At 64.3% G+C, this 56,489-nt stretch carries 57 protein-coding genes and 1 tRNA gene (1 of these 58 running past the window's edge); 35 read left to right on the plus strand and 23 right to left on the minus strand.

Annotated elements, in window-relative coordinates; genetic code table 11:
• The 3 genes from ACKAE7_RS03440 to ACKAE7_RS03450 form a co-directional block, all read left to right on the plus strand.
• On the plus strand, positions 1-625 hold a 625-nt coding region (locus ACKAE7_RS03440), incomplete at its 5' end, for a glycosyltransferase family 9 protein (protein WP_408978516.1).
• Positions 622-1,593, plus strand: coding sequence for a glycosyltransferase family 9 protein (locus tag ACKAE7_RS03445; RefSeq protein WP_188808917.1), 972 nt, complete (start codon positions 622-624; stop codon positions 1,591-1,593). The genes ACKAE7_RS03440 and ACKAE7_RS03445, both read left to right, overlap by 4 nt.
• 455 nt (positions 1,594-2,048) lie before the next feature.
• Positions 2,049-3,035, plus strand: coding sequence for a metallophosphoesterase (locus ACKAE7_RS03450; RefSeq protein ID WP_408978517.1), 987 nt, complete (start codon positions 2,049-2,051; stop codon positions 3,033-3,035).
• 282 nt (positions 3,036-3,317) lie between these two features.
• Here ACKAE7_RS03450 and ACKAE7_RS03455 read toward each other — a convergent pair.
• Positions 3,318-3,400, minus strand: a tRNA-Leu gene (locus ACKAE7_RS03455).
• A 171-nt stretch (positions 3,401-3,571) separates the two neighbouring features.
• On the opposite strand from ACKAE7_RS03455, the gene ACKAE7_RS03460 reads away from it, so the two are divergent.
• Both ACKAE7_RS03460 and ACKAE7_RS03465 read left to right on the plus strand, forming a co-directional pair.
• A complete protein-coding gene (locus ACKAE7_RS03460; protein ID WP_188729708.1) occupies positions 3,572-4,876 on the plus strand; it encodes a M20/M25/M40 family metallo-hydrolase in 1,305 nt (434 codons plus the stop codon).
• 10 nt (positions 4,877-4,886) lie between these two features.
• Complete coding sequence (locus ACKAE7_RS03465; protein WP_188808915.1) at positions 4,887-6,047, plus strand: acyl-CoA dehydrogenase family protein; 1,161 nt, start codon at positions 4,887-4,889, stop codon at positions 6,045-6,047.
• On the opposite strand, the gene ACKAE7_RS03470 is transcribed toward ACKAE7_RS03465, so the two are convergent.
• Positions 6,044-6,277, minus strand: a complete 234-nt coding sequence (locus ACKAE7_RS03470; protein ID WP_009358575.1) for a DUF5703 family protein — start codon at positions 6,275-6,277, stop codon at positions 6,044-6,046. The genes ACKAE7_RS03465 and ACKAE7_RS03470 overlap by 4 nt on opposite strands.
• Before the next feature lie 39 nt (positions 6,278-6,316).
• Between ACKAE7_RS03470 and ACKAE7_RS03475 the strand changes: the two genes are divergently transcribed.
• Positions 6,317-6,583 (plus strand): hypothetical protein, encoded by a 267-nt coding sequence (locus tag ACKAE7_RS03475; RefSeq protein WP_104187157.1) that lies wholly within the window; start codon positions 6,317-6,319, stop codon positions 6,581-6,583.
• A gap of 10 nt (positions 6,584-6,593) precedes the next feature.
• Here the strand turns inward: ACKAE7_RS03475 and ACKAE7_RS03480 are convergent, their stop codons facing one another.
• Positions 6,594-7,529: an aldo/keto reductase gene (locus tag ACKAE7_RS03480; RefSeq protein WP_190611666.1), complete on the minus strand. Its 936-nt coding sequence runs from the start codon at positions 7,527-7,529 to the stop codon at positions 6,594-6,596.
• A gap of 52 nt (positions 7,530-7,581) precedes the next feature.
• On the opposite strand from ACKAE7_RS03480, the gene ACKAE7_RS03485 reads away from it, so the two are divergent.
• Complete coding sequence (locus tag ACKAE7_RS03485) at positions 7,582-8,415, plus strand: undecaprenyl-diphosphate phosphatase (protein WP_188808913.1); 834 nt, start codon at positions 7,582-7,584, stop codon at positions 8,413-8,415.
• A gap of 15 nt (positions 8,416-8,430) precedes the next feature.
• The gene (gene mshC, locus ACKAE7_RS03490) at positions 8,431-9,708 is read left to right on the plus strand and encodes a cysteine--1-D-myo-inosityl 2-amino-2-deoxy-alpha-D-glucopyranoside ligase (protein ID WP_408978518.1); all 1,278 of its coding nucleotides are present in this window, start codon (positions 8,431-8,433) and stop codon (positions 9,706-9,708) included.
• Between the two features lie 48 nt (positions 9,709-9,756).
• On the opposite strand, the gene ACKAE7_RS03495 is transcribed toward mshC, so the two are convergent.
• Complete coding sequence (locus ACKAE7_RS03495; protein WP_188808911.1) at positions 9,757-10,662, minus strand: PAC2 family protein; 906 nt, start codon at positions 10,660-10,662, stop codon at positions 9,757-9,759.
• A gap of 151 nt (positions 10,663-10,813) precedes the next feature.
• Between ACKAE7_RS03495 and ACKAE7_RS03500 the strand changes: the two genes are divergently transcribed.
• From ACKAE7_RS03500 to ACKAE7_RS03585, 18 genes are all read left to right on the plus strand, one after another.
• Positions 10,814-11,551: an HAD family phosphatase gene (locus ACKAE7_RS03500; protein ID WP_190611656.1), complete on the plus strand. Its 738-nt coding sequence runs from the start codon at positions 10,814-10,816 to the stop codon at positions 11,549-11,551.
• Complete coding sequence (locus ACKAE7_RS03505) at positions 11,548-12,714, plus strand: site-2 protease family protein (RefSeq protein WP_408978519.1); 1,167 nt, start codon at positions 11,548-11,550, stop codon at positions 12,712-12,714. Before ACKAE7_RS03500 ends, ACKAE7_RS03505 begins: the two co-directional genes overlap by 4 nt.
• Before the next feature lie 93 nt (positions 12,715-12,807).
• Complete coding sequence (locus ACKAE7_RS03510; protein WP_408978520.1) at positions 12,808-13,875, plus strand: tRNA (adenine-N1)-methyltransferase; 1,068 nt, start codon at positions 12,808-12,810, stop codon at positions 13,873-13,875.
• Between the two features lie 82 nt (positions 13,876-13,957).
• Positions 13,958-15,709: a proteasome ATPase gene (arc, locus tag ACKAE7_RS03515; protein WP_104187141.1), complete on the plus strand. Its 1,752-nt coding sequence runs from the start codon at positions 13,958-13,960 to the stop codon at positions 15,707-15,709.
• Complete coding sequence (gene dop / locus ACKAE7_RS03520) at positions 15,706-17,376, plus strand: depupylase/deamidase Dop (protein WP_408978521.1); 1,671 nt, start codon at positions 15,706-15,708, stop codon at positions 17,374-17,376. The genes arc and dop overlap by 4 nt, the downstream gene beginning before the upstream one ends.
• 85 nt (positions 17,377-17,461) lie before the next feature.
• Positions 17,462-17,665, plus strand: a complete 204-nt coding sequence (locus ACKAE7_RS03525; RefSeq protein WP_104187137.1) for a ubiquitin-like protein Pup — start codon at positions 17,462-17,464, stop codon at positions 17,663-17,665.
• Between the two features lie 81 nt (positions 17,666-17,746).
• Positions 17,747-18,568, plus strand: a complete 822-nt coding sequence (gene prcB, locus ACKAE7_RS03530; protein ID WP_190611651.1) for a proteasome subunit beta — start codon at positions 17,747-17,749, stop codon at positions 18,566-18,568.
• Position 18,569: 1 nt separating this feature from the next.
• Positions 18,570-19,280: a proteasome subunit alpha gene (gene prcA / locus ACKAE7_RS03535; protein ID WP_104187133.1), complete on the plus strand. Its 711-nt coding sequence runs from the start codon at positions 18,570-18,572 to the stop codon at positions 19,278-19,280.
• A gap of 13 nt (positions 19,281-19,293) precedes the next feature.
• Entirely contained in the window at positions 19,294-20,658 is a 1,365-nt protein-coding gene (pafA, locus tag ACKAE7_RS03540; RefSeq protein ID WP_188808905.1) for a Pup--protein ligase, read from the plus strand.
• A gap of 111 nt (positions 20,659-20,769) precedes the next feature.
• Positions 20,770-21,726: an FKBP-type peptidyl-prolyl cis-trans isomerase gene (locus ACKAE7_RS03545; RefSeq protein ID WP_408978522.1), complete on the plus strand. Its 957-nt coding sequence runs from the start codon at positions 20,770-20,772 to the stop codon at positions 21,724-21,726.
• Between the two features lie 108 nt (positions 21,727-21,834).
• Positions 21,835-22,230: an FKBP-type peptidyl-prolyl cis-trans isomerase gene (locus tag ACKAE7_RS03550; protein ID WP_066275847.1), complete on the plus strand. Its 396-nt coding sequence runs from the start codon at positions 21,835-21,837 to the stop codon at positions 22,228-22,230.
• 104 nt (positions 22,231-22,334) lie between these two features.
• Positions 22,335-24,314, plus strand: coding sequence for a helix-turn-helix transcriptional regulator (locus ACKAE7_RS03555; protein ID WP_408978523.1), 1,980 nt, complete (start codon positions 22,335-22,337; stop codon positions 24,312-24,314).
• 10 nt (positions 24,315-24,324) lie between these two features.
• Entirely contained in the window at positions 24,325-24,669 is a 345-nt protein-coding gene (locus ACKAE7_RS03560) for a hypothetical protein (RefSeq protein ID WP_408978524.1), read from the plus strand.
• Positions 24,670-24,701: 32 nt separating this feature from the next.
• Complete coding sequence (gene tatA, locus ACKAE7_RS03565; RefSeq protein WP_104187125.1) at positions 24,702-24,974, plus strand: Sec-independent protein translocase subunit TatA; 273 nt, start codon at positions 24,702-24,704, stop codon at positions 24,972-24,974.
• A gap of 48 nt (positions 24,975-25,022) precedes the next feature.
• On the plus strand, positions 25,023-25,817 hold the full coding sequence (tatC, locus tag ACKAE7_RS03570) for a twin-arginine translocase subunit TatC (RefSeq protein ID WP_104187123.1): 795 nt from the start codon (positions 25,023-25,025) through the stop codon (positions 25,815-25,817).
• Between the two features lie 20 nt (positions 25,818-25,837).
• Complete coding sequence (locus ACKAE7_RS03575; protein ID WP_408978525.1) at positions 25,838-28,771, plus strand: DEAD/DEAH box helicase; 2,934 nt, start codon at positions 25,838-25,840, stop codon at positions 28,769-28,771.
• Positions 28,772-28,825: 54 nt separating this feature from the next.
• Complete coding sequence (locus ACKAE7_RS03580) at positions 28,826-30,481, plus strand: amidohydrolase (protein ID WP_408978526.1); 1,656 nt, start codon at positions 28,826-28,828, stop codon at positions 30,479-30,481.
• A 94-nt stretch (positions 30,482-30,575) separates the two neighbouring features.
• Entirely contained in the window at positions 30,576-31,319 is a 744-nt protein-coding gene (locus ACKAE7_RS03585; RefSeq protein ID WP_188808899.1) for a polyprenol monophosphomannose synthase, read from the plus strand.
• 109 nt (positions 31,320-31,428) lie between these two features.
• On the opposite strand, the gene ACKAE7_RS03590 is transcribed toward ACKAE7_RS03585, so the two are convergent.
• From ACKAE7_RS03590 to ACKAE7_RS03610, 5 genes are all read right to left on the minus strand, one after another.
• Complete coding sequence (locus ACKAE7_RS03590) at positions 31,429-31,776, minus strand: RNA polymerase-binding protein RbpA (RefSeq protein WP_013600997.1); 348 nt, start codon at positions 31,774-31,776, stop codon at positions 31,429-31,431.
• 260 nt (positions 31,777-32,036) lie between these two features.
• Entirely contained in the window at positions 32,037-32,978 is a 942-nt protein-coding gene (locus ACKAE7_RS03595) for an SPFH domain-containing protein (protein ID WP_188729678.1), read from the minus strand.
• Between the two features lie 33 nt (positions 32,979-33,011).
• Positions 33,012-33,476, minus strand: a complete 465-nt coding sequence (locus ACKAE7_RS03600; RefSeq protein WP_191034547.1) for an NfeD family protein — start codon at positions 33,474-33,476, stop codon at positions 33,012-33,014.
• A 124-nt stretch (positions 33,477-33,600) separates the two neighbouring features.
• Positions 33,601-34,485, minus strand: coding sequence for a putative RNA methyltransferase (locus ACKAE7_RS03605; RefSeq protein ID WP_408978527.1), 885 nt, complete (start codon positions 34,483-34,485; stop codon positions 33,601-33,603).
• A gap of 98 nt (positions 34,486-34,583) precedes the next feature.
• Positions 34,584-35,258 carry a peptide deformylase gene (locus ACKAE7_RS03610; protein WP_188808896.1) on the minus strand — a complete coding sequence of 225 codons (675 nt, stop codon included), beginning with the start codon at positions 35,256-35,258 and terminating at the stop codon, positions 34,584-34,586.
• Positions 35,259-35,318: 60 nt separating this feature from the next.
• On the opposite strand from ACKAE7_RS03610, the gene ACKAE7_RS03615 reads away from it, so the two are divergent.
• Positions 35,319-35,741, plus strand: coding sequence for a nuclear transport factor 2 family protein (locus ACKAE7_RS03615; protein ID WP_408978528.1), 423 nt, complete (start codon positions 35,319-35,321; stop codon positions 35,739-35,741).
• Here the strand turns inward: ACKAE7_RS03615 and ACKAE7_RS03620 are convergent.
• From ACKAE7_RS03620 to ACKAE7_RS03635, 4 genes are all read right to left on the minus strand, one after another.
• Entirely contained in the window at positions 35,720-36,913 is a 1,194-nt protein-coding gene (locus ACKAE7_RS03620) for an FAD-dependent oxidoreductase (RefSeq protein WP_408978529.1), read from the minus strand. The two genes, ACKAE7_RS03615 and ACKAE7_RS03620, sit on opposite strands and share 22 nt — an antisense overlap.
• Position 36,914: 1 nt before the next feature.
• Positions 36,915-37,565, minus strand: coding sequence for a methyltransferase domain-containing protein (locus ACKAE7_RS03625; RefSeq protein WP_408978550.1), 651 nt, complete (start codon positions 37,563-37,565; stop codon positions 36,915-36,917).
• A 50-nt stretch (positions 37,566-37,615) separates the two neighbouring features.
• Positions 37,616-38,812: a type III polyketide synthase gene (locus tag ACKAE7_RS03630; protein WP_408978530.1), complete on the minus strand. Its 1,197-nt coding sequence runs from the start codon at positions 38,810-38,812 to the stop codon at positions 37,616-37,618.
• A gap of 504 nt (positions 38,813-39,316) precedes the next feature.
• Entirely contained in the window at positions 39,317-40,900 is a 1,584-nt protein-coding gene (locus ACKAE7_RS03635; protein ID WP_408978531.1) for an esterase/lipase family protein, read from the minus strand.
• Between the two features lie 209 nt (positions 40,901-41,109).
• Here ACKAE7_RS03635 and ACKAE7_RS03640 point away from each other — a divergent pair, with 209 nt between their 5' ends.
• Complete coding sequence (locus tag ACKAE7_RS03640) at positions 41,110-42,156, plus strand: M12 family metallopeptidase (RefSeq protein ID WP_190612561.1); 1,047 nt, start codon at positions 41,110-41,112, stop codon at positions 42,154-42,156.
• Positions 42,157-42,539: 383 nt separating this feature from the next.
• Here ACKAE7_RS03640 and ACKAE7_RS03645 read toward each other — a convergent pair whose 3' ends face one another.
• From ACKAE7_RS03645 to ACKAE7_RS03655, 3 genes are all read right to left on the minus strand, one after another.
• On the minus strand, positions 42,540-43,352 hold the full coding sequence (locus ACKAE7_RS03645; protein ID WP_238340488.1) for a BTAD domain-containing putative transcriptional regulator: 813 nt from the start codon (positions 43,350-43,352) through the stop codon (positions 42,540-42,542).
• A 400-nt stretch (positions 43,353-43,752) separates the two neighbouring features.
• Entirely contained in the window at positions 43,753-43,902 is a 150-nt protein-coding gene (locus ACKAE7_RS03650; RefSeq protein WP_188808889.1) for a hypothetical protein, read from the minus strand.
• Positions 43,903-43,932: 30 nt separating this feature from the next.
• Entirely contained in the window at positions 43,933-44,406 is a 474-nt protein-coding gene (locus ACKAE7_RS03655; RefSeq protein WP_408978532.1) for a VOC family protein, read from the minus strand.
• 73 nt (positions 44,407-44,479) lie between these two features.
• Here ACKAE7_RS03655 and ACKAE7_RS03660 point away from each other — a divergent pair, with 73 nt between their 5' ends.
• Positions 44,480-44,881 (plus strand): DUF3054 domain-containing protein, encoded by a 402-nt coding sequence (locus ACKAE7_RS03660; RefSeq protein ID WP_188808887.1) that lies wholly within the window; start codon positions 44,480-44,482, stop codon positions 44,879-44,881.
• Between the two features lie 108 nt (positions 44,882-44,989).
• A complete protein-coding gene (locus tag ACKAE7_RS03665) occupies positions 44,990-45,271 on the plus strand; it encodes an Lrp/AsnC family transcriptional regulator (RefSeq protein ID WP_013601017.1) in 282 nt (93 codons plus the stop codon).
• A gap of 11 nt (positions 45,272-45,282) precedes the next feature.
• Here ACKAE7_RS03665 and trpD read toward each other — a convergent pair whose 3' ends face one another.
• Positions 45,283-46,338 carry an anthranilate phosphoribosyltransferase gene (trpD, locus tag ACKAE7_RS03670; RefSeq protein WP_408978533.1) on the minus strand — a complete coding sequence of 352 codons (1,056 nt, stop codon included), beginning with the start codon at positions 46,336-46,338 and terminating at the stop codon, positions 45,283-45,285.
• 112 nt (positions 46,339-46,450) lie between these two features.
• Here trpD and ACKAE7_RS03675 point away from each other — a divergent pair, with 112 nt between their 5' ends.
• From ACKAE7_RS03675 to ACKAE7_RS03690, 4 genes are all read left to right on the plus strand, one after another.
• A complete protein-coding gene (locus tag ACKAE7_RS03675) occupies positions 46,451-47,125 on the plus strand; it encodes a heme-copper oxidase subunit III (protein ID WP_192043745.1) in 675 nt (224 codons plus the stop codon).
• A gap of 86 nt (positions 47,126-47,211) precedes the next feature.
• The gene (locus tag ACKAE7_RS03680) at positions 47,212-48,000 is read left to right on the plus strand and encodes a c-type cytochrome (protein ID WP_188808885.1); all 789 of its coding nucleotides are present in this window, start codon (positions 47,212-47,214) and stop codon (positions 47,998-48,000) included.
• Positions 48,001-48,096: 96 nt separating this feature from the next.
• Positions 48,097-49,170, plus strand: a complete 1,074-nt coding sequence (locus ACKAE7_RS03685) for a ubiquinol-cytochrome c reductase iron-sulfur subunit (protein WP_188729652.1) — start codon at positions 48,097-48,099, stop codon at positions 49,168-49,170.
• Positions 49,148-50,824 carry a cytochrome bc complex cytochrome b subunit gene (locus ACKAE7_RS03690; protein ID WP_191034473.1) on the plus strand — a complete coding sequence of 559 codons (1,677 nt, stop codon included), beginning with the start codon at positions 49,148-49,150 and terminating at the stop codon, positions 50,822-50,824. Before ACKAE7_RS03685 ends, ACKAE7_RS03690 begins: the two co-directional genes overlap by 23 nt.
• 112 nt (positions 50,825-50,936) lie before the next feature.
• On the opposite strand, the gene ACKAE7_RS03695 is transcribed toward ACKAE7_RS03690, so the two are convergent.
• Positions 50,937-51,707, minus strand: a complete 771-nt coding sequence (locus ACKAE7_RS03695; RefSeq protein ID WP_104190057.1) for a GntR family transcriptional regulator — start codon at positions 51,705-51,707, stop codon at positions 50,937-50,939.
• A gap of 161 nt (positions 51,708-51,868) precedes the next feature.
• On the opposite strand from ACKAE7_RS03695, the gene ACKAE7_RS03700 reads away from it, so the two are divergent.
• A complete protein-coding gene (locus ACKAE7_RS03700) occupies positions 51,869-52,162 on the plus strand; it encodes an HPr family phosphocarrier protein (protein ID WP_190612545.1) in 294 nt (97 codons plus the stop codon).
• An 84-nt stretch (positions 52,163-52,246) separates the two neighbouring features.
• Here ACKAE7_RS03700 and ACKAE7_RS03705 read toward each other — a convergent pair whose 3' ends face one another.
• The 5 genes from ACKAE7_RS03705 to ACKAE7_RS03725 all read right to left on the minus strand — a co-directional run.
• On the minus strand, positions 52,247-52,648 hold the full coding sequence (locus ACKAE7_RS03705; RefSeq protein WP_066275919.1) for a cytochrome c oxidase subunit 4: 402 nt from the start codon (positions 52,646-52,648) through the stop codon (positions 52,247-52,249).
• A 2-nt stretch (positions 52,649-52,650) separates the two neighbouring features.
• A complete protein-coding gene (gene ctaD / locus ACKAE7_RS03710; RefSeq protein ID WP_188808882.1) occupies positions 52,651-54,372 on the minus strand; it encodes a cytochrome c oxidase subunit I in 1,722 nt (573 codons plus the stop codon).
• 10 nt (positions 54,373-54,382) lie between these two features.
• Positions 54,383-55,255, minus strand: a complete 873-nt coding sequence (gene coxB, locus ACKAE7_RS03715; RefSeq protein ID WP_188808881.1) for a cytochrome c oxidase subunit II — start codon at positions 55,253-55,255, stop codon at positions 54,383-54,385.
• Between the two features lie 186 nt (positions 55,256-55,441).
• Positions 55,442-55,831, minus strand: coding sequence for an iron-sulfur cluster assembly accessory protein (locus ACKAE7_RS03720; protein ID WP_188808880.1), 390 nt, complete (start codon positions 55,829-55,831; stop codon positions 55,442-55,444).
• Positions 55,832-56,036: 205 nt separating this feature from the next.
• Positions 56,037-56,489, minus strand: partial view of a dipeptidase gene (locus ACKAE7_RS03725; protein WP_191034471.1) — the 3' end only. The gene runs 990 nt beyond the window's last position; 453 of the gene's 1,443 nt are visible here — the last part of the coding sequence; its start codon lies beyond the right edge, outside the window; its stop codon occupies positions 56,037-56,039.

A 56,489-nucleotide genomic window follows, 5' to 3' on the forward strand; every position in this document is an offset into this window, starting at 1 on the left:
CGCCGGCCTGGAGCTGCTGCTGCAGGGTCTGGGTGAAGGCGAGGGTGGTGGGATCGTCACCGAAGTTATGGACGACGGCGGCGCCGCGCCTTTGGTGGTGGTGCATCCGGGCGCCACAGATCCCCGCCGCCGCTGGCCGGCTGGGCGGTTTGCTGAACTTGCGGCGGCGTGCGCCGCGGACGGGCTCCGGGTTGTTGTCGTCGGGGACGGGAGCGAACAGGGACTGGCCGCAGAGATCGCGGAGCAGGCAGCCTCCGCCCACGTCCGTTCCCTGGCGGGGGACCTGGATATGGGCGGACTTGTGGCGCTCCTGGCCAGCGCTGATGTGGTTGTTGGCAACGACAGCGGCCCCCGGCACCTCGCCCAGGCACTGGGAGTCCCCACTGTTGGAATTTTCTGGGCGGGCAACGTCATCAACGCCGCGGCGCTGGGCAGGAGCCTGCACCGCATCCACGCATCCTGGGTCACCGCCTGCCCTTCCTGCGGGATAGACGTCACCCAGGTTGGCTGGACGGCGCCCAGGTGCCCGCACAACGATTCACTGGTGGCCGATGTTGCAGTGCGGGATGTCTACGAGGACGTGCGGAGCCTGGCCGCCACCGAACTGCCGGAAGGAGACGCATGAGCGGCGGGGAACTCCTCGCCCACGCCGCGCCCGGGAATCAGGGCGGCGGAAGACCGGAACTCCTGGTGCTTCGGGCACTGAAGCTGGGGGACCTGCTGGTGGCCGTGCCTGCCCTTAAGGCCCTTCGCCGCGCCTACCCTGGGCATCGGCTGCGGTATGCGGCGCAGGGATGGCTGTCCGAGGCACTGGGACTGGTGGGCGGCTACGAGCTGCTGCCCACCCATGGCCTGGACGAGCCGCTGGCCGTGGAACCCGGCGTGGTGGATGTCGCAGTGAACCTGCACGGCAGTGGTCCCGAGAGCCAGGGTCGGATTGAGGCATTGCAGGCGCGGCGAACCATCGGGCACCGGAGCGAACACCGGGACGGGCCGCCGTGGCGTGCCAGGCTGCATGAAAGGGAGCGCTGGGCCGCGCTCCTGGAGTGGCACGGCATCGAAGCTGATCCGCTCGACATCCAGCTGAATACGCCCCATCAGCCCAGCCCCGTTCCCGCAGCCAGCGTTCTGCATGTCGGGGCGGCCTATGGCAGCCGCCTCTGGCCTGCTGAGCGGTTCGCCGCCGTTGCGTCTGCGCTCGCCGTGGCCGGGCACAATGTCGTCTTTACGGGCGGCAGCCAGGAACGGGAGCGTGCAGTGGAGGTATGCCGGCAGTCCGGCCTGTCCGGCGACGCGGTGCTGGCCGGAAGGCTGGGATTGGGGGAGTTCGCTGCCACCATCGCAGCGGCCCGGCTGGTGATCTCCGCGGATACCGGGGCCGCGCACCTGGCCTCCGCGTACGGGACGCCGTCGGTGGTGCTGTTTGGGCCTGCTCCGCCCGAAATCTGGGGCCCGCCCCCGGGTCCGCATATAGTCCTGACCCGGGCTGAGCTGCGGCGGGGTGACACGTTTGCCCACCACCCGGACCCTGCCCTGCTGGCGGTCACCGTGCAGGATGTCCTGGCCGCAGTGGGGGAACTGGGCGTCCTGTAGAGCTCCCTGGACCCGGCGAAATCGAACTGGGACTCGTCTCTCTGTGCACGCCTGCACGGCCTAAAATATTAGCTATGGGCACTGAGCTGGAAATTGCCTTGGTGTTGTCCACGGCGTTCCTTTGGGTCACGGGCACATTCGCAATTTTGTCCGCGATTGACCGCCCGGAGAGGAAAGCCCGCCGCCGGGAGCGCAGGGCCAGCCGGGCCAGTGAGCGCCGCGTCCTGTACAGGCCGGCAGTCAGGGGTTCGCGGCTCGCAGAAGGCGCCAGCCCCCCACGGAGACTTCATCCGCATTGACACTGCCAGACGGTGCCGGGCCTGCGGGCACAGGCAGACTGTCGGCCGCGCCCTTGCCCATTGTCCTCCCAGTCCACACCGGTAGGATCGCTTCAAGCTACAAACCCAATACACGTCCCGGGGGTTGGTCCATCCATGTTTCGTAGCACGCGATCTGTGAGGCATCTGCTGGCCGCCGGAATGGCAACCCTGAGCCTGTTAGTCCTTGCCGCCTGCGGATCTCCCGAGGAAAAGTCCGTACATTTCACCGCCGCCGGAGATATCGGCCTGGGCGAGGGTGCCCTGGCGGTGCTGGACACGGTGGCCGAACTGAAGCCGGACTTCAACATCGCGCTGGGTGATTTCCCCTATGAGCCCGGTGCCGACCAGGAATTCTGCGACATGGTTACCGGGAAGCTGGGAGCGGACTTCCCTTACCAGCTGCTGCCTGGAAACCATGAGAGTGACGGCTCTGACGGCGACATCAAGAAGTTGGCGGCATGCCTGCCTAACAGGCTTCCCGGACTGCAAGGCGACTACGCGGAGCAGTGGTTCGTCGACGTTCCGCAGGAAGAACCCCTGGCGCGGATCATCGTGGTTTCACCTGGCATCGAATTTCCGGATGGCAAACTCGACTACTCAAAGGGCAGCGATCGGTGGAACTGGACGGAAAAGGCAATCGACGGAGCGCGGGCGGAGAACATCCCCTGGACAGTGGTGGCCATGCATACGCCCTGTTTCACGATGGGCCGGTATGCCTGCGCAGCGGGGGAGTCACTCACCAACTTGCTGATCAGCAAGAAGGTGGACGTGGTTCTCAACGGCCATGAGCACCTGTACCAGCGGACACACCAACTCGGCTTCAGTGACCGGTGTGAGTACATGACAGTCAAAACCGTCGAGAAGAGATGCGTGGTGGACACCGGAGACGCCATGACCCAAGGCAGGGGAACGGTCTTCATCACTGTGGGCATTGGGGGGCGGACACCCCGCGAAATCAATCGCGACGACCCCGAGTCGCACTATTTCGCATCCTGGTCAGCCGGTAACCACAATTCGACCCTCGGGACGCTGGATGTGACCGCAACCACCAGCCGCATGGACGTGAAACTTGTCCCGGCGGACGGCTACACCTTCTCTGATTCCTTCAGCATCCGGAAGTAACCACGGACGCAGGGTTCGCCACAAACAGCAAAGCCGGGAACTAAGTCCGGGCGGTGAGTGGAGCCGGCGACGGCTGGGGGGCGAGCGCACGTGGTCTCAGGCGTACGCTCTCGTCGCCGGCTCCGTGAACCACATTAGGATCTGCGTGCCGCGGGCACACGAGTAGTTGGTACCTGCTTTGAAAGGGCCCCGTACGCGCCCCCCCTTTGCCAGCAACCGGCCCAGGGGGCAGTGACACAAAGAAGCCCCGGAAAATCAATGATTTTCCGGGGCTTCCCTTTGTGCGCGGAGGGGGACTTGAACCCCCACCCCCTTTCGAGGACTAGCACCTCAAGCTAGCGCGTCTGCCATTCCGCCACCCGCGCAGGTGGTAATTCGGAAACCGTTTCCGCCTTTCAGCGTTTCGCGTTTCTCCGAAGCAGCGAGAAAAACTCTAACACGACTTTTCCTGAAACATCGAATCGGGCCAAGTGGGTAGGCTGAGGGCAGTGCATCAGTACTGCACCAGCCAGTCATTTCCCAGTGAGGAGCCCTCCATGCCTGACGTCCTGCCCGAGGATGAAGTTGTCCGGATCTGCCAGGAACTCATCCGGATAGACACCTCGAACTTCGGTGACGGGTCGGGCCCGGGGGAGCGTGCCGCGGCAGAGTATGCCGCCGGGCTTATCGAGGAAGTCGGCATGGAGGCCGAAATCTTTGAGTCTGCTCCGGGGCGGGCCAACGTGGTCACCCGCATGGCCGGTGAGGACCCGTCCGCCAGCGCCCTCGTGGTGCACGGCCACCTCGACGTGGTCCCGGCGCTTCGGGACCAGTGGTCTGTGGACCCGTTCGGCGCGGAACTGAAGGACGGGCTGATCTGGGGACGCGGCGCCGTCGACATGAAAGACATGGACGCCATGATCCTTGCCGTGCTGCGGGGATTCGCCCGGACAGGCAGGAAGCCCAAGCGGGACATCATCTTCGCCTTCTTCGCGGACGAGGAGGCGGGCGGCGCCTACGGTGCCCGCTACGCCGTGGACAAGCGCCCGGAACTGTTCGAGGGTGCCACCGAGGCGATCTCCGAGGTGGGCGGGTTCTCTGCCACTATCGGCGGCCAGCGGACGTACCTCCTCCAGACGGCCGAGAAGGGCATCTCGTGGTTGCGGCTCGTTGCCCACGGCAGGGCGGGACACGGCTCGCAGATCAGCACGGACAACGCCGTGACGCGGCTGGCCGGAGCCGTGACGCGCATCGGGGAGTACAAGTGGCCCATTGAGCTGACCCCCACAACCCGCCAGTTCCTGGACGGCGTGACGGAACTCACGGGCGTGGAGTTCGATGCAGACAACCCGGACATTCTGCTGAGCCAGCTGGGGACCGTAGCCCGGTTCGTGGGGGCAACACTCCAGAACACCACCAACCCCACGCTGCTCAAGGGCGGCTATAAGCACAACGTCATTCCGGAGTCCGCGGAGGCGCTGATCGACTGCCGCACCCTGCCCGGCCAGCAGGAGCACGTCCTGGAAATCGTCCGCGACCTGGCCGGCACGGGCGTCGACGTCAGCTACGTCCACCAGGACGTCTCCCTGGAGGTGCCCTTCGCAGGCAACCTGGTGGATTCCATGATCGACGCCCTGCACTCCGAGGACCCTGGCGCCAAGGTCCTGCCCTACACCCTCTCCGGCGGCACAGACAACAAATCGCTGAGCAGGCTCGGCATCACCGGCTACGGCTTTGCGCCCCTGATGCTGCCGGATGAGCTGGACTTCACCGGCATGTTCCACGGCGTGGATGAGCGGGTTCCCGCGGATTCCCTGAAGTTCGGTGCACGGGTCCTCAACACCCTGCTTACCAACTACTGAGCGGGCCGCCATGACCCCCGAGGAAGTCCTGCCCCACGCCCTCTTGGAGCAGATCCGCGGCCGTGCCGCCGGTTACGACCGGGAGAACGCGTTCTTCCATGAGGACCTTGCGGAGCTTGTAGAGGCCGGTTACCTGAAGATGTTCGTGCCAGCGGACGACGGCGGCCTGGGCTTTGGCCTCGAAGCGGCGGCACAGTGCCAGCGCAGGCTGGCTACGGCTGCGCCAGCCACGGCACTGGCCGTGAATATGCACCTGGTGTGGACCGGCGTCGCGCATGTCCTCAAAGCCCGCGGTGACAGCTCCCTCGACTTCGTCCTCAAGGAAGCGGCGAAGGGCGAGATTTTCGCGTTCGGCAACTCCGAGGCCGGTAACGATTCGGTCCTGTTCGATTCGCGGACCACAGCTATGCCCTTGCCCGGCGGCGGCTACTCCTTCACGGGGACCAAAATCTTCACCAGCCTCTCGCCGGCGTGGACCCGGCTGGGGATTTTCGGCAAGGACCCGGACGGCCGGGATGGGGAAGGCGAGCTGGTCCACGGCTTCATCACCCGGGAAACGCCCGGATACCGCATCGTGGACGACTGGGACACCCTGGGCATGCGGGCCAGCCAGTCCAACACCACCATCCTTGATGGGGCCACTGTTCCGCCGGAACGGATCTTCCGCAGGATCCCCGTCGGCCCCAGCAGGGACCCGCTGATCTTCGCTATCTTCGCCTGTTTCGAGACGCTGCTCGCAGCCGTCTACACGGGCCTGGGGGAGCGCGCCCTCGCCGTGGGCGTGGACACGGTAAAGCGGCGCACCTCATTCAAGAACAACGGACGCAGCTACGCGCAGGATCCGGACATCCGCTGGAAGGTTGCAGCGGCGGCCATGGCCATGGACAGCCTGTATCCGCAGTTGGCCTCTGTGGCCGCTGAGGTGGACGGACTCGTGGACCACGGACCGCAGTGGTTCCCAAAGCTGGTGGGGCTGAAGGTGAACGCCACGGAGACTGCGCGGCGTGTTGTGGACCTGGCCATCCGCGTCAGCGGGGGATCGAGCTATTTCCGCGGCTCAGAACTGGAGCGTCTCTACCGCGACGTACTGGCAGGCATGTTCCATCCGTCCGATGACGAGTCCGCCCACAACACCGTTGCCAACGCCTGGCTGGGACCGCTGGAAGGCTAGACCGTCCGCTGGACCTGCAGCACCCGCCGGCGCAGCCAAAAGCGGCGGCCCCCGCCCACGTAGAGCTTGCTGCGTTCGAGCTCCCACTTGCCGTACTCGGAATGTTCCACCAGGCGGCGCCGTGCCTCATGCAGTGAATCATCAGGACTGACCGTCAGTACGAGGTACTCGTACTGCCTCAAATAGTCCCGTTCCCGCTGGACCGAGCTGGTGAGAAATTGTTCCTTCATTGCTCTCCATTTTCGTCCTTTTCCGGCTAACGTGAAGTCATGAGCATCGATCCGCGTGTCGCGCTTCAGTCCTTGACCACCGCTATGGAAGAACACCTTATAGCAGCATCCAACCGCCGCGGAGATGGTGACCCCTCCGTGGAGGCGGCGTTCTTTGCGGTCGCAGACGCCTTCGAAGTTTATGAAGATGCGCTCTATGAGGCCTACAACGAGGTAACGCCGCTCCAGGTCTTTGATGACGAGGACGACGAGGACGAGGAAAGCGACGTGGATGACGACGAGGACCTGGAGATTGTCCAGGAGTAGGGCCGCAGACTTACAGCGGCGCTGAAACATCCTCAAGGGCCCGGGCAATTTCGGGCGGCAGCGGTGTGAGCTGCGCGTCCAACAGCTCTTTCAGCTGCGCGGGCGTTCGAGGACCCACAATGGCGGTGGCCACGCCGTGCTGGGACAGGAGCCAACTGAGGGAGACGTCCTGCGGAGTCCGCCCCAGGCCCTTGGCCGCCATGCATACGGCCTCCACGGTCCGGGACGGCTTCTCCTCCAGGTAGGGCTCCACGTACCCGGCTTCGGCCGCTGATGCGGCCCGGGATCCGGAGGGGATGCTGCCGCGGTACTTGCCGGTCAGCACGCCGCGGCCCAGCGGCGCCCAGGCCATAAGGCCCAGGCCTGCGTCTTCCGCCGCGGGGATGAGTTCAGCTTCGGGGCGGCGCTGCAGGAACGAGTACTCGGACTGGACCGCTACCAGTGGGAACCCGGCAACCGCAGCCGCCTTGGCCGTCTGCCACCCGTTGAAGTTGGAAACGCCCGCATACCGTGCCCTGCCGGTACGGACCGCGAATTCCAGCGCGGACAGGGTTTCGTCCAGCGGAACGTTGGCGTCCCAGGCCTGGGCAAACCAGATATCCACGTAATCGGTGCCCAACCGGGCCAAACTCGCGTCAAGTCCGGTGAGCATGGCATTCCGCGAGGTGTCCACGCCGCGCCGGCCATCCGGCGTCGTCATCCCCGCTTTGGTCGAGATGGAAATCTCCGTCCGCGCCACGACGTCGCCCAGCAGTGAGCCGATCATTGCCTCCGACCTGCCGCCGGCGTAGGACGCGGCAGTATCAACGTGCCGGCCGCCCGCGTTAAGGAAGGTGCGCAGAAGTTCCGAGGCGTCCTGTTCGTCGGTTTCGCCGGCCCAGCCCATGGTGCCGAGGGAAAGGGCGGACACACGCAATCCACTGTTGCCGACGTAACGCTGCTGCATAGCAGCAAGCTTACGGGCAGAACCGTCACTGCCTATGACGTAGGGTCTTAGCGTGAACTGGTTTGAGGCGGCCCTGCTGGGCCTAGTGCAGGGACTGACCGAATTTCTACCGATTTCATCAAGTGCGCATCTTCGGATTGTGGGGCAATTCCTGCCCAATGCGGCTGACCCGGGGGCAGCGTTCACAGCCATCACCCAGTTGGGCACCGAGACCGCGGTCCTGGTCTATTTCTGGCGGGACATTGTCCGGATCGTTAAGGGTTGGACGGGTTCGCTGACCGGGAAGGTATCGCGGCAGGACCCGGACGCCCGGATGGGCTGGCTGGTCATCCTGGGCAGCCTTCCAATCATCATTCTGGGCCTTCTGTTCCAGGACCAGATCGAGTCCGTGCTCCGCAGCATGTGGATCGTTGCCACCATGTTGATAGTCTTTGGGCTTTTCCTTGCCGTTGCGGACGCTATCGGCAGGCAGGAACGGGACCTCAGCAGGCTGACCTACAAGCACGGCATCCTCTATGGCTTCGCACAGGCCCTGGCCCTGATTCCCGGCGTTTCCAGGTCCGGAGGCACCATCACGGCCGGCCTCCTGATGGGCTACACCCGCGAGGCCGCCGCGCGTTATTCCTTTCTTCTTGCCATCCCTGCGGTGTTCGGCAGCGGGTTCTACCAGCTCTACAAGACGGTCACCAATGAGGGCATCGCCGGCCCGTACGGGCTGCCGGAAACCGCCCTGGCCACGATGATCGCCTTCGTTGTGGGATACGTCATCATCGGCTGGTTCCTGAAGTTCGTGTCCACCCGCAGCTACCGCTTGTTCGTCTGGTACCGGATCTTCCTTGGGCTGGCCCTGTACCTCCTGCTCGGTTTCAATGTCATCAGCGCCTAGCACTAGGCTTGGTGTGTGAAATCCTGGATATCCCGCCCCGTTCCTGACGTGCCCGGAAGCATGCCCGCCATCCGGCTGTTCGACACAGCGGTGCGCCGCGAGGTGGTACTGGAGAACGAGGACAGGCCTTCCATGTATGTCTGCGGCATCACGCCGTACGACGCCACCCACATGGGGCACGCATCCAGCTACGTGGCTTTTGACCTCCTGAACCGCGCCTGGCGGGACTCCGGCCGTGAGGTTTCCTATGTGCAGAACGTCACGGATGTTGACGATCCGCTCCTGGAACGTGCCGAGGCGACGGGTGTTGACTGGCGGGACCTGGCTGCCGGCCAGATCGAGCTTTTCCAAGCGGACATGGAGGCACTCAACGTCCTGCCGCCGGACCACTATGTGGGCGCCGTGGAGTCCATTGGGCTGATCGTCCCGGAAGTGGAACGGCTTGTGAGCCTGGGGCTGGCCTACACAGTGCAGGGCAGCAATGGCGAGCCTGACGGGGACGTCTATTACGACGTCGAGGCGGCGGGCAAGCAGTCCGTCGCACCTGATGCGTGGACGCTGGGATGCATCTCCGGGCTCGCAGAGAGCGAGATGCTCGAGCTCTTCGCGGAACGCGGCGGCGATCCCGGACGGGCCGGCAAGCGGCAGGCACTGGACCCGCTGCTGTGGCGCGTGGCCCGCGAAGGCGAACCGAGCTGGCCCGGCGGCAGCCTGGGAGCAGGGAGGCCCGGCTGGCATATTGAATGCACGGTCATCGCGCAGAAGTACCTGCCTTCACCCTTCACCGTCCAGGGCGGCGGTTCGGACCTCATCTTCCCGCACCACGAAATGGGCGCCGGGCACGCCTACTCGCTTGCGGGTGTTCCGCTGGCAAAGCACTACGCCCACGCCGGCATGGTGGGCCTCGACGGCGAGAAGATGAGCAAGTCCAAGGGAAACCTGGTGCTCGTGTCGAAACTCCGGGCGGCGGGGGAGGACCCCGCCGCGATCCGCCTTGGCATCCTCGCCCACCACTACCGCTCCGACTGGGCCTGGACCAACGAAGGGTTCGAGGAGGCAAAGGCCACACTGGCTGCCTGGCGCCGGGCCCTGGGCCAGGCCCCCACAGGCTCTGCCGCCCCCCTGGTGGCCGAGATGCGCGCAGCGCTTGCCGCCGACCTCAACGCTCCTGCCGCCGTCGTGGCGGTTTCCCGCTGGGCGGAGCTTGCAAAGGCCGACGGCGGACCTGCAAGTCCTGCCGACCAGGCCCAAGTCAAGGATGCGGTGGACGCCCTGCTGGGAGTGCTTCTCTAAATCACCGTCCAGGGCATGAGGCAGCGCCCTCTTGCAGGGAACTGCCGGTCAGGGCCGGTCCTGGCCCCGACGCTTGAGGTAACGCTCGAATTCGCGGGCAATCGATTCGCCAGTGGCTTCCGGGAGATCGGCCGTGTCCTTTGCTTCCTCGAGCTGCCGGACGTAGGCCGCGATTTCGGGATCCTCCGTGGCCAGTTCGTCCACGCCCCGCTCCCACGCGTCCGCTTCCTCAGCCAGCTCGTGCGTGTCCAGGGGAACCTGGAGCAGTTCCTCAATCCGGTGCAGGAGTGCCAGCTGGGCTTTCGGCGACGGCGCCTGGGCAACATAGTGCGGGACGGCGGCCCACAGCGAAACCGTGGGGATGCCTGCCAGCAGTGCCACCTCGGACAGCACGCCGACGATGCCCACCGGGCCTTCATACTGGGAGGCTTCCAGGTTCATCCGTTCGCGCAGCGGGGCATCGTCCGACGAGGTGCTCACCGGAATCGGCCTGCTGTGCGGAACATCCGCCAGCAGGGCTCCCACCAGGACAACATAGTCAACGTTCAGCGCTTCGGCATGGACCAGCAGTTCCGCGGTATAGGCGCGCCATTTATAGGACGGCTCCGTGCCCTGGACAAAGATGACGTCCACGTTGGAGTCCGGAGCGCTTGCTTTATAGATACGGGTGGAAGGCCATTTGATCTTGCGTTCACCGGCTGCGTTCCGGCGCACTGTGGGGCGCGTGAACTGGAAGTCGTAATACTCGTCGGCGTCGATGGAGGCCACTTTCTTGCCGCCCCACAATTTGTTCAGGTAGCGCAGGGAGTCGCTGGCCGCTTCCCCCGCGTCATTCCAGCCTTCAAAGGCGGCAAGCATCACTGTCACGCGCTGTCCGTCAGCTGCCGGCTGCAGGAACCGCTCCTGTTCGGGCCCGGCACCCGGTTCTGTGGTGTCTCCCTCGAAGCTATTCATTTCTTCACCCTACGTCCAAGGACCGCGGCTTTGCATTGAATGAAGCGCCGAAACATCATGCAGAAGCAGCGCCGGCGGTGCCGGAGAGCGCGATATTCGCCGAGGGCGTAGCCATCAGCCGGCGCCCAGGCAGTCCCCGTAGACTGAGGGCATGCGATTGCCAGCCGACAGTTCCCCGCTCAAAGCCGTCCTGTGGGACATGGACGGGACGATCGTTGATACGGAGCCCTACTGGATCGCCGCCGAACACGCGCTGGTGGAAGCCCACGGCGGGACGTGGTCCCATGACCAGGCCATGCAGCTGGTTGGGCAGTCGCTGACTTTTTCCGCCGGGCTCCTCCAGAATGCCGGCGTGGAGCTGGAAATCCGGGACATCATCGATAGCCTCACCGGCTCGGTGGTCAGCAGCGTCCAGCGCAAGGTGCCGTGGCGGCCGGGTGCACGCGAACTCCTTGAGGAACTCCACCTCGCCGGTGTCCGGTGCGCACTGGTCACCATGTCCGAGGGCCCGCTGGCCAGGCAGGTGGTGGCCAGCCTTCCACGGCAGTACTTCGAGGTCCTGGTAACAGGGGACACCGTAGCCCAAGGCAAACCACACCCCGAGGCGTACCTGACCGCCGTCGAATGGCTGCAGGACGCAGACCCGGACCTGGGCCTGCACCACTGCGTCGCTTTGGAGGACTCGGTGCCCGGCGTCACCGCGGCCGTGGCATCCGGCGTGGCAACCGTGGCAATTCCCCATATTGTTCCGCTGCCCGAGGATGAGCGCTACACCCTGTGGGATTCCCTGGCAGGCCGCACCGTGACCGACCTCGAATCGCTCCTCCTCGGCGGCCCGGAGCTTCACCGGTCCGCTGAACCGGCCAGGCCGCTTGGGGACCGCCGGTGACCGAGACCACTGTCCCGGCCAGGCGCGAAGGCATTCCGCTGGGCCGGATTGCCGGCGTCCCGGTGGTGCTGGCCTATTCCTGGTTCATCATTGCCGCCTTCACGGTCATCGTGTACGGACCCGTCCTGGCCCGGCAGAACCCTGCCCTCGGCGTCAGTGCCTACATCGTGGCGTTCGCCTACGCCGTGCTGCTTCTCGTCTCGGTCCTGGTCCACGAGCTCGCCCACGCCCTGACGGCAAAAATCTACGGCTGGCCCACGCAGAAGATCGTGCTCAACCTGTGGGGCGGGCACACCCAGTTTGAGAGCTTCACCGCGTCGCCGGGACGGTCCGTCCTCGTGGCCCTCGCCGGGCCGGCTGCGAACTTCATCCTGGCCGGAGGAGCCTGGCTGCTGCTCAGCACGGCAAGCATGGGCAGCGTTGCCGAGATTCTCACCAACATCTTTATGTGGGCCAACTTCCTCATTGCCATCTTCAACGTGCTCCCGGGCCTTCCGCTGGACGGCGGACGGCTGGTCGAATCTGCAGTGTGGAAGGCCACGGGCAGCCAGGCCAAGGGCACGGTGGCGGCCGGGTGGGGAGGGCGCATCATCGTCGTCGCCATCGGTTACTGGTTCGTTGCCAGACCGCTCCTTGCCGGTGATGCTCCTGATTTCAGCCTGCTGATGATCACCGTACTGGTAGGTGGCTTCCTCTGGATGGGCGCCTCAGCATCCATCCAGCAGGGAACCCTCCGGGGCCGGCTCCACCTGGTCAGCGCGGCAGGGCTTTCGACCCCCGCCGCCGGCCTGCCTTCAACGGCCACAGTGAAGGATGCCCTCCAGTACAGTGGCGGGGGAGCGACGACACTGGTGGTCTGCGGACCGGGCGGCCGGCCGGAGGCAGTTGTGGATTCGGCCGCATTGTCCTCGGTTCCTGTCCACGCCGCGGCGTCGACCCCCATCACCGCCGTCTCCTATGCCCTGGCTCCCGGCGCATACGTCCCCGAATGGTCCAAGGGGCAGGAGCTGCTCCAGTTCCTGTCCCAGCTGGAAGGACGGCACTACGCCGTCGTAGACCATAACGGCAAGGTGACCGGGCTGCTTTCCCAGGACGCTGTCCTGGCCGCCATCACCGGAAAACCGCGTCGGCCCGATACGCGCCGGCAGGACCAAAACCGGTAGAGTTACCTGCCGGCCGGTGCATTGCCGCCGCGCACGCCGGAATGTTTCCACACCACATGCAGGCGCAACAGTTTTACAGGAGCGAGGAAAGTCATGAGCAGCGAAACCGCCGTCAACGAAGCCACAGGAGCAGCGGTCCCGGCCGGGGCTGCAACCGGCGGCTCGCAGCCGGTGGGCGCCGCCCGGCGCCGGGGTCCCTTCCGCGAAGGCGAGCGTGTCCAACTGACGGACGAACGCGGCCGCATGAACACCATCACCCTCGAAAGCGGCGGGGCATTCCACACCCACCGCGGCTTCCTTAACCACGACGACATCATCGGCAAGGTGGACGGCTCAGTCGTCGTGAACAACGTTGGGCAGCAGTACCAGACCCTGCGCCCCCTGCTGTCCGATTTTGTGCTTTCCATGCCGCGCGGCGCCGCCGTCGTCTACCCCAAGGACGCCGGGCAGATCGTTACCATGGCGGACATCTTCCCCGGCGCCCGCGTGGTGGAAGCTGGTGTTGGGTCCGGGGCCCTGTCCATCTCGCTGCTCCGAGCCGTTGGCGACAACGGCTACCTGCACTCCTTCGAACGGCGTGAAGAGTTCGCTGACATCGCCCGCGGCAACGTCGAGACGATATTTGGCGGCCCGCACCCGGCCTGGCAGGTATCGCTGGGCGACTTCCAGGAAGAGGTTGTCCGGAGCGAGGCGCCGGGTTCCGTGGACCGCGTTGTGCTGGACATGCTGGCGCCCTGGGAATGCCTGGATGCCGTGGCGACGGTGCTCGCCCCGGGCGGCGTCTGGATCAATTACGTTGCCACCGTCACCCAGCTTTCGCGCACTGCCGAAGCCATCCGGGCGGACGGCCGTTTCACGGAGCCCGACGCCTGGGAGTCAATGGTGCGCGGCTGGCACCTGGAGGGGCTCGCCGTCAGGCCGGACCACAGGATGGTGGCCCATACGGGCTTCCTGCTGGTCACGCGGCGGCTGGCCGACGGCGTTACCGGTATCTCCGTCAAGCGGCGCCCCTCCAAGACCGACTTCAACGAAGAGGACGTCAACGCGTGGACGCCCGGTGCTGTGGGGGAGCGGCAGGTCTCCGACAAGAAGCTCCGGCGCGCAGCCCGGGACGCCATCGCGGGCACCAACGTCAAGGACGATCCCGAGGTCACGAACTAGTCCACATTTCGGGAGTCTCCATCCCTACCTGCCGTCTTGGGGCTAATGTCTTAATAGAAGCGCAGGAAGGGGCTGATACATCATGGAGACACCAAACCAGGACTCCGGACGTACACCGGCAGAGCAGTCTGCCGCCAACGACCTCTCGGTTGCAGACCGCCAGGTCAACATCCTCCGGGACAAGCTCAGGCACATAGACCGCCAGCTGGCTGCGGCAACGCAGAACAACACCAAGCTGGTCAGCATGCTTGAAACCGCGAAGGCCGAAATCCTCCGGCTGAAGAACGCCCTGGACCAGGAAGGACAACCGCCCTACAGCTTCGGAACCATACTCCAGCTGAATCCAAAACGGCAGCCGTCACCTGGCAGCAGCGGGCAGGCGGCCACCGAGGAATCTGTGGACATCTTCAACGCCGGCCGGAAGATGCGCGTTGGCATCAGCCCCCTGGTGAACATGAACCAGCTGGCCGTGGGCCAGGAGGTCCTCCTGAACGAGGCGCTCCTCGTCGTCGCCGGGCTCGGCTATGAGCGCGCGGGAGAACTTGCCACGCTCAAGGAGATGCTGGGAGCGGACCGTGCCCTCGTGGTGGGGCGCGCCGATGAAGAGCGGGTCGTCCGGCTTTCCGGTGCGCTCCTGGCCGAAAAGCTCCGGGTGGGTGATGCCCTTTCCATTGACTCCAGGACCGGATACGCCCTTGAAAAAGTGCCGCGATCAGAGGTGGAGAACCTGGTCCTGGAGGAAGTCCCGGACATCACGTATGAGGACATTGGCGGCCTGGGGCCCCAGATCGAGCAGATCCGCGACGCCGTCGAACTGCCCTTCCTCCACCCCGACCTGTACCGCGAGCACGGCCTCAAGGCGCCCAAGGGCATCCTGCTCTACGGCCCTCCCGGCTGCGGCAAGACGCTCATTGCCAAGGCCGTCGCCAACTCACTGGCTGCCCGGGCCGCGGAGCGTTCCGGCAAGGTGGACCTCAAGAGCTACTTCCTGAACATCAAGGGCCCGGAACTCCTCGACAAGTACGTCGGTGAAACCGAGCGGCACATCCGGCTGATCTTTTCCAGGGCACGCGAAAAAGCCTCGGACGGCAGCCCCGTTGTGGTGTTTTTCGATGAGATGGATTCCCTCTTCCGCACCCGCGGCACCGGAATCTCGTCCGACGTCGAAACGACCATCGTGCCGCAGCTGCTCAGTGAGATCGACGGCGTGGAGCGGCTGGACAACGTGATTGTCATCGGTGCGTCAAACCGTGAGGACATGATCGATCCGGCTATCCTCAGGCCGGGCAGGCTGGACGTCAAGGTCAAGATTCACCGTCCCGACGCCGAGGCCGCCGCCGATATCTTCAACAAGTACATCACCCCCGACCTGCCGTTCCATGAATCGGACCTGGCAGAGCATGACGGCGATGTGCAGGCCACGGTGGACGCCATGGTCCAGCGGACGGTGGAAGCCATGTACTCCACCGACAAGTCCAACGAGTTCCTGGAGGTCACCTACGCCAACGGGGACACCGAGATGCTCTATTTCAAGGACTTCAACTCCGGCGCCGTAGTGCAGAACGTGGTGGACCGGGCCAAGAAGTACGCCATCAAGGATCTCCTGACCACCCACCAGAAGGGACTGCGGATCGAGCACCTGCTGCGCGCCGTCGTGGACGAGTTCCGCGAGCACGAGGACATGCCCAACACCACCAACCCTGATGACTGGGCACGGATCTCCGGCAAGAAGGGCGAACGGATCACCTACATCCGCACGATTGTCCAGGGCAAGGCGGGCCAGGAACCCGGCAAGTCCATCGAGACCATGCCGACAACAGGCCAGTATCTATGACCGCTGCACCGGAGCCCGCCGCCGGGGGAACCTTACCGGCCGGCGGGGCCATGCGGGTCATGGGCGCGGAAACCGAATATGGCATCCACGCCCCGTCCGCCCCCTCTGCCAATGCCACCATGATGAGCGCCCGGGTGGTCCAGGCCTATGCGCAGGTCACCCGCCAGCGCGCCGCCGGCGGCGCGGAGACCCGCTGGGACTACACGGACGAGGAGCCGCTGCACGACGCCCGCGGCTGGACGGTGGACCGCAGCTCCGCCCACCCAAGCCAGCTGACGGACCAGCCGCCGGTACTGGATGCGGAAGCGGTGGCGCTGGCCTACGGCCGCGAGGAACTTGAGCTGGACGGTCAGGACGAGTCCGGGACACTCCTGATGAACATGGTCCTGGGCAACGGTGCACGGCTGTATGTGGACCACGCGCATCCCGAGTACTCCAGCCCGGAGGTGACCAACCCCCGGGATGCCGTGAAATGGGACGCGGCCGGTGACCTCGTGGCACTGGCCGCCGTCCGCCGCCTGGCGGCAGATCCGGACCTTCCGCCGGTCAACCTCTACAAGAACAATACGGACAACAAATCCGTTTCCTACGGCTCCCATGAGAACTACCTCATGCCGCGCTCCGTGCCCTTCGGCGATATTGTGCGCGGGCTGACGCCTTTCTTCGTCAGCCGGCAAATCATGTGCGGGTCGGGCCGGGTGGGCATCGGCCAGGACAGCTCAACGCCGGGATACCAGATCAGCCAGCGCGCGGATTTCTTCGAGGCCGAAGTCGGACTGGAAACCACCATCCGCCGGCCCATCATCAACACCCGGGATGAGCCGCATGCCACCGCGGACAAGTATCGCCGCCTCCACGTCATTATCGGGGACGCCAACCTGAGCCAGGTCTCCAACTACCTGAAGTTCGGAACCACGGCGATGGTGCTCAGCCTCATCGAGGCAGGACTGGCACCGAAGGTCGAAGTGTTCGAGCCGGTCGCCGCCCTCCAGGCGGTGAGCCATGACACCACGCTTACGGCCAGGCTGCGGCTGCTCGACGGCAGGCGGGTCACCGCCCTTGACCTGCAATGGATGTACCACGAGGCCGCTGCCAAGCTGGCCCAGGATACCGGCGTTGGAGACAAGGTGGACGGCGACGGGCACACGCACGATGTCCTGGAACGCTGGGCCACCGTCCTGACCCAACTCGACAATGACCGGGCCGCTGCCGCTTCCTCGGTGGAATGGCTGGCCAAGCTGTCCCTCCTCGACGGGTACCGTGAACGTGACGGGCTGGAATGGAACGATGCCCGGCTGGGGCTCGTCGACCTCCAGTGGGCAGACATCAGGCCCGAAAAGGGACTCTATTACCGGTTCCTTGCCAGGAACCGGATACAGCGAATGCTTGAGGACGCGGCCATCGCGGCAGCAGTTTCCGAACCGCCGGCGGACACCCGGGCATTCTTCCGAGGCAGGTGCATCAGCAGCTTCGGCAAGGATGTGGTGGGCGCCAGCTGGGACTCCGTCATCTTCGACGTTCCGGGTTACGGGCGGCTCCAGCGCGTACCCACCAGGGAGCCACTCCGGGGAACCAAAGCCCTGACCGGAGCGTTATTCGAAAGCTACCGGGAGGCGGGACCGTTCCTGGCAGAGCTTTTGGGACATAACGCTCCGCCTGCGGCATAAACCGCCACCGGAAGCCCACACCGTGGCAGGATGGGCATATCGGAGGATCCGCCGGATCCGATGACGGATATAAGGAGGGGTAACAATGGCAGGCCAGGAGCAGCAGCAGCCGCAATCGCGCGACAGCCAGGTCGAAGAGGACATTCCCGAGGCACCGCCCGCGCCGCCGGAGGCACAGGCATCAGCATCGACTGAAGGCGTCGACGACCTCCTCGACGAGATCGACGGCGTCCTCGAATCCAATGCTGAAGAGTTCGTCCGGGCGTTCGTCCAAAAGGGCGGTCAGTAACCCGAATTCGGAGGCTGGCGGAAGCCGCGGAAGGCCCGAATCTGTACCGACGTTGAAGGACCACGTTCAAGGAGTGCATGAGTGCAGGAATCAACCGCCAACCAGGTAGCCGCCAACGCCACCTCGTCATTTACCGAACACCTGCAACGGGACCGGCCGGAGCTTCTTCCGTATAGCCGATCCCTCCAGGCAGGCGTGCCGGCGGCTGCCCCCTTGCAGGTTCCGCATGCCACCACCATCGTTGCGATGAGTTACGACGGCGGTGTGCTGATGGCGGGGGACAGGCGCGCCACCATGGGCAACGTCATAGCCAGCAGGCACATCGAAAAGGTCTTCCCCGCCGACCACTACTCCGTCCTGGGGATCGCCGGGACGGCGGGAATCGCCATCGACCTGACCAGGTTGTTCCAGGTGGAGCTTGAGCACTACGAGAAAATCGAGGGCACGCTCCTCAGCCTTGAAGGCAAGGCCAACAGGCTGGGCGCCATGATCCGGGGCAACCTTCCCCTTGCGATGCAGGGACTCGCTGTTGTGCCCCTCTTTGCCGGGTTCGACACCAGCGCCGGTGTTGGCAGGCTCTTCTCCTATGACGTCACCGGCGGCCGGTACGAGGAACGTGAACACCACACTGTTGGATCCGGTTCGGTTTTTGCCCGCGGTGCCCTGAAGAAGCTCTGGCGGCCCAACCTCACGGCCGCCGACGCCGTCGCCGTCGCGGTTGAGTCCCTCTACGACGCGGCCGACGACGACTCCGCCACCGGCGGTCCCGACACGGTGCGGCAGTTGTGGCCTGTCATCTACACCGTGGACGGTTCGGGCGCGCGGCGGGTGCCTGAAAGCGAGCTGGCTGCAGCATCGCGGAACGTGATCGAGGCGCGGACCATCGCTGGACGGGAGGCCTGAGATGACACAGCAGTTCTATGTTTCACCCGAACAGCTGATGAAGGACCGCGCGGATTTTGCCCGCAAAGGCATTGCCCGCGGCAGGTCCGTCGTGGTCATCAGCTGCGAGGACGGAATCGCCCTCGTCGCCGAGAACCCTTCACCGTCCCTGCATAAGATCGGCGAGATCTACGACAAAATCGCCTTCGCCGCCGTCGGAAAATACAACGAGTTCGAAAGCCTCCGCCAGGCCGGTGTGCGCTACGCCGATGTGCGCGGGTACTCCTACGACCGGGAGGACGTCACCGCCAGGGGACTGGCAAGCGTCTACGCGCAGAGCCTTGGAGCGGTGTTCACGGCGGAACAAAAGCCCTTCGAGGTGGAGCTGGCGGTAGCCGAGGTCGGCGCCACCCAGGCAGAAGACCACCTCTACCGGCTGACCTTTGACGGCTCCATCGCGGACGAACACTCCTTTGTTGTGATGGGCGGCCAGGCGGACAAAGTCTCCTCTGTCATTGGACAGGGCTGGCGCAGCTCACTGAACTTCGCAGACGCAGTGCGCCTTGCCATCACCGGCCTGGTTCCCCCGGGAGAGGCGGAAGAGCAGGCAAAATCACTTCCGGCAGGCGCGCTGGAAGTGGCAGTCCTGGACCGGCAATCAGAAACCACGCGCGGGTCCAGGCGCGCCTTCCGCCGGCTCAACGACGCGGACATCACTGCACTGCTGGCCTAGGAGGACTGGACACATGGACAAGAGGATCTTCGGCATCGAAACCGAATTCGGGATCTCATATTCGAGCCCGGACTCAAGGCCCCTCGCCCCCGAGGAAGTGGCCCGCTACCTCTTCCGCAAGGTGGTCAGCTGGGGGCGTTCATCCAACGTGTTCCTGACCAACGGCTCCAGGCTCTACCTTGATGTGGGATCCCACCCGGAATACGCCACCGCCGAATGCGACGACCTGGCGCAGCTCATCGCCCACGACAGGGCGGGCGAGCTGATCCTGGACGACCTCGTGGACGAGGCGCAGGCCCGGCTCGCAGCCGAAGGCTTCAACGGAACGGTGTACCTCTTCAAGAACAACACCGATTCCGCCGGAAACTCCTACGGCAGCCACGAGAACTACCTCATTCCGCGCCGCGGTGAGTTCTCCCGGCTCGCCGAGATCCTGATCCCGTTCCTGGTTACCCGCCAGCTGATTGCCGGCGCCGGAAAGATCCTGAAGACGCCCCACGGCGCAACGTACGCGTTCTCCCAGCGGGCCGACCACATCTGGGAGGGCGTTTCCTCTGCCACCACCAGGTCGCGTCCCATCATCAACACACGCGACGAGCCGCATGCTGACGCAGAGTTCTACCGCCGCCTCCACGTCATTGTGGGGGACTCGAACATGTCCGAAGCCACGGCCCTGATGAAGATCGGCACCGTGGACCTGGTCCTGCGCATGATCGAGGCAGGTGTGATCATGCGCGACATGAGGATGGAAAACCCCATCCGCAGCATCCGCGAGATCTCGCATGACCTCAGCGGCCGGGCATTGGTCCGCCTTGCCAACGGACGCCAGCTCACCGCACTCGAAATCCAGCAGGAGTACCTGACCAAGGTCACGGCATTCGTGAAGGAGCACGGCCCCCACAACCCGCACGTTCCGCTCATCCTCGACCTTTGGGAGCGGACACTCACGGCCATCGAAAGCGGTGACTTCCGCGGGATCGACACCGAAATCGACTGGGCCATCAAGAAGAAGCTCATGGACAAGTACCGTGAACGGCACGGCCTGGGGCTGGACGCCCCCCGGATAGCCCAGCTGGACCTTACCTACCATGACATCTCCCGCAGCCGCGGCCTCTATTACCTGCTGCAGTCACGCGGTGCGGTGCGCCGGATCGTGGACGATACAGTCATCAAGGACGCTGTGGACGTCCCCCCGCAGACCACACGTGCCAAGCTCCGCGGAGACTTTGTTCGCCGCGCACAGGAACTGGGACGGGACTACACCGTGGACTGGGTCCACCTGAAGCTGAACGACCGGGCACACCAGACAATCCTGTGCAAGGACCCCTTCCGCAGCGTCGATGAGCGCGTGGATGCCCTCCTTGAGTCTATGGGCTGACACCCAGCTTCAGGGGCTATTCTGGATAGGGCCCTTTAGAGGGACCCCGCGATGCCGGCCGTTGCCATGCGGAACATCGCATCCACCCTGCCCCGACGAAAGTTTTCTTACGTGCGCCGACTACTAGCAATCCTTCTTCCCGGTCTGCTGCTGCTGACCGCCTGCGGCGGTTCAACCGCAGAGCCGGAACCCACCAGCGCATCCGCCGGCGAGACTGCCAAGTTCGACTCCCTCAAACTGACCGACAACGGGGACAAGAAAGCCCCCGGCGTGGAATTCACCAAGCCATTGGAAGTGGCAGAACCCACCATCAAGGTCATCACCGAGGGCAGCGGCGAGACGGTAAAGGCAAACCAGGTCGCCAACATCTCCATTCTGGCCCTCAACGGCACTGACGGAAGTACCCTTGAGGACACTTTTCCCGGCGAGCCCGAACCCCTTGAGCTCAACGACGAACTGAAGACCAGCAGCGAAGTCATCTACAACGCGTTCGTTGGCGCCAAGGTGGGCTCCAGCCTGGCCCTCGCTGTCCCCGGACAGCAGAGTGCCCCGAGCCCCTCGGACGGAGCCAGCCCCAGCCCCTCCGCCGCCGCCCAGCCCACGCAGTTGCTGATTATCAAGGTCCTGTCCGCCGAGGACGTGGCGCCCGTACTGGAAAAGCCCGAGGGCGAGACCGTCACCCCGCCGGCGGGACTGCCCACCGTGTCCGAAAAGGACGGCGTCCCCGAGATCAACGTCGAGGGTGTGGCTGCCCCGACGGCCCTGGTTTCCCAGGACCTCATCAAGGGCACCGGCGCCACCGTGAAGGAATCCGACACCCTCACCGTGAACTACGTGGGCGTCACCCTTGAGGGCGGCACCAAATTCGACTCGAGCTTTGACCGCGGCGAACCCGCAAGCTTCCCGCTCACCGGTGTCATCAAGGGCTGGACCCAGGGCCTTGCCGGCAAGACGGTAGGTTCCCGCGTCCTCCTGGTCATCCCCAAGGATCTTGCCTACGGCGACGCCGGACAGGGTGAGGCCAAGGGAGATTTGGTGTTCGTAGTGGACATCCTCGGGGCTAAGTAGCAACACTTACAGGCGAAGCACCACCGGTTGCCGCCCTGCCGCGGCCGGTCCGCGGCTGCATCAACCAGCCGCACAGATAAAAGCAGCACAGACATCAAAGGAGCAACCATGTCATTCGGACAGCGTGAATTCGACCGCCAGAAGCCCGAGATCGACTTCCCGGAGGGTGATGTTCCCACGGAACTGGTCATCACCGACCTCATTGAGGGCGACGGACGCGAAGCCAAAGCCGGCGACACCGTTTCCACCCACTACGTCGGCGTAGCCTGGTCCACCGGCGAAGAGTTCGACGCCTCCTGGGGCCGGGGCGCCCCGCTGGACTTCCGCGTTGGCGTCGGCCAGGTCATCCAGGGCTGGGACCAGGGCCTGCTGGGCATGAAGGTGGGCGGCCGCCGCCGCCTGGAGATCCCCTCGGAGCTGGCCTACGGCTCCCGCGGCGCCGGCGGAGCCATCGCTCCGAACGAAGCCCTGATCTTCGTGGTGGACCTGGTCGGAGTCCGCTAAAAAGGATTACCGGTAGCGTTAGAAGCGCGGCAGCACCAGGACGCAAAATCCTGGTGCTGCCGCGCTTTCTGCGTTCCGCCGCGGACTTTAGTAACGTAGCCAGAGTGCCCGTATCCCGTACTGAACGCCTCCTCAACCTGCTGATCGCACTCCTGAACACCCGGTATGGGCTGCGCCGCAGTGAGCTGCGCGAAAAGGTCTACCACGATTCTTCAGGCAATGACGTGGCTTTCGGCCGGATGTTCGAGCGGGACAAAAACGACCTGCGCCAGTTCGGGTTCGAGGTGGAAACCCTGACGGACATGGGGTGGAGCGAGGACGATCCTGCCACCACCCGTTACCGCATCGGCAAGGAATCCAACCGCCTTCCGGATGTCCAGCTGGGGCCGGACGAATGGACTGTACTCCTCCTGGCCTCACAGCTGTGGGAGCGTGCCGCCCTTGGCACTGCCGCGCAGAGCGCCCTCCGGAAACTCCAGGCGTCAGGGCGCCTTGCCGACGTCGCCCTTCCTGCCGGCGTCCAGCCCCGCATCAAGCCGGCAGGACAGGCCTTCGACGACCTGGTCTCTGCACTTCACTCCCGGCACCCGGTCACCTTCACATACCTTGCGGGCAGCACAGGCAACGAGGAGCTGCGGACAGTGGAGGCGTGGGGCCTGGGCAGCCGGTTTGGCCAGTGGTACCTGGTAGGCCACGACCGCGCCCGGGAAGCACCGCGCCACTTCCGCCTTTCCCGCATCACCAGTGCTGTCACAACCCTGGACAAGGAGCTGTACACGCCACCGGCGGACTTCAACGTCCGGCAGGAGCTGGACCGCCTCCCTGAACTGCCGCTGCGCACCGCCGTCGTCGACGTCCGCGAAGGAAAGCTGCTGGCCCTGCGGCGGCGCAGTTCCGCGGAGGGCGGCACTGCCGGCAGGCGTGAGGCCGGCTACGAGCGGCTGTCCGTGCAGTACCGCGACCCCGAGGCACTGGCTGAGGAACTGGCCTCCTACGGACCGGACGCGCACGCCATAGCCCCGCCTGAGCTTGTGGCTGCCGTCCTCCGCAGGCTGCGCGCGGCTGCGGCGTTCAGCGCCCAGCCTGAGCCTCCGTACAGCTTCGGCACAGCCCGGGCTGCTGCTGTCCGCAAACGCACGTCCGAGGACCAGCTCAAGCGGATGCTGCAGCTGGTGCCCTTCCTGGTGCACAACCAGGGCCTGCACATCCAGGACGTGGCAGACCGGTTCGGCATCACCAGGAAGGAGCTGGAGGATGACCTGCAGATCCTGATCTGCTCCGGCCTGCCGGAGGGATACCCTGACGATCTCCTGGACATCCACTGGGACGACGACCACGTTTACATCACCCAGGACCTGGACCTGACAAAACCGGTCCGCTTCACTGTGGAGGAAGCCTGCGCCCTCCTGGCCGGGCTGGAGACCCTGAACGGGCTGCCGGAAGTGGCCGAGGGCGGCGTGCTGGAATCGGTGACCCTGAAGCTGCTGGCGGCCGCGGGTGAAGAAGGCCTCCGGGCGGCATCCCTTGCCGGGCCGGAAGTGACACCCGCCGATGCTGCTACCCACGCCACGGTCAGGCAGGCCATCGAATCCCGCTCCCAGCTCCGCCTCCGGTACCTTTCGCCCCAGCGGGACACCATCACCGAACGCGACGTGGACCCGTTCCGCCTGTTTTCGCTGGACAACACCTGGTACTTCGAGGCCTACTGCCACCTGGTGCGTGGCCTCCGGAACTTCCGCCTGGACCGTGTCCAGGAAGTGCACCCGAACGGTGCTCCCGTCCCGGAGGGCATCACGCCCGCCGAAGGAGTTCCTGCCAGGCTCTTCACCGCCAGCGACGACGACACTACTGTCACCGTCCAGCTCACCCGGCAGGGGAGGGGGCTGGCAGACGACTACTACGCGGAACGCACCGCAGAGTTGCCCGACGGCGGGCTGGTGGCCGAGATCCGGTTCGGCACGACGGACTGGCTGCCGATGTTCGTGGCCCAGCATGGCGGTTCTGCCAGGATCCTGGCACCAGGTGAGCTGGCGGAGGCGTCCCGCAGGTGGTTGGCGGCATCCTTGGCCAGGTACGGCGGCTAGACTTCTCAGCATGCCTTGGTGGTCCTGGATCCTGATATGGGTGGCGCTCGTTGCGCTCTCACTGCTCTTCTATGTCTTGTTGGGCATTCGCCTGTTTCGCCAGTTCATGGCGACCGTCAAGGATTTGGGGGCAGCCGGCGAGAAGCTGGGGCACCTGGGCCCCATGGCTACGCCGGACGCTGCAGATCCTGCAACGCCCCCGCCGGGTGCGGCGGTTTTTGCCTCGCCCACGCTCATGCGACATGATTACGAGGCATCCAAGTCGTCCCGACGGGAAATGCGCCGCCTGCGACGAGTGCAGCGCAAGAAAGACCGGGGCCAACCGCAGGCGCTCGGCGATCTCGACTTTACTTAGAAGTAAAATGAACTTAGACGAAAGGATTTCCCGTGGGAAGACTCTTTGATGGCCCCTGGCCCATCGTAATTATCATTGTTGTTGCTTTGCTTCTCTTTGCCGCACCGAAACTTCCGGCCATGGCGCGCAGCCTTGGACAGTCCATGCGGATCATCAAATCCGAGGTCAAGGAAATGAAGAACGACGGCAAGCCCGAGTCCACCGACCCCTCTGGCCCGGTGGAAGGAACCATCGTCAACCACCCGAAGGCGCAGCCCGGCGAGCCGACCGACGGCACTGACGTTCCGCCGTCGAACCGCGCCTGACCCCCAGTGGCACTGTCGCGGGCCCGTAAAGCCAACCCCGAGGGGCGGATGGCTCTTTGGGACCACCTCAAAGAGCTGAAGAACCGGCTGATTAAGTCGGCCATCGGCGTCGTCATTGGCGGCATCGGAGGATGGATACTTTACGATCCGCTGCTGAAAGCCCTGGCCGATCCGGTCAACCGCATCTCCCAGCAGACGGGCGGGCTTTCGGCAATTAACTTTGGGACCATCGCGTCCCCCTTCGACTTCAAACTCCAGATGTCGCTGCTGATTGGCGTGGTGATTTCCAGCCCGATCTGGATTTACCAGTTGTGGGCCTTCATCACGCCCGGCCTCACGTCCAAGGAGCGCCGGTACACGCTGGGGTACATGGCGGCTGCGGTCCCCCTGTTCCTGGCCGGAATCTGGGCAGGCTGGCTTGTGGTCCCGCAGGTGGTCAGGGCACTCACCCAGTTCACTCCGGACGGTTCGTCCAGCGTCATCGATGCACGCACCTACATCGAGTTCGTCACCCGCATGGTCCTGGTGCTGGGCATCGCCTTCCTGGTGCCGGTGGTCCTGGTGGGCATCAACATGGCCGGTGTCATCTCGGGGCAGACCATCCTCAAGGCCTGGCGCATCACCGTTTTCCTGGTGTTCGTCCTTGCCGCCATTGCCGCTCCCGGAGCCGACGCCATTTCGATGTTCATGCTGGCAGGGCCGCTGCTGGTGCTGTTCTTTGCAGCAATCGGCATTTGTCTCATGAACGACAAGCGCCGGGCCCGCCGGGAGGCCAAGCGGGCAGCTGAAACAGACGCAACAGCAGACATCGCCACCCCGGGCAGCGAGCTGAAGAACCTCTAGGCGCCCGTTAGGCTTGGGATATGTCCTCCAACACCGGGCCTTCTTCCTCTGGACCGTTCACTCCCGGCCCCACTGACTTCGAAGAGCTTTCCCCCGCAGAGCGGTACCAGGCCAGCGCCGAACGCAGGGCCGAAGCAGCGACGAACCTTGGAGCGTTCGTCCGCACTCTCGACTTCGAGCTGGACGATTTCCAGCGGAAGTCCTGTCACTCCCTGCAGGAGGGCAGAGGAGTGCTGGTGGCGGCCCCCACTGGAGCCGGGAAAACGATCGTCGGGGAATTCGCCATCTACCTCGCCCTGGAGCGTGGCCTCAAGGCGTTCTACACCACACCGATCAAGGCCCTCAGCAACCAGAAATTCACCGAGCTTGCCGAGAAGTACGGCGCCGGGAACGTAGGCCTGCTCACCGGCGACACAAGCATCAACGGCGACGCGCCCGTCGTCGTGATGACCACGGAAGTCCTCCGGAACATGCTGTACGCGGACTCGGCAACCCTTGACGACCTCGGCTATGTGGTGATGGATGAGGTCCATTACCTCGCCGACCGCTTCCGCGGCGCCGTCTGGGAGGAAGTCATCATCCACCTTCCCAGCGAGGTGCAGGTTGTCTCACTCAGCGCCACCGTCTCCAACGCCGAGGAGTTCGGCGCGTGGCTGGACACCGTGCGCGGCGACACCGACATCATCGTCTCCGAGCACCGGCCGGTACCCCTGTGGCAGCACGTGATGGTGGGCCGCCAGGTCATGGATCTGTTTGCCGGGGAAACCACCTTCGATGAAATCGCCCCGCCCGTGGACGGCGACGGGACGCAGCCGGTCCCGTCTGCTGACGGCGCCAAGGGGCGCGGCTTCGACGTCAATCCCGACCTCCTGAAGGTGGCGCGCAGCGAAATCCAGCAGAATTTCCGCAGCCGCCAGGGAGGACCGGGAGGGCGTGGCCAGCGCGGAAGACGCGGCAATGACCGGCCCGGCCGTGGCGGGGACGAGCGGGGTGTGCGCCCGGCCAGCCGGCCGCAGGTCATCGCAAGCCTTGACCGCATGGACCTGCTGCCTGCTATCACCTTCATCTTTTCCAGGGCGGGCTGTGACGCTGCGGTGGCGCAGTGTGTGGGGTCCGGGCTGTGGCTCACCACGGAGAGGGAACAGAGCATCATTGCCCAGCGCGTTGATGAGGCCGGGCAGGACATTCCGCCCGATGACCTGGACGTTCTGGGCTTCTGGACCTGGCGTGACGGCCTGATCCGCGGCTTCGCAGCACACCACGCCGGCATGCTCCCCACGTTCAAGGAAGTGGTGGAGAAGCTTTTCGCTGACGGTTTGGTCAAGGCGGTGTTCGCCACGGAAACGCTGGCACTGGGCGTCAACATGCCTGCCCGTTCCGTGGTGCTCGAGAAGCTGGACAAGTTCAACGGCGAAGCCCACGTGGATATCACGGCAGGGGAGTACACCCAGCTGACCGGCCGTGCCGGCCGCCGCGGCATCGACGTGGAGGGCCACGCCGTGGTGCTGTGGCAGCCTGGAACGGATCCGACGGCGGTCGCCGGCCTTGCATCGCGGCGCACCTACCCGCTGAACTCGAGTTTCCGGCCCACCTACAACATGAGCATCAACCTCCTGGCACAGTTTGGCCGGGCAAGGGCCCGTGAGATTTTAGAGTCCTCGTTTGCACAGTTCCAGGCTGACCGTTCCGTCGTGGGATTGGCGAGGCAGGTGCGCAGCCGGGAGGAATCGCTGGCCGGGTATGCAAAGTCCATGACCTGCCATCTGGGTGACTTCACCGAGTACGCACGGCTGCGCAGGGAACTGTCCGACGCCGAAAACGCCGGCTCCCGCACCAAGTCCCGCGTACGGAAGTCGCTCAGTGACGATTCGCTGGCCCGGCTGCTGCCGGGTGACGTGGTGGACGTTCCCGGCGGGAGGGCACCTGGTCCGGCTATTGTGCTCAGTTCGGACCACACCAGCCGGGAGCCACGGCCGGCCGTCCTGACGCTGGACAACCAACTGCGCAGGATTGGGACCGACGACCTGGAGGGACCCATCGCTCCGGTGACGCGCATCCGCATTCCCAAGTCCTTCAACGCCAAAGTGCCCAAGTCCCGCCGGGACCTGGCCTCGTCGGCCCGGAATGCACTGCGCGAAAACCGGCCGCCCGCACCGGGCAATAACCGCAACAACGACTTTGGCCTCGCCACCGCCCTGCCCGACCAGGAAAAGCGCATTGCGGACCTCCGCCGCGCGCTCCGCGCCCACCCGTGCCATGGCTGCAGCGAGCGCGAAGACCATGCCCGCTGGTCCGAGCGCTGGTGGAAGCTCCGCCGTGAAACCGACGGGCTGGTCCGGCAGATCCAGGGCAGGACCAACACAATAGCCAAGACCTTTGACCGCGTCTGTGATGTCCTTTCCACCTACGGGTACCTTGAACAGGCAGCGGACGGGCGGCTCTCCATCAGCCCTGACGGCCAGCGTCTCCGGCGGATCTACGGTGAAAAGGACCTGCTGATTTCCCAGTCGCTGCGGCTTGGCGCGTTCGATGACCTGGACGCAGTGGAGGTTGCGGCCCTCGCCAGCGTTCTGGTGTACCAGGCGAAACGCGAAGACCGGGGGCTGAGGCCACGGATGCCCAGCATTTCGCTGGAGACATCGGTGGATATCGTCGTCCGTGAATGGTCCGCGCTTGAGGATGTGGAAGAGGACAAGAAGCTTCCGCTGACCGGCGAACCTGAGCTGGGGCTTGTCTGGCCTGTCTATAAGTGGGCCAAGGGCCGGCATCTGCAGGACGTCCTTAGCGGCACAGACCTGGCCGCGGGTGACTTTGTCCGCTGGGTCAAGCAGGTTGTGGACCTGCTGGACCAGCTCGCCAAGATCCCCGGGCTGGATCCCCGCCTGGCCAGGCTCTGTGCCGAGGCCATCTCCCTGATCCGCCGCGGTGTCGTGGCTTATTCCTCCGTCCTCTGACCAGCAACGCCGGCTGCCCGCCGGCGCGCCCCAACGCCAGGAGCACTGCCCCGTATGTCCCAACCTGAACCGCTGCCCGTCCCGCGCGCAAAAACAGTCCTCTACCGGAACGGCTCCGTCTACACCGCCGCCGACCCCTTTGCCACGGCAATGGTGGTGGATGGCGGCACGGTGGCCTGGGTGGGATCCGAACAGGCGGCCACCTCCATCGCGGACAGCTCCATGGAAATCATCGATCTCCGCGGAGCCCTCGTGACGCCAGGGTTCGTGGACTCCCACCTCCACCTGACTGAGACGGGCATCGCGCTGGACTCCCTCCGGATGGGCGGGATCCGGTCAGCGAGGGAGTTGCTCGACGCCGTGGCTGCTGTCCCCGGTGACGGGCCTGTCCTGGGCCACGGCTGGGACGAGACCGCCTGGCCGGACAGCAGCCTCCCCACCGCCGCTGAACTGGATCGGGCATCAGCGGGACGGCCGGTGTACCTGTCCCGGGTGGACGTGCACTCCGCGCTGATTTCCGGGTCACTCGCCGATGCGGCCGGAGTCAGTCAGTTGGACGGGTTCGACGGCGGCGCCAGGGTCCGCCGGGCCGCGCACACGGCCGCCCGGCAGGCAACCCGGCGCCAGCCCGAAGAAGCGTTGAAGCGCCACCAGGCGCGGGCTTTGTCCGAAGCTGCAGCCAACGGTTACGTGGCAGTAGCGGAAATGGGGGCACCGCATATCGGCGGTGTTGAGGACCTCCGGCTGGCAGGGGCCTGGAACAGCGGCGCGCCCGGAACCGCAGGCGTCCCCGAGGTCCTGCCCTATTGGGGGGAACTGGCCACCTCGGAAGAGCACGTCCGCAACCTCCTGGACCAGTTTGGCTTCCCGGTGCGGGGGCTCGCCGGCGACCTGAACATCGATGGCTCCGTGGGCTCCCGGACAGCTGCCCTGCGGTCCGGCTACAGCGATGCTCCTGAGGAACAGGGCAACCTCTACCTCAGCGTGGAAGAGGCCGCGGCGCATCTGGCGGCGTGCTCGCTTGCCGGAGTCCAGGGTGGTTTCCACGTTATTGGCGACGCCGGGCTGGACGCCGCGCTGGACGCGCTGGCACTGGCAGCCAAGGAAGTGGGTGAGCAGCGGCTGCGCGCTGCCGGGCACCGCTTTGAACACGTGGAGATGATTGATTCCGCCGCCGTCGAGGTGTTGTCCCGGTATGCCGTGACGGTCAGCGCCCAGCCGTCGTTTGACGCCGCCTGGGGAGGACCGGGAGCTCTGTATGAGCAGAGGCTGGGGGAGCGGAGCCGGTCCATGAACCCGTTCGCCACCCTCTACGCAGCCGGGGTGCCCGTCTGCTTCGGCAGCGACAGCCCCGTGACGCCGCTGCGCCCCTGGTCCAGCGTGAGGGCGTGCCTGGAGCACCACAACGAGGATGAGCGGATCTCCGCCCGTGCCGCCTTCCTGGGCCACACGCGTGCGGGCTGGCGGGCGGCGAAGTACTCCGATCCGATGGCCGGCCAGCTGGTACCGGGGGCACCGGCGAGTTTCGCTGTGTGGGAGGTTGAGGAACTGATGGTCCAGGTCGCCGACGGGCGGGTCCAGTCCTGGAGCACCGACCCGCGGGCGCGAACGCCGCTGCTGCCTGCACTCGATACCGGCAGTGACCCGGTGTGCCTGCAGACGGTCCGCAACGGCGTCGAACTTTACGCAAGCCCGGCGCTGCGGTCCTGACCGGACCGCTGCCGTCCTATAATTGATAGTTGCGCCCTCCGCCGATCCGTTCGCAGCCGGGCGCACTGACCATTTCCCCCAGGAAAGGCCCCCTGTGCGAGTCCTCACCATCATTCCCACCTACAACGAACTGGAATCGCTGCCCAAGACCCTTCAGCGGCTTCGCGCGGCAGTTCCGGCGTCGGATGTTCTGGTGGTGGATGACAACAGCCCTGACGGTACCGGCCAGCTCGCGGACCGTTTCGCCGCTGGGGATTCCCAGGTCCATGTCCTGCACCGGAAGGGCAAGGAAGGGCTCGGAGCCGCGTACATTGCCGGCTTCAGGTGGGGCCTGGACGCCGGCTATGACGTGCTCGTGGAGATGGACGCGGACGGTTCCCACCAGCCGGAGCAGCTTCCCCAGCTCCTGGAAGCTGTGGAGCAGGGCGCGGACCTTGCCATGGGCTCCCGCTGGGTCCCTGGCGGGAAGGTTGTGAACTGGCCGCTGTACCGCCAGGCCATTTCCCGGGTGGGAAGCACCTACGCCCGCCTCATGCTGGGGCTGAACATCAAGGATGTCACCGGCGGGTACCGCGCGTTCCGCAGGACAACGCTGGAGAAGCTCAACCTGGACCAGGTGGATTCTGTCGGCTATGGCTTCCAGGTGGACCTCGCCTTCCGTGTGGCCCGGATGGGACTCCGCATCGAGGAACGGCCCATCACTTTTGTTGAGCGGGAACTTGGAGCATCCAAGATGAGCGGCAACATCGTGGTGGAAGCCATGGTCAACGTCACCAAGTGGGGCCTGCAGGCACGCTGGAACACGCTGACCCGCAAGAAAGCAGCCGGCCGCCCCTAAGGCTGCAGCTCCGCCGCCACTGCGTCCGGCTGAACCAACATAAAAGGGAGCCGCCCCACACGAAAGTGCAGTGCGGCTCCCTTTTCTGTCAGAGCAGCAGGCCGGAACCTTAGGCGGAGCGGCGCTCTCCGCGGCGTTCGCGCAGGATGGTCAGCCGGTCTTCGAGGATCTGCTCAAGCTCGGGCAGCGAGCGGCGTTCCAGGAGCATGTCCCAGTGGGTACGGACAGCTTTGTCGTTGCTGGTGTCAGGCCGTTCGCCATCAACCAGGAGCGCTTCCTTGCCGGTCTTGGAAACCCAGACAGGAGGAATTTCCGCCTCTGAGGAGAAGGTGACGAAGACCTGCTCGCCGTCCTCGCACCGGTACTCAACACGCTGGCGCGGAGCCGGCTCTACTCCGGACTCGGTCTCCATGCTCTGTGCACCAAGGCGCATGCCCCGCAGGCTGCGATCGCTCATGATTTCTCCCTCTGGTCGGTTCGCGGTGTACAACACCGCGCTTGCCGGTGGCGGCGAAGCGCCGCCGGACTACTGTGTGCTCTGTGCTGCATCTCTAGATTCAACGCATCGCGAAGCTTTGTTGTTCCAGCGGATCTGCTCCAGCCGGACAAATACACAATTATACCGGCATCCCGGTGGAACAGCCAAAAGGAGGGACCCGCCCTGAAGCGGATCCCTCCCTCACGGCCAGCCAGGATGCTGGATCCGGGCGCCGGGTTCTAGGGTTCGGACGGCTTGGCCCCTACTTCGTCGAACAGGCCGCCTGCGGATTCAGGGGTAGTCCCGCCCAGGGCGTTGCCGATTCCCTTGAGTGCCTCGCCGACCTCACTGGGAATGATCCACAGCTTGTTCGAGGAGCCCTCAGCCAGCTTGGGCAGTGTCTGCAGGTACTGGTAGGCCAGAAGCTTCTGGTCCGGATTGCCCTTGTGGATGGCGTCGAAGACCTTCTGGATGGCCTGCGCTTCCCCGTCAGCACGGAGGATTGCCGCTTTGGCGTCACCTTCAGCTGCCAGGATCGAGGCCTGCCGCTGGCCCTCAGCGGTCAGGATGGCCGACTGCTTGGTTCCCTCGGCAGTCAGGATGGCCGCACGCCGGTCGCGCTCGGCACGCATCTGCTTCTCCATCGAGTCCTGGATGGAGTGGGGCGGATCGATGGCCTTCAGTTCCACACGGGAGACCCGGATGCCCCACCGGCCGGTGGCTTCGTCCAGGACGCCGCGGAGCTGGCCGTTGATCTGGTCGCGGGAGGTGAGTGCCTCCTCCAGGTTCAGCCCGCCCACGACGTTACGCAAAGTGGTAGTGGTCAGTTGCTCAACGGCCTGGATGTAGTTGGCAATCTCGTAGGTGGCCGCGCGCGGATCAGTTACCTGGAAGTAGACCACGGTGTCGATGGAAACCACCAGGTTGTCCTCTGTGATGACGGGCTGCGGCGGGAACGAAACCACCTGCTCACGAAGATCCAGCAGGGGCAGGAGCCGGTCAACGAAAGGTATCAGGATGGTCAGTCCCGGATTGAGGGTCCTTTGGTATTTGCCCAGCCGTTCAACTACTCCCGCGCGGGCCTGCGGAACGATCCGGACCGCACGGACCAGAACGATAATCACAAACACGATCAGGACCACCAGCACTATGGCGAGTGCGGCTCCTCCTGCGTTATCCATACATCTCCTTTTTCCCCAATTGTTCAGGCTGTATCAGGACTTGCCGTCGGCTTCCGATGCCGCCGAGACGACGGCAGTGGCGCCGTCTATCGCGGCTACGACTACTTTTTGTCCGGCAGGAAGGACTCCCGCCGCAGAGCGTGCACTCCAGATGTCCCCGCCGATTTTCACCAGGCCGCTGTTGGACGAGACGGGTTCCATTACTACCGCCTGCTCGCCGATCAGGCGGTCCACGTTGGTCCGCTGCTCGGACGGCCCCTTCTTCAGGTGGGACAGGGCCACGGGCCGGACAAACGCAATCATGAGCAGGGAGACGACGCAGAAAACCACGATCTGCAGCCAGGGGTCCGCGCCGGCGAAGTCCGCCACCATGGCGGCGAGGGTACCTCCGCCGAGCATGATGAAAAAAAGGTCAAGGGTGATCATCTCGATCACTGCAAAAGCGAGGAAAGCCGAGAGCCACAGTGCCCACCAGTTTTCGCCCAACCATTCGAACATCATGCTCCCCCTTCGCTACGGGAGACCCCGTTTAGGGCCAGCCAGTAACTGTCCTTCCATCGTAGTGCTGGCGTCCGCCTTATGGGGGGCACTGCACTTTTGTGGGGGGATAGTGGCCAAGTCGTTACGCTGGCGAGGGTTCCGCGGGCCGGAACACAGTGAGGCGGAACCTTGCCTCGGTCTGGATTGTCTCGGGCTGGCTTTCAAGCCGGCCGGCGATGGCACCGAGGTCAAGGTGGTGCCCTGCGGGTCCCATGAAGGCAAGGCCGGCTGCTTCCTTGCGGGTCAGCGATAAAGGAATATCGATGTCGAGGGTTTCCGCGACCGTGAAATGGGGGGCCATCGCCGAGGCCAGCCGACTGTCCTTGTCTTCTTCGATTCCGAGCATGCCCGTGATGCGGGCAATGGAGCCGAGGTGCCCGGAGCGTGGCGTGACCACCACCAGCCGGCCTGTTGGCCGCAGCACACGGGCGAATTCCGGGGCATTGCGCGGCGCGAAAATGACCGTGATGGCGTCCACCGAGTTGCCGGCCACTGGCAGGGGCTGCCACACGTCCCAGACCAGGTTCAGTGCCTCGCTGTTGAGCCGGGCAGCACGCCGAAGGGCGAACTTGGAAATGTCCATGCCCACGGCGGCCACAGTCCGGCCTTCTGCCGCCGCGTGATCCAGCAGGCCCCGCAGGTAGTGTCCGGTTCCGGTTCCCGAGTCCAGGACGACGGCGGGTTCACTGGACAGGAAGGGAACGACGGCGGCCGCTACAGCATCTGCGAGGGGCCGATAATGCCCGCTCCCCAGGAAGTTGAACCGGGCGTCCACCATCCCGGCGGTATCAGCCTCGAAGGCGGTGCCTTTGCCCACGAGCAGGTTGTAATAGCCCTGGCGGGCTGCATCGAAGCTGTGCCCGGAGCCGCAGGCAAGGCGGGTCTGCCCCGAGGCATCCGGTCCCACCCGCTCCAACGGCTGGGAACACACTGGACACAGCAGCGGGAGGTCCGCGGGGGAAGGCATAGGCTCTATCTTAGGGCTGTCTACGGGCTGCCCGGCGGGCGGAGTCAAGGGTGCTGCGCCTGGCTGCCTTCGCCGTACCTGTGTCAGCCGTACCTTGATCAGGAGAGGGCGACGGGGCCGTCACCGAACCCAAGCCCCTCACGCGCCTTGCCGATTCCGGGCTCCGCCCAGCGGGCGGCGTACTCGGCGTTGCTGCTGAGCGAACGCAACTGGGCACGGTCAACGTAGAGAACGCCGTTCAGATGGTCTGTCTCGTGCTGCACGATCCGGGCCTGCCAGCCCGAAAATTCCCTCTGTACCCGTGAGCCATCCGGCGCCTGGAATTCCAGCAGGACTTTTTCGGGCCGGGCAACCACTGCCTGCAGTCCGTTCAGGGAGAGGCACCCCTCGTAAAAGGACGCCTGTTCCGTGCCCAGTGGGGTGTACCGGGGGTTCAGGAGCGCCATGAACTCAAGGGGACTCCGCTCCCGCAGCGCTGCCGCCTCGGGGTCGACGTCGTACTGGTCCTCAATGACGGCGAGCTGGAGTGGTATGCCGAGCTGCGGTGCTGCCAGCCCCACGCCCGGAGCCTCATGCATCACCTGCCGCATGAGTTCGATGAGCCGGTCCAGCTGATCGGGGGACAGCTGTCCGTCACAAGCGGCGGCGCGCTGGCGCAGGGCGGGGTGGCCGGCCTGGACGATGGGCGGCAGCGTGCCCGCTGACAGGAGCCGCTCCACAGCTTCACTGATCTGTTCGTCGCTGAGGGTGGTTTCCGGCGGATTGTGGTTCATGCTGAAAAGCCTACTGGCGGTGAGGGATCCTGCCGGCCGGCCTGGGCTAGTGTCTTTTCCATGGCTGAACACCACTCCGTGAGTACCCCTGCCCTGGACTGCGTCCTGGGATTCATCCGTGTCCTGGAAGCAGGCGGAGGATCTGCTGGGATCCGGCCTTTCCTGGCGGAGTCCTTCGTGCTGGTCGAAGCGCCGCACCTCCTGGCGCCGGAGGGTTCCACCCGGAAGCTGGCCTCTGTCCTTGCCGGTGCTGACCAGAGCTCGGAGGTGGTGTCGGACCAGGTGTTCAGCATCAGGCGCACCACCTGTGAAGGCGGGAGGGTGGCGGTGGAGGCGGACTGGTCGGCAACAGTCCTGCTGGACCTGCCGTACTGGGACAGGGGAGAGACCATCCGCGCCAGGACGTCGTCGGTCTTCGAGGTCAGGGACGGCAGGATTGTGAGCCAGGACAGCTACGACTGCTACTTTCGGGATGGTTCCTGACCGGCATGCGCTTCCGGCGTTCGTGGCGGTTGCATGGTGAAGCGCCTGGCCGTCCACCGGTTAATGGCCGGAACCGAAGCGGCGGCGCCAATGGCCAGGTTCCGCAGCTGCAGGAAAGGTGACTGCAGGGGACGGCCCAGCATCATGTTGATTTCGGACTGGCGCCTGGCAACGACGGCGGCACGCAGCTGTTTGACCTCGAACTTCTTCAGTGCCCCTTCCACGGGATCTCCCGCCACGCCCCGGCGGATCAGGGGCGAAAGGGCCCGGGCAGTCATCCAGCCAAGGTTCATGCCCTGGCCGCCGATGGGGCTGATTTCGTGCGCAGCGTCCCCGATCAGCAGCGCCCGTCCCGCCACGGTGCTACGGGCCAGCGTGGACCGTACGCTGAATGCGCTCAGCATGGTGTTGGTCTCCACATCCGGCAGGATTCCCGTCCGCTGCAGCACCAGGCCGGCCAATCGATGGGCGTCTGCTGCCTCCGCCGGCTTGCCGAGCCGTACCACCCACCGCCGCAGACCGCCCGGGAGCGGGAATGACTCCACGATTCCCTCGGATTCAAGGAACAGGACTGCCATCTGCCCGTGGTGTCCGGAGTCCGCGAAGTCGCCCATCAGGTAATGGTCCGGATAGGCCTTGGTGCAGACGGGCACGCCAAGCACCTTGCGCAGGTGCGACCTCGCGCCGTCGGCGGCGACCACAAAGGACGCCGTGAAATGGCGCTGACCCTCCCCTCCGGCAGAAGGTTCGACGACGACGGCGGTCCTTGCGCCGTCGTCGTGCAGTCCTGTGACTTTTACGCCCCTGACGATGGCCTCGCTGTCGAGGGCACGGACGCGATCCTCCAGGAGCTGTTCTGTCCGGTTCTGGGGGAGGGCCAGCACGAACGGGAAGGCCTCCGAAACGCCGTCGAAAGACATGGTCCCTACCGTTTTTCCGCCGCTGACCGCAAGGCCTGTTCGGATCGGCACCCCCTCCTGCACCATGGCGGCGGCCAGCTGTACCTGGTCCAGCGCGTGGAGGGCAGGCGGGTGGATTCCGATGGCGCGGGTATGGATGTTCCGTTCAGTCCTCTGTTCGAGGATCCGGACCGAGACCCCCTCCTGGAGAAGTGCAGCGGCCAGGTACAGGCCCACCGGTCCGCCGCCAACGATCACCACATCTGTGGCCATGTCAGTTCCCCTGGTATTCGAGGACCTGGTGGAACGCGCTGCCGGACCGGACCGCCCAGCCCGGGGGAGCGAGGGCCTGTAGTTCCCCGCGCGTATAGCTCCGGCGGATGGAGGTCAGCCCGTCCGCGCGGATGAAGGAGTGGCGGAAAGGAAGTGCTGCAGCGCTGAACAGGGCGTAGGCGGCCGGACTGCGGCGGAGGTCGTTGTGGAGCGCCGCTTTCCGGGCAAGCGTTTCTGAGTGTGCCAGCAGCTCCTGCAGCTGGCCGGCATCAAGGTGGTGGAGGACATGGTTCGAGATCACGAAGTCGTACTGCCTGCCCTCCTGTACAAGGTCGGAGCTGTGGGCCTGCCGGAAACTGACACCGGGAACGGCAGGCCTGCGGAGGGCGAAGGCGGCGGCGCGGGAATCCGGATCAATGCCCGTGATGTGGAGTGTGAGCCGGTCGCGTGCGGCCCAGCGCGCCAGCATGGTGGCGAGGTCGCCGCCGCCCGAACCGATGTCCAGGAGCGTCGCCGGGCGGGAGGTGGCTGCAAGGAAGGGGCGCAGTTCCCGAACGTACAGCCGCCGCCATCCGGACAGCACGCGGTTAACCACGGCAAACTGCCTGTACGTATTGTCCAGGGCCTCAGGGTCGCAGTCGGGCAGGTCCATGATCTCCATGGCCCCGGCGTCGCGCTGCCGCAGCAGGAAGTCCACTGGGTTCAGGCCACCGGAGCTTCCAACGCCAGCCGCTCCTGCCCGTTGTGCTCTTCCGGTACAGGGCGCGGGGCCTGCCGTAGTTTGGTGAACAGCGCGGTTTCCACCGTGAGCCCCGGACCGAATGCCATGGAGCAGATCCGTTCGTCTCCCGGCTCGGGGGCCTGTTCCAGGATGCGTTTGATGACAAAGAGGACTGTGGCGCTGCTCATGTTCCCGTAGTTCCTGAGGATTTCGCGGGCCGGGACCAGCTGTTCTTCCGTCAGGCCGAGGCGGGATTCGACCTTGTCCAGGATGCTCCGGCCACCCGGGTGGATGGCCCAATGGCGGATGGAGGAGTAGGGGAGTGCCGCGAGTTGCGGCTCCCGGGCCAGGAGCGGCCGGAGCGCACCAACGATGTGGTCATCAATGATGTGCGGAACGTAATTGCCCAGGACCATTTCGAATCCGTTGTCGCCGATGTTCCATGCCATGGAGTCTTCACCGACGGGAGTAAGGACGGTTTCGAAGTGATCCAGTTGCAGCAGGGCATTTTCCTCCGTGCCCGGCCTGGCTGTCACGACGGCGGCCGCGGCGCCGTCGGCGAACAGCGCCGATCCCATGATGGTGTCCGGATCGTTGGAGGTGCGCACGTGCAGCGAGCACAGTTCCGCGCAGACAACCAGGACTACCGCGGTGGGGTCGGCCTCGCAAAACAACTTGGCGGCCCGGAGGGCTGGAAAGGCCGCATAACAGCCCATGAAGCCGAGGTGGTAACGCTGGACGGCAGGATCCAGGCCGAGTTCCCGCACGATTTTGTAGTCAGGCCCGGGGTTGAAGAATCCGGTGCAGGAGACGGTTACCAGATGAGTTATGTCAAGTAAATCGAGTTCCGGGCAGGCCTCGACGGCGCGGCGGGCGGCGGCGACGAACAGTTTGGTGGCCTCGCGGCCGAAGATCTCGTTGCGCACTTTGGTGCTGGGATTCAGCAGCAGGCCTGTGGCGGCATCGTAGAACTGCGGTTCCTCAGCCTGAAAATCGTTGGTCATTTCCTCAACGGCAGTAAACCGGGTGTCGATGGCCGCCGCGTCGAAGCATGTGCCCACCAGGCGCGAACCGAGCCGGGTCAGGCCGGGCTGCGCCGCGAAAACGTCCCGGGCCTCGGACTGGATCAACATTGTTTTCGGAACTGCAGTTTCAAGTGAACGCACGTAGACCGTCATTGGTTCATTCTTGGCGAGCGGCGGGATAAAGGCAACGGTGGTCAAGGCGCTGACCTGCGGACTTGTTTGAATGTTTTTGTGAGACGTCCCGGTGGCGGATCCGGCCGCTTCCGGACTGACTGACGCAACGCCGATAATCTACATTATGTAAAGTAGAAAGCTTGGAAGCGGGCTGAGAGGGTCCGCCCCAGGTCAATCGCCCTACCCCTGTTACTGCGCCTTGCGGCCCCCGACGGAACTCCTCCACGCGACGTGAGGTAACCAAACGGATACATGAAGGCGACGGCGCCGCCGTTCTGTCTCCGGACCGATGAATACCAGCTGATCTTGCCACAGCAATTTTTGGGCCACGGAGCAGTCCGTCCCAAGCGGGTGCACCCGGGTGTGGGACGCCGTCGAACAATCCGTGCAAAGTCGCCGCTCCCCCGCGGCGGCTTTGCCGTGGGAAGTGGTGGCGTGCACTCCGCATTCTGTTTGCTTCGGTCTGGTTGGTGCCGGCCGGTCTCAGAGGACCAGCGTCCGCGGAGTCACGGTGAGAATGATTCCAGCCTTGGCGCCGAGAAAGTCCTTCGCAAAATCCGGAACACCGATGTGCCCGCGCCAGCGGCCGGGAGTATTGTCCATGTCCCGTAACTGGTCTTTGTCCTCGGGATTCCAGTCGCGGACGGCTGAGGGAATGGTGCTGTTCCAGGCCGCCCATGCTCTGGGCAGCGGCCTGTCCTCGCCCGGAGGTTCGATGTCGACAACCAGGGTGTCCTGCCAGTCCTCTGTTTGCTCCAAATGGTCATCAAAGAAGAAGTGTCCCTCCTTTTCCCTGATGGACATCAACCGCAGCATGAGCGCGTGACGGAGCCGGGGCACTTCCCTGCCGCCAACCCGTGGCCGCGGTGCTTTCGAGGAAAGGAAGGTGGTCAGCAGCGGCAACGGCGAGTCGATCGGGTCCCCTTCCTTCCAATGTTCGATCTGGACTGGACAGAAGTGGGCGGCGCTCTGTTCGTGGACCATAACGGGCAGCCCCCGAATGGCCAGGCCCACGTCAAGCTGGAACTCGACCTCAGGCGGGGCCGCTTTCCCAACAGTGAAACCTGCCAGCTCAACTTCGATCTTGAGGTCGCCGAAGAGGAAGCGCTGAAGGTTCTGGTATCCCTCTTCCGAATTGACGATGCCGTAACGGCCGCTGTGGCTTCGGTGCACCACGGCCAGCGGCGCACCCTGGACAGCAGCATTGTCTATCTGGACCAGGCCGTCGCTCCGGGCTCCAACCGCTTTGGACGAAAGGCCCAAAGCGACGTCATAATCGCCGGGATTGGAGCCTACAAGGCAGAACAGTTCATCCAGCGGAAAACCGTCGTCCGGCATCTGCGTTCCTACGAATGCCTTGCGCGTCAGTCGCCGCCTGAGCGCGGGCGGGGTGAGGTACTCATACATCCTGTCCGGTCCAAAAATGTCTGCCCCTTGAACACCAAGGACGTCACGGATTTTCTCAAGCAGGCCAAAGCCGACGGCGAAGCGGATTCCGCCATGCGGTGTGGCATAGGTGAACACCCGTGCCACGTATCTCGCCCCGGCGGCAGGATCGATCTTGCCCTCCGTGCCGGCAAGGGTTTCCGGTATGACGCGCTGCAACAGAGAGCGGCATATGAGTCCTCCCATCGAATGGGCAACCAGGAAGACTTTGGGGGCGCCGGTCTTCTCAAGCACAAGCTTGATGAGCTCAAACAGATCCCGTGCGGCGTCTTCGAAGGAGAACCTCTCCCCCTCCTCGCCGAAGGTGTCCGCGGAGTCATCATAAAAACGGTGGATCCATACAGATGCCGGGTTCACGGAGCCGGAATCCACGCCGTTCAGGAAGGCCCACTGGTCGCCGTGGACGGGGACCTCGTACTTGTGATCGGTGACAAGCCGCAGCATCGGGGACTCGAACTGGTGGAACTTTGCGCGTCCGTTGCCGTCGGCACGGACATGGACGGAGCCTTGGCTGAACCCGTAAAACGGATCATCCACTGCATTGTTAATAGCAGAGCCTGTCCCGGCAAAACCGCGGACATAAATCACCGGCAGCCTGCCATCATCGCCGGGGAATCCCATGCCTCGTCCCTCCTGCACCAAAGAACCCGAATCATTTTTCACTAAGAGGTGCTGGCTCCTGTTCTGGGCAAGTGGACCACTTGAGCCGTTACCGGGGCGTTACGGCGCTGCCCTTTTCCTTGCACCAGCGGCCTGCAGTCCGTGATAACGCGGCCGTAACGGCACCGCAGTGTACTGGTCTGAGGTGACCAGCTTTCGAGGAGCCAGCCATGGATGACCGAGTAGTCGTGAATGACCAGCCAGCTGGGCCCCACTGTGACGTAAAGCCCCAAACCCGTCCGGTTCTTCGCCCGGATCTGTCGACCCGCAGAGAGCGCCTCATCCGCCTGCTAAGGCTCAAATGGGTCAACGGCACCGTGCTCCACTACTGGTTCCTGGCCGCGCCTGCGCCACAAAAGGAAGCAGTCCGCAAAGCCTTCAAGGAGTGGAAGGATCTGGGCATCGGCCTGGAGTTTTCCGAAGTGGCAGACCGCAGCGAGGCGGAAGTCCGGATCGCCTTTGACCAGGGCGACGGCTCATGGTCGTACGTCGGGCGGGACGTCCTGGGCATTAGCGCCAAGGAGCCCACCATGAATTTCGGCTGGGATCTCACCGACGATTACGGCCGCACCACGGCCCTGCACGAGATCGGCCACACCCTGGGCCTGCCGCACGAACACCAGAACCCCTTCTCCGGCATCGTCTGGGACGAAGCAAAGGTGTACGAATACTTCGGCGGCGCGCCCAACCACTGGCCGCCGGAACAAACACTGCACAATGTCCTCCGGAAAATCGATACCAGTGAGGTCGACGGGTCCTCCTGGGACCCTGAGTCGGTCATGGAGTACTGGTTCCCCGCCGGCCTGATCAAGGAACCTGCCCGTTTCCAGTCGGGGCTTAATCCACCGGGAGGCCTGTCAACCGCGGACAAGGAGTGGGTGCGGAAGTTCTTTCCCGCCCTGCACCCCACACTGCCCGTTCTCCAGCCCTTTCAATCGGTACCACTGTCACTGGTCCCTGGCGGCCAGGCTGACTTTGCGCTGGAGCCCCAGGCCTCTCGCAATTACGAGATCAGCACTTTTGGTGCAGCCGATACCGTGCTGGTCCTGTTCGAGGAAGTGCAGGGCGAGTTGCGCTTCGTTGCCGGGGACGATGACAGCGGAGAAGACCGGAACTCACGGGTCTCCGCAAAGCTGTTCCAGGGCAGGCGGTACGTCGTGCGTATCCGCCTGTACTGGGCCGGCGAGTCCGGACAGACCGCAGTCATGCACTGGTGACCCCGCCGGCCATTCTTGCGCCAAAATTTCGGAAACGCGAGCCAACTCCTGATTTTCCTCCAGCAAGATCAGAACACCTGAACAGGCATCCCGCCGGGGAGAGCCAGCTTCAGGCGGTAATGGATGGGCCCGGGCACATGCACCGGCCCTCCCAGGCATTGAGCCCAACCCGGGGAGGCGTGACCGCGACGATGCAAGAGCACAGCTGGTCCGAGGCCGCTGGTGACTCCGGTGCAGATCCGGAAGTCCCCTCGACAGGCTTGTTGATCATCCGCACCTGGCACGAACCGGGCCATCCCCAGGGTTTCAGGGCAAGAATTACCTACGGACAGACAGCCGGAAGGCACCAAGATACTGTGTCCACTGCTGACCCGGCAGAAGTACTAAAAGTTGTTAAGCGCTGGCTGGCCGCCCAGCCAGGAGTCACCGGCCGGAACTAGGCGCTCCTTCACACCGCGTTGCTGCCGTTCAAGGATGGCGGCAAGGAGCTCCCTCACCGGCTCCGCGGGCAGGAGCCCCATGTCTTCCTGCAGTTGCTGGCGGTACCGCTCATAGGCCCGCAACGCGGCCGCGGGATTACCTCGCTGCAGTTCGGCCCGAATCAGCAGCCTGACGGCATTCTCATAGAGCGGTTCGATGCCCACAGCCTCCTCAGCTGCTGCCCCAGCTGTCCCGGAATCGCCCAGGGAGAGTGACCTTGCGGCGATATCCGTGAAGATTCGCAGCCTGTCCTGCTGCAGCCGGCTTTGTTCAAAAACCACCCAGTCCTCATACCAGCCGGGAAGCAGTTGTGCGTCACGCAGCTCGTCCAGCAGGGAGGCGGTGCCCGCCTCGATGCCGGCTTGGCCCAACACCCGCGCGTGTTCCCGGACCCGGTCCAGATCGACCTCAACCTGGTCGCTCAGGGACAGCAGCCTTCCTTCGTTGACGATCAGGCCCGGCACCTGCCGGGACGTTAGGTGTACGCTGACCCGCAGGCTTTCCAAGGCTTTGGAATCGGGATACTCGGGCCACAGCAGCCCTACGAGATAGCTGCGGAGACGTGGGCCCTTGATGGCAAGGGCTGCGATGAGCCGCTGCTGCCGTGTTGCGACGTGGACGACAACGCCGTCCCGGCGTAGGCGCCAGGACCCGAGCAGGTCCAGTTTCAATTCTCCATAGCCGTCGTCGTCCATGGGAACCTGATTTCGGTTCAACTAAATGTGGTGGTCAGTAGAACTGAGGATCCTCATTTCGATTGCCCTTGTCAATGTGTTCGGTCCTCTTTCCATGAGGGGAGAGAGGGCTATCGGTATGGCTCCCGGCCAGGGATGGCCATGCGCGCACCTTGGGACCTTCGGCTCTGCCTGCTGCAGCAGCAACGCTTCATGCTGAAAGTCCGTGCAACGGCATGGGATGTCCCTGAAGCAGCGTGACCAGGCAGGCGGCAAGGACCTGGGCCCGATACTGCGCGGTGCCAGTACGCGTAATCCGGTCCTGCTGTTCCTGGCCGGCGGCCCTGGCGGGTCTGACTCGTCGCCTACATGCGGGACACCGTGCTTGCCGGCACATCATGACGACCTCCTGCGCGGGCAGGTGAAACGCAGCTGAACGGGGTCAGCCCTTGGATCCGATCCCGGCCCCTACGAGCGCTCCGACGCCAAGACCGAGTGCAAAACCAAGGACCGGGCTGTCGAAGACAGCCAATCCAAGGGTGATGCCCACCGCGGCGCCAAGCAGGGAGCAGATCCAGAGGGGCTTGTTCACAGGGATCCTTTTGTCATTGCCGCACCGGCGTCAGCCGTCATAAGCCCTTTGGAGTTCCGCGAGGTCCAGCTTCCGCATACCCAGCATGGCCTGCATCGCCCGCTGAGATCCGTGGGGGTCGGGGCCGGCGATCAGCGAGGGCAGGATCGCCGGGACAATCTGCCAGGACACTCCAAAGCGGTCCTTCAACCAGCCGCACTGGCTTTCCGAGCCGCCTTCGGTGAGTGCTTCCCAGTACCGGTCCACCGAGGACTGGTCCTCGCAATCCACCACGAACGAAACAGCTTCCGTAAAGCTCGAGCCCCGCGCACCGTCCAGCGCAGTGAATCCTCGTCCTTCAAGTTCAAAGTCGACGGCGATTGCCTCACCAGCCACACCCGGCCCGCCCTCCCCGAAGCGCGACACGTCGAGGATCCTCGAATCGTCGAAAACTGAGGTGTAGAACTCTGCCGCTTCTTCCGCCTGGTTCTCGAACCAGAGGCAGGTACCGATTTTCCGTGGCATCCATGGCTCCCTTCCGGCTCGAGCCTAACGCCGCATTCCACACCGCACAACGGCTGGCATTAGGCTCGAATCCATGAGTTCCCGCGCTGTGAAATCGATAAAGCCGCCCTCCCTGCCCCTGCTGCTGGGAGCCGCAGCAGCCGACGCCGTCCTGATACTGGTGTTCGCCGCGGTGGGACGCGATGCACACCAGCGCGGCGATATTCTGACCGGCGTCCTGCTGACGGCATGGCCGTTCCTCGCGGGCGCGGCCCTGGGGTGGCTGGTGGCCAGGGCCTGGCGGGACCCGTTGTCGGTGCGCCGGGCCGGGCTCGCCGTCTGGCTCGGCAGCGTCGCGGGCGGGATGGCACTGAGGGCCGTGACGGGGCAGACCGTAGTGCTCCCGTTCGTCATCGTTGCATCGCTCAGCCTTGGGGTTTTGCTGGTCGGCTACCGCCTGCTGCTTGCCGGCGCCAGGCGCCGCCGCCGGGCGTGAGCGGCCGGACGCGGTGCGCTCCATCAGCACCCCGGTGCTGATGTAATAGGCTGGCAGCAGAAGCCGGCCGGGCACTGCCACGGCGCAACAGATCCGAAAGGGTTCAACGTGATCACCGCATTCGTCCTGATCAAGACCGACGCTGCCCGCATCCCCGAGACAGCCGAGGAGATCTCGGCGATTGAGGGCATCAGCGAGGTATACTCCGTCACCGGCGAATGGGACCTTATTGCCGTCGCCCGCGTCCATCGGCACGAGGACCTGGCCGATGTCATTGCAGACCGGCTCTCGAAAGTGCCGGCAGTCGTCCACACCACGACGCATATTGCTTTTCGCGCCTACTCCCAGCATGACCTGGACGCGGCGTTTTCCCTCGGCTTCGAGCAGTAGGCAAGCCGCCCTCAGCGGGCTGTAAGGGAAACCCACTTCTCCAGGACAGCTGCGGCGGCGCCGGAATCAATCGATTCGGCTGCGCGGGCAAAGGCCGTCTTCATCCGGTCCAGGAAGGGCCCGTCGGCGTTTTGGTCAAAGGCCACCAGTCCAGCAGCAGCGTTAAGTAAAACGGCATCCCGGGCGGGGCCTTCCTTGCCCGCAAGGACGGCCCGGACAACCGCCGCATTCACTTCCGCGTTGCCGCCGCGAAGCTGCTCCACCGTTGCCAGGCCGATGCCAAGGTCCTGGGGCGAGAAAGTCATTTCGCTCACGGCCCCGCCCCGGATCTCCCAGACGGTGGACGGCCCGGTGGTGGTGAGCTCATCGAGGCCGTCATTGCCACGGAAGACCAGTCCCCTGCTCCCCCGCTGTGCCAGGACGCCCGCCACCAGCGGCGCCATCCTGGCGTTTGCGACGCCGACAGCCGAGGCCTGTACTTTGGCCGGGTTGGTGAGGGGGCCGAGGAAGTTGAACGCCGTCGGAACAGCCAGTTCCCGCCTGGGGACCGCGGTGTGACGGAACGACGGATGGAACACCTGCGCAAAGCAGAAGGTAATCCCCGCCTCCTCAGCGTTGCGGGCAACCTCCTCGATGGTCAGGTCCAGCCGGACACCCAGGGCTTCCAGCACGTCGGCAGAACCGGACGACGACGACGCCGCCCGGTTGCCGTGCTTGACCACCTTGGCGCCGGCGCCCGCAGCGACAAGGGCTGCCATTGTGGAGATATTTACCGTGTTCAGCTGGTCTCCGCCGGTGCCCACAATGTCGAGTTTCTCGCCCGAAATGCTGATCGGGTTTGCGTGGGAAAGCATGGCATCCACCAGGCCGGAGAGTTCGTCCACCGTCTCACCCTTGGCGCTGAGGGCTACGAGGAATCCTGCGATCTGCGCCGGCGTGGCCTCCCCGGACATGATGGTGTCCATCGCCCAGGACGTATTGTCAGCCGTAAGGTCCGCCCCGCTGATCAGTGCCGAGATCAGGCGGGGCCAAGAGTTGCCGGACGGTGCGGAAGCCTGTGAAGTCACCTCCTGATGCTATCGAGCGTTGGCGGGGACTGACCAATATGAACCCCTGCGGGAACTTTTCCGCGCGAATTCGCGTCTTTGTAGAAAAAGTCCCCCAAAAAGGCGGTTTGCGTTGGGCAGCACGGACTTTTACAGACATAATGTCTATGTGACATCTGCGACCCATGCCCCCAGTACCCCGGCGCACCCCACGCTGAACCGCCCCAACATGGTTTCCGTTGGAACCGTTGTGTGGCTGTCGAGTGAGTTGATGTTCTTCGCCGGTCTCTTCGCCATGTACTTCACACTGCGCTCCACAAGCGCACAGATGTGGGCGGACGAGACAGCCAAGCTCAACTTCCCCTTCGCGCTTGCCAACACGATCGTCCTCGTGGCCAGTTCCTTTACTTGCCAGATGGGCGTCTTCGCTGCCGAGCGCCTGCAGCCGCGACGGACCGGGGGTGTGTTCCAGTTCTCCCGTTGGGGTATGAACGAATGGTTCACCCTGACTTTCCTCATGGGTGCCTTCTTCGTCGCCGGCCAGGCCACCGAATACGCGATGTTGGTTTCTGAGCACGTATCGCTCTCCTCCAACGCCTACGGTTCCGCCTTCTACATGACCACCGGCTTCCACGGCCTGCACGTTATCGGCGGGCTCGTCGCCTTCCTGCTCATCATGGGCCGGTCTTTCGCCGCAAAGAAGTTCGGGCATTTCGAAGCGACTTCGGCGATTGTCACCTCGTACTACTGGCACTTCGTGGATGTCGTGTGGATCGGCCTCTTCCTGGTCATCTACGTACTCAAGTAGCCAGCTTTGATTCTTTTTCTACAAGAGGCAGAATTTCAGGTAGCGGCTCCCGGAGCCGGCGCAGGATCGAATAAAGGAACCACCACGTGAAGGCACTCTCACAAAAGCGGCGTCACCCACTTGCAGCAATAGCGCTGCTCCTGATGGGGCTCCTCATCACGGGTGGGCTCTACGCCGTAGCTACCACCGTCAACGAGGCCAAGGCTTCCACCACCTCCTACAGCGCCGATGACGTTGAAGAGGGCGGCAAGCTCTTCGCCGCCAACTGCGCCACGTGCCACGGCATGGGTGCCAGCGGCACCGACGCCGGTCCGTCGCTGGTTGGTGTTGGAGCAGCCTCTGTTGACTTCCAGGTGGGCACCGGCCGCATGCCGATGCAGATGAACGGTCCCCAGGCGATGAAGAAGCCGGTCCAGTTCAACGACGAGCAGACCAACCAGCTCGCAGCGTATGTTGCTTCCCTGGGCGCAGGCCCGGCGATTCCTGAAGAAGGCCTGCTTGACGAAGGCGGCGACGCCGCTGCCGGTGGCGAGCTCTTCCGCGTGAACTGCGCCATGTGCCACAACGCCGCCGCTGCCGGTGGCGCCCTGACCCGCGGTAAGTTTGCACCCGCCCTCGCAGATGTATCGGGCAAGCACATTTACGAGGCCATGGTGACGGGTCCCCAGAACATGCCCGTGTTCAGCGACTCCAACATCACCCCCGAAGACAAGCGCGACATCATCACCTTCCTGAAGCAGATCGAGACCACCGGTTCACCCGGCGGTGCCGACCTTGGCTCGTTGGGGCCTGTAGCTGAAGGCCTGTTTGTATGGGTTGCCGGCCTTGGCGTCATCATTGCTTTCACGATTTGGTTGACCTCCCGGACATCCTGACATCCGCGCCACCGCACACTTCTGCTGATCAGTCAGCAGCTTGATATTAGAAACTAACCCGGTATCCGCCGGGACGAGAGAAGGATGAGGCGAATTATGGGCAACCATAGTGACGGCAGTCCGAACCACTCGGGCACCGTAGCTACGGCTGGTCAGAATGAGGTGGAGAAGTTCCAGGATCCTGGAATTCCTCCGCACCGTTTGCGCCTGGCTGACACGGACCCGAAGGCCGCAAAGCGGGCAGAACGGCAGGTCGCCTTACTATTTGGCATCTCTGTTGTTGGAACCCTGATCTTCCTGGTGGCGTACTTCGCCATTGACCTGGGAGCCGAAGACTCGAGCATTGCAACCATCAGGCTCCAGAACATGCTGCTGGGGCTGGGAACCGCGTTCGCGATGCTCGGCATCGGCACCGGCATCGTCCACTGGGCCAAGGCCCTGATGCCTGACCACGAAGTTTCCGAGGAACGCCACGCGATCCGCTATGAGGAGGACCGCCAAGCGGCTGTCCGCATCGTTGACGACATCGTTGAGGAGACGGGCATCAAGCGCCGTCCGCTGATCCGGAACACGCTCCTGGGTGCGGTTGCCCTTGCACCGCTGCCGGCAGTCGCCATCTTCGGTGACCTCGGTCCGCGTCCCGACGACAAGCTTGCCCACACCTTGTGGGCACCCCAGGAGGGGAAGCTCAAGAGGCTGGCCCGCGACCCCGACGGAACGCCGATCAAGGCATCCGACGTCACCATCGGTTCGGCGTTCCACGTCATCCCCGAAGGCCTCAACGACCTCCACGAGGGGAAGCTCAACGAAAAGGCCAAGGCCGTTGTGCTGCTCATGCGCCTTGACCCGGCATCCCTGAACCCGTCCGAGGGCCGCGAGGACTGGGGCTACAACGGAATCGTTGCCTACTCCAAGATCTGTACCCATGTCGGTTGCCCCGTTGCTCTGTATGAGCAGCAGACGCACCACCTGCTGTGCCCGTGCCACCAGTCCACCTTCGACCTCACTCAAGAGTGCAAGGTGATTTTCGGCCCGGCCAGCCGGCCTCTCCCCCAGCTGCCCATCGCGGTTGATGACGAGGGCTACTTGGTCGCCACCAGCGACTTCAAAGAACCTGTAGGACCAAGTTACTGGGAGCGTGATATGCATGAGCGCAGCATCGACAGCTGAGCCCGCTTTCGTCGCCAAAACCAAGACAGGCCGGGTTACCGACTTTGTCGACCAGCGTGTTGGCGGTTCCGGAATCCTCCGCGAATTCGGCCGTAAAGTCTTCCCTGACCACTGGTCCTTTATGTTCGGCGAAGTGGCGCTGTACTCCTTCGTCATCCTCCTGCTTTCCGGTACGTTCCTGACGTTCTTCTTTGATCCGTCCATGGCGGAGACGCACTATGACGGTTCCTATGTGCCGTTGAAGGGCGTGGAGATGTCCGTGGCGTACAGCTCGTCGCTGGATATTTCCTTCGACATCCGTGGCGGCCTGTTCATGCGCCAGGTCCACCACTGGGCGGCCCTTCTGTTCGTGGCCTCCATCGCCGTACACATGCTCAGGGTCTTCTTCACAGGAGCTTTCCGCAAGCCCCGGGAAATGAACTGGGTTGTGGGCAGCGTACTGCTCATCCTGGCCATGGCTGCCGGCTTCACCGGCTACTCCCTCCCGGATGACCTGCTCTCCGGCAACGGCCTGCGGATCATCGATGGTGTCATCAAGTCCATCCCGGTCATCGGTACCTACATCTCGTTCTTCCTCTTCGGCGGCGAGTTCCCGGGTACCGCGGTCATCGGACGGCTCTACATGCTGCACATCCTGCTGGTGCCGGCCCTGATCCTGCTGATGATCGTCCTCCACCTCTTCATGGTGGTGGTCCACAAGCACACTCAGTACCCCGGCCCGGGCCGCAACGACAACAACGTCGTGGGCTACCCGCTCGGACCTGTCTACGCTGCCAAAGCCGGTGGATTCTTCTTCATTGTGTTTGGCGTCCTGGCGCTCATGGCAGGCTTCTTCACGATCAACCCGATCTGGAACTACGGCCCCTACGATCCCTCCCCTGTCTCCGCCGGTACCCAGCCTGACTGGTACATCGGATTCGTGGACGGCGCCCTGCGCCTGATGCCGGGTACCTTCGGGGATTGGCAGGTGGAGCAGACATGGCTTGGCTTCGTCTTCTCGTTCAACGTCCTGCTGCCCGCTCTGGTACCGGCCGGAATCCTGTTCACCGTGATGTTCATGTACCCGTGGATTGAACGCTGGATCACCAAGGATGACCGTGAGCACCACGTGCTGGACCGTCCCCGCAACGCCCCCACGCGGACTGCCATCGGCATGGCCGGCTTCGTTTGGTACTGCGTCATGTGGGCTGCGGCCGGCTCGGACCTCATTGCCACGCACTTCAGTGTTTCGCTCAACGACGTCACGTACTGGCTGCGGGCACTGTTCTTCATTGGCCCGATCATTGCCTTCGTCGTGACCAAGCGCGTCGCCCTGGCCCTTCAGCGGAAGGACCGCGAAATCGCACTTCACGGACGGGAAACTGGACGCATCGTCCGTCTCCCGCACGGCGAGTTCATCGAGGTGCACGCACCGCTGGACGAGTACAAGCGCTACAAGCTGGTCGGCTTCGAGTCCCCTGAGGTCCTCCCTGCCGTACCCAACGAACACGGAGTGGTGACCCGCAAGGAGAAGCGCCGCGCGTTCCTCTCCAAGTGGTTCTTCGAGGACCGCGTTGCCCCAGCCAGCCCCGCTGAGCTGGAAGCCGCCCACGGCCACGGCCACGGCCATGAGGCAGTCGAGGCGCAGGAATCAGCAAAGAGCCTGTCCCACTAGGTTGCGAAATCCACAATGAAGGCCCGGTCCACACGGACCGGGCCTTCATCTTTTTGAGCTCGTGCCGGAAGCGAGAACATGGTTCGGGTGTTCCCGCGACCGCCGGAGGCGCCTAATGGTTTCGGGCCCTGCGCGCACCGGGCCGCTGCAGCGGAACCCACAGCTTGTATCTGTCAGCGCGGTAGTAGGACACGGAGTAGTCCACCATCGCCCGGGCAACAAACGCATGGCGCTGGATTTTCAGCAGGGGTGACCCTACCTCCACATTCAGCAGGCGGGCGGTGGAGGGCGACGCTGCCGTAGCCTCTATCATGTCCTCGCCCCACTCCATCACCAGGCCGAACTGCTCACTCAGGACGTTGTAGAGCGACGTGGGTGGCTCCCCGTCCAGCAATCCAGGCACGCGGTGCGCAGGAATGAAGTTCTCGTCGACGCTCATCGGCTCACCGTCCGCCAGGAGCAGGCGCCGGAACCGTACCAGCGGCGTTCCCTCGTCCAACTGCAGTTCCCGCGCCAGGAACGCACTCGCAGCGATTTGCTCGAAGCTCAGTACCTTCGCGGCCGGAACCATGCCGCGCCGCTGCATCTCTTCGCTGTACGACGTCAATTTGACCTGGAGATCGAGCTTCGGCCTGCGGACGAAGGTCCCCAGGCCCACCACCCTCTCGATGACCTCCTCGCCAACCAGAGCGTCTATGGCCTGCCGGACAGTCATCCGTGCCAGGCCAAACCGCTCTGCAAGATCGCGCTCAGAGGGCAGGGCCGACCCGGGCGGACAGGACTGCGCAATGTAAGAACGCAGGATTTCACGGAGCTGGACATAGATCGCTGTTCCACTGGTCCGGTCGATGTCGCCGGTGATGGCTGCCGCGCTAGAAGCCATGGCGGGTCTCCCCTGCGTTAAAGTTCACCCTCCAATTTTAGGACAGGTCTAGACCAGTGCGGTCCACACGCCTGCCGCTTGGTGGAGCGGGAGGCCGGGCGGCTATATTTGTCAGGAAATGTCATCTGGCGGCGGTGGGCCGCCACAACAAAGGAGTCCCCTTGCCAGTACATAAGGCCGTGGTCAAAGCCTCGGTGGGGCTGCATGCCCGTCCCGCCGCCGTCTTCGTACGGGCTGTTACAGAAACAGGCCTGCCGGTGACCATCGGCAAGGACGGTGCCGGGCCCGTGGACGCACGCTCACTCCTCCAGGTGATGACGGCAGACTTCGAGCACGGCTGCGAGGTGGAGCTGGGCGTCAGCGATGCCGCGCTGGACGGCGCGCAGAGCCGCCAGGCCGCTGAGGAGGCACTCCGTGTACTCAGCGATCTCCTGGAGTCACAGGGCGCCGCCTGAGGCCTGCTGGAGACACTCAAAACAAAGACGTCGGGCCCCACCTTCCGGTGGGGCCCGACGTCTCTGTTTTCTGCTCGGGTGGTGCTAGTGCGCGTGGTCTCCGCGGCTGTACTCGTATACCCAGCCGATCAGCGCTACAACGGCCATGCCTGCGGCGATGTAGACGATCCAGAAGCCTACGGCAAGTCCCAGGAAGCCCGTAGCGCAGGCAAGTCCCAGGAACAGCGGCCACCAGCTCCAGGGGCTAAAGTGCCCCTGCTCGCCGGCACCCTCGTGGATCTCAGCGTCGCTGCGATCCTCAGGACGGAGGCCTACGCGCTTGCCGGTAAACCCGAGGTACCCACCGATCATGCCGGCGAGGCCGCCCACGAGCAGGATGCCCAGGATGCCGACCCACTCGCCCCAGTTCGTCAGGAAGCCGTACACCAGGGAGATCGGAACGAAGAAGAAAACTCCGGCACCAAAAATCCAGGATTCAATTTTCATTGTCAGTTGTCCCTCTGGTCGGCGTTTCCGAGCGTCTTGGCTGCGGGAGCGGGTGACTCAACGGTGTGGACCTGGCGAAGTTCAGGGTGGTGCAGGTCCAGCGCCGGCCGCTCAGAACGGATCCGGGGCAGCGAGGTGAAGTTGTGCCGCGGCGGCGGGCAGGACGTGGCCCATTCCAGCGAAGCACCGAAGCCCCACGGATCATCCACCTGCACCTTCTCGGCGCTGCGCCAGGTGATGTACACGTTCCAGAAGAACGGGATCAGCGATGCACCCAGGACAAACGAGGCAACCGTGGAGAACTGGTTCATCCAGGTGAAGTTGTCCTCCACCAGGTAGTCGGCGTAGCGGCGCGGCATGCCCTCAACACCCAGCCAGTGCTGGATCAGGAAGGTGCCGTGGAAGCCCAGGAACAGGAGCCAGAAGTGGATCTTGCCAAGGCGCTCGTTCAGCATCTTGCCGGTGAACTTGGGCCACCAGAAGTAGAACCCGGCGAACATCGCAAACACCACGGTCCCGAACACCACGTAGTGGAAGTGTGCCACCACGAAGTAGGAATCGGAGACATGGAAGTCCAGCGGCGGGGAGGCCAGGATGATGCCGGTCAGGCCGCCGAAGAGGAACGTGACCAGGAAGCCGATGCTCCAGAGCATGGGGGTCTCGAAGGTCAGCGAACCGCGCCACATGGTGCCGATCCAGTTGAAGAACTTCACGCCGGTGGGCACCGCGATCAGCATGGTCATGAACGCGAAGAACGGCAGCAGCACCGAGCCGGTGACGTACATGTGGTGGGCCCACACAGTCACGGACAGTGCGGCAATGGCGATGGTGGCGTAGACCAGGCCCTTGTAGCCGAAGATCGGCTTGCGGCTGAACACCGGGAAGATCTCGGACACGATGCCGAAGAACGGCAGGGCGATGATGTACACCTCGGGGTGGCCGAAGAACCAGAACAGGTGCTGCCAGAGGACTGCACCGCCGTTCTCCGGATCGAAGATGTGGGCACCGAAACGGCGGTCAGCGCCGAGCGCGAACAGGGCTGCGGCCAGCGGCGGGAAGGCCATCAGGACCAGGATGGCCGTGACGAGGATGTTCCAGGTGAAGATGGGCATCCGCCACATGGTCATGCCCGGGGCACGCATGCAGATAACGGTGGTGATGAAGTTGACCGCACCCAGGATGGTCCCGAAGCCGGACAGTGCCAGGCCGAACACCCAGAGGTCTCCGCCGATGCCGGGGCTGAAAGTGGTGTTGGACAGCGGCGCATAGGCAAACCAGCCAAAGGACGCTGCACCCTGAGGCGTGATGAAGCCGGACACCGCGATGGTGGAGCCGAAGAGGAAGAACCAGAAAGCCAGCGCATTCAGTCGCGGGAAGGCAACGTCAGGTGCGCCGATCTGCAGCGGCATGATGACATTCGCGAAGCCGGCAAAAAGCGGCGTAGCGAACATCAGCAGCATCACGGTGCCGTGCATCGTGAAGAGCTGGTTGTACTGCTCCTTGGTCTGCAGGATCTGCATGCCGGGCTCGAACAGCTCAGCGCGGATGAGCAGGGCCATCACGCCGCCAAGGCAGAAGAACACGAAGGACGAGATCAGGTACATGTACCCAATGGTCTTGTGGTCAGTGGAGGTGATCCAGTTGACGACGATGCGTCCCTTGGACTTCGGAACCACGGGAGCTTGAAGGGCTCCGGTGGGTGCGGATTGAGTGTACGTAGCCACGTCGCTCCCCTTACTTAATTTCGTTCACGTTCGGGTTGCGGTCGTACTCAACGCCGAGGAGACCCGTGTTGCCTGCTTCGCGCAGTTCGTCCATATGGGCCTGGAATTCGGATTCCGACACCACCTTGACGCGGAACAGCATTTCGGAGTGGTACTCGCCGCAAAGTTCGGCACACTTGCCGTCGTAGGTGCCCTCTTTAGTGGGGGTGAACCTGATGTAGTTGGTCTTGCCCGGGATCATGTCGCGCTTCTGCAGGAAGGCGGGAACCCAGAAGGAGTGGATGACGTCGCGTGCGTTGAGCTCGAGGTCAACGGACCTGTTCACCGGCAGGTACAGCGTGGGGAGCTGTTCCTTGTCGATGGTGTTTCCGGTGAGGTTGGTCTGCACGCCTGCTTCGTAGACGTCTTCTTCGATGACGTCGCCGGCCTTGTAGTTAAAGTCCCAGGCCCACTGCTTGCCGCGGACGTCGACAACGACGTCGGCGGGCTCTGAGCGGTTGTCGATCGCCTGCTGGTCGCGGTCGGTGAAGTAGAAGAACACCACAACCATGAACAGCGGAATGGTCAGGTAAAAGACTTCCAGGGGGAGGTTGAAACTGGTCTGCCGCGGGAACCCAACGGTGCCCTTGCGGCGGCGGTATGCGACCAGGCACCAGACGATCAGACCCCAGGTAATGATGCCCACAACCAGGGCGGCAATCCATGAGTTGACCCAGAGGTCCATGATGCGGTCGGTGTTGCTGGTGGTGCCACGTTCCGTGGGCAGCCACCCTTTCTCTACCTCTGGCGAACATCCGGTCAAAACCAACGCGCCGGCAATTGCCAAGCTTGTGATCGTTGTGATCGTTTTGCGTCGGCTGCCGGTTCGGTTCTGCGAACTCACAGACGGCCCTTCCTACTTGTTGCTGCTGTCCGGGAAGACTCGGCCGCCCCGGGCACACTAAAAGTTTTACTACTCGGTGTAGAGCTTACCGCTCCGCCGGGCGTTTCGCCCACATGTCGGCGCCGTGCCCCCGTACCGTTATTTTCGGCAGGTGGCCCGGCGCCGGCATCGGGCGAAATAACCGGCTTAGTGGAACGAATCCCCACAGGCGCAGGAGCCGCCGGCGTTGGGGTTGTCGATGGTGAACCCCTGCTTGGAGATGGTGTCCTCGAAGTCAATGGAGGCACCACTGAGGTAGGGAACGCTCATCTTGTCCACAACAACTTCGACGCCGTCGTAGTCCCGGACTGCGTCTCCGTCCAGGAGCCGCTCATCGAAGTACAGCTGGTAGATCAGCCCGGAGCAGCCGCCGGGCTGCACAGCAACCCGGAGGCGCAGGTCCGTACGGCCTTCCTGCTCCAGAAGGCTGCGTACCTTGCCTGCTGCGACGTCGGTCAGCTTGACCTCGTGGACGGGCAGTTCTTCACTGGCCGTGCTGGTGGTACCGGTGCTGTTCTCATTTGTTGCGGTGCTCATGGGCCTACCTTCTTAGGACGGTCTGGCGGCGCCGCGCTGGCGGCGCCTGCCCCTACGGTTTCGGTATGGGCTATAGCTACATGCTACGCGGGGCGGACGTGTAGCTCTAACTCCTGAGGTAACCATGGATGGTCCCCCCTTGTTCCCGGGGAAGCCCCAAATCCGGTCCTGGAGCGCTTCCCGGCAGCCGCCCCTCGGGTGGACCCTAAAGCCCCTGTTCGTTGATCCGGGCGAGGAGCAGCGCCTCGGCAAGGATGGCTTTGCGGAAGTCGCCAAGGTGCAGTGACTCATTGGCGCTGTGAGCCCGGGAGTCAGGATCTTCTACCCCTGTCACGAGGATATGCACGTCCGGGTACAGCTCCGTCAGGTCGGCGATGAAGGGGATGGAACCGCCAATGCCGGTCTCCACTGCCGGTACTCCCCAGGCCTCCCCCAGTGCCCACATCGCCAGCGAGGCCGCCGGCGAGGAGGTGTCCGTGAGGAACGGGTTTCCGCTCTCCCCCGGCGTGAAGGTCACCCGCGCACCGAACGGAGCGTTCGACTCCACATGCCTGCGCACGGCCTCCATCGTTTCTGCGGGAATCTGTCCAGGCGCCAGCCGAAGGCTGAACTTCGCCCGCGCGCGGGGCAGCAGCGTATTCGAGGCAGCGTCCACGGA

Source organism: Pseudarthrobacter sp. NKDBFgelt, from assembly GCF_046097905.1.
GTDB lineage: Bacteria > Actinomycetota > Actinomycetes > Actinomycetales > Micrococcaceae > Arthrobacter > Arthrobacter polychromogenes.

Bases quoted from the DNA above. Each gene is read 5' to 3' on its own strand.
- ACKAE7_RS03445 (WP_188808917.1), top strand. From the start codon at position 622: ATGAGCGGCGGGGAACTCCTCGCCCACGCCGCGCCCGGGAATCAGGGC.
- ACKAE7_RS03460 (WP_188729708.1), top strand. From the start codon at position 3,572: ATGCCTGACGTCCTGCCCGAGGATGAAGTTGTCCGGATCTGCCAGGAA.
- ACKAE7_RS03465 (WP_188808915.1), top strand. From the start codon at position 4,887: ATGACCCCCGAGGAAGTCCTGCCCCACGCCCTCTTGGAGCAGATCCGC.
- ACKAE7_RS03470 (WP_009358575.1), bottom strand. From the start codon at position 6,277: ATGAAGGAACAATTTCTCACCAGCTCGGTCCAGCGGGAACGGGACTAT.
- ACKAE7_RS03475 (WP_104187157.1), top strand. From the start codon at position 6,317: ATGAGCATCGATCCGCGTGTCGCGCTTCAGTCCTTGACCACCGCTATG.
- ACKAE7_RS03480 (WP_190611666.1), bottom strand. From the start codon at position 7,529: ATGCAGCAGCGTTACGTCGGCAACAGTGGATTGCGTGTGTCCGCCCTT.
- ACKAE7_RS03495 (WP_188808911.1), bottom strand. From the start codon at position 10,662: ATGAATAGCTTCGAGGGAGACACCACAGAACCGGGTGCCGGGCCCGAA.
- ACKAE7_RS03500 (WP_190611656.1), top strand. From the start codon at position 10,814: ATGCGATTGCCAGCCGACAGTTCCCCGCTCAAAGCCGTCCTGTGGGAC.
- ACKAE7_RS03510 (WP_408978520.1), top strand. From the start codon at position 12,808: ATGAGCAGCGAAACCGCCGTCAACGAAGCCACAGGAGCAGCGGTCCCG.
- arc (WP_104187141.1), top strand. From the start codon at position 13,958: ATGGAGACACCAAACCAGGACTCCGGACGTACACCGGCAGAGCAGTCT.
- dop (WP_408978521.1), top strand. From the start codon at position 15,706: ATGACCGCTGCACCGGAGCCCGCCGCCGGGGGAACCTTACCGGCCGGC.
- ACKAE7_RS03525 (WP_104187137.1), top strand. From the start codon at position 17,462: ATGGCAGGCCAGGAGCAGCAGCAGCCGCAATCGCGCGACAGCCAGGTC.
- prcA (WP_104187133.1), top strand. From the start codon at position 18,570: ATGACACAGCAGTTCTATGTTTCACCCGAACAGCTGATGAAGGACCGC.
- pafA (WP_188808905.1), top strand. From the start codon at position 19,294: ATGGACAAGAGGATCTTCGGCATCGAAACCGAATTCGGGATCTCATAT.
- ACKAE7_RS03550 (WP_066275847.1), top strand. From the start codon at position 21,835: ATGTCATTCGGACAGCGTGAATTCGACCGCCAGAAGCCCGAGATCGAC.
- ACKAE7_RS03560 (WP_408978524.1), top strand. From the start codon at position 24,325: ATGCCTTGGTGGTCCTGGATCCTGATATGGGTGGCGCTCGTTGCGCTC.
- tatC (WP_104187123.1), top strand. From the start codon at position 25,023: ATGGCTCTTTGGGACCACCTCAAAGAGCTGAAGAACCGGCTGATTAAG.
- ACKAE7_RS03575 (WP_408978525.1), top strand. From the start codon at position 25,838: ATGTCCTCCAACACCGGGCCTTCTTCCTCTGGACCGTTCACTCCCGGC.
- ACKAE7_RS03580 (WP_408978526.1), top strand. From the start codon at position 28,826: ATGTCCCAACCTGAACCGCTGCCCGTCCCGCGCGCAAAAACAGTCCTC.
- ACKAE7_RS03590 (WP_013600997.1), bottom strand. From the start codon at position 31,776: ATGAGCGATCGCAGCCTGCGGGGCATGCGCCTTGGTGCACAGAGCATG.
- ACKAE7_RS03595 (WP_188729678.1), bottom strand. From the start codon at position 32,978: ATGGATAACGCAGGAGGAGCCGCACTCGCCATAGTGCTGGTGGTCCTG.
- ACKAE7_RS03600 (WP_191034547.1), bottom strand. From the start codon at position 33,476: ATGTTCGAATGGTTGGGCGAAAACTGGTGGGCACTGTGGCTCTCGGCT.
- ACKAE7_RS03605 (WP_408978527.1), bottom strand. From the start codon at position 34,485: ATGCCTTCCCCCGCGGACCTCCCGCTGCTGTGTCCAGTGTGTTCCCAG.
- ACKAE7_RS03610 (WP_188808896.1), bottom strand. From the start codon at position 35,258: ATGAACCACAATCCGCCGGAAACCACCCTCAGCGACGAACAGATCAGT.
- ACKAE7_RS03615 (WP_408978528.1), top strand. From the start codon at position 35,319: ATGGCTGAACACCACTCCGTGAGTACCCCTGCCCTGGACTGCGTCCTG.
- ACKAE7_RS03620 (WP_408978529.1), bottom strand. From the start codon at position 36,913: ATGGCCACAGATGTGGTGATCGTTGGCGGCGGACCGGTGGGCCTGTAC.
- ACKAE7_RS03625 (WP_408978550.1), bottom strand. From the start codon at position 37,565: ATGGACCTGCCCGACTGCGACCCTGAGGCCCTGGACAATACGTACAGG.
- ACKAE7_RS03630 (WP_408978530.1), bottom strand. From the start codon at position 38,812: ATGACGGTCTACGTGCGTTCACTTGAAACTGCAGTTCCGAAAACAATG.
- ACKAE7_RS03635 (WP_408978531.1), bottom strand. From the start codon at position 40,900: ATGGGATTCCCCGGCGATGATGGCAGGCTGCCGGTGATTTATGTCCGC.
- ACKAE7_RS03640 (WP_190612561.1), top strand. From the start codon at position 41,110: ATGGATGACCGAGTAGTCGTGAATGACCAGCCAGCTGGGCCCCACTGT.
- ACKAE7_RS03655 (WP_408978532.1), bottom strand. From the start codon at position 44,406: ATGCCACGGAAAATCGGTACCTGCCTCTGGTTCGAGAACCAGGCGGAA.
- ACKAE7_RS03660 (WP_188808887.1), top strand. From the start codon at position 44,480: ATGAGTTCCCGCGCTGTGAAATCGATAAAGCCGCCCTCCCTGCCCCTG.
- ACKAE7_RS03685 (WP_188729652.1), top strand. From the start codon at position 48,097: ATGGGCAACCATAGTGACGGCAGTCCGAACCACTCGGGCACCGTAGCT.
- ACKAE7_RS03690 (WP_191034473.1), top strand. From the start codon at position 49,148: ATGAGCGCAGCATCGACAGCTGAGCCCGCTTTCGTCGCCAAAACCAAG.
- ACKAE7_RS03695 (WP_104190057.1), bottom strand. From the start codon at position 51,707: ATGGCTTCTAGCGCGGCAGCCATCACCGGCGACATCGACCGGACCAGT.
- ACKAE7_RS03705 (WP_066275919.1), bottom strand. From the start codon at position 52,648: ATGAAAATTGAATCCTGGATTTTTGGTGCCGGAGTTTTCTTCTTCGTT.
- ACKAE7_RS03720 (WP_188808880.1), bottom strand. From the start codon at position 55,831: ATGAGCACCGCAACAAATGAGAACAGCACCGGTACCACCAGCACGGCC.